The sequence below is a fragment of the Acinetobacter sp. YH12095 genome (assembly GCF_013419245.1).
Lineage (GTDB): Bacteria > Pseudomonadota > Gammaproteobacteria > Pseudomonadales > Moraxellaceae > Acinetobacter > Acinetobacter towneri.
The window spans coordinates 1-57,671 of sequence record NZ_VPAL01000014.1; the positions used below are offsets into that span (position 1 = coordinate 1).

Annotated in this window: 58 protein-coding genes (1 of these 58 running past the window's edge); 24 read left to right on the top strand and 34 right to left on the bottom strand. The window is 40.6% G+C overall.

The window, feature by feature from the left end; all coding sequences use genetic code 11:
• Positions 1–162 precede the first annotated feature (162 nt).
• The 3 genes from FTU35_RS09810 to FTU35_RS09820 all read right to left on the bottom strand — a co-directional run bounded on the left by FTU35_RS09810 (position 163) and on the right by FTU35_RS09820 (position 2,128).
• Entirely contained in the window at positions 163–498 is a 336-nt protein-coding gene (locus FTU35_RS09810) for a type II toxin-antitoxin system PemK/MazF family toxin (RefSeq protein WP_096900853.1), read from the bottom strand.
• Positions 498–746: an AbrB/MazE/SpoVT family DNA-binding domain-containing protein gene (locus tag FTU35_RS09815; RefSeq protein ID WP_004973383.1), complete on the bottom strand. Its 249-nt coding sequence runs from the start codon at positions 744–746 to the stop codon at positions 498–500. The genes FTU35_RS09810 and FTU35_RS09815 overlap by 1 nt, the downstream gene beginning before the upstream one ends.
• Before the next feature lie 176 nt (positions 747–922).
• Complete coding sequence (locus FTU35_RS09820) at positions 923–2,128, bottom strand: alkane 1-monooxygenase (RefSeq protein ID WP_004973378.1); 1,206 nt, start codon at positions 2,126–2,128, stop codon at positions 923–925.
• 166 nt (positions 2,129–2,294) lie between these two features.
• Between FTU35_RS09820 and FTU35_RS09825 the strand changes: the two genes are divergently transcribed.
• Positions 2,295–3,248, top strand: coding sequence for an AraC family transcriptional regulator (locus FTU35_RS09825; protein WP_180064707.1), 954 nt, complete (start codon positions 2,295–2,297; stop codon positions 3,246–3,248).
• A 5-nt stretch (positions 3,249–3,253) separates the two neighbouring features.
• Here FTU35_RS09825 and lpxB read toward each other — a convergent pair whose 3' ends face one another.
• Positions 3,254–4,429: a lipid-A-disaccharide synthase gene (gene lpxB, locus FTU35_RS09830; protein ID WP_180038100.1), complete on the bottom strand. Its 1,176-nt coding sequence runs from the start codon at positions 4,427–4,429 to the stop codon at positions 3,254–3,256.
• A 227-nt stretch (positions 4,430–4,656) separates the two neighbouring features.
• Between lpxB and FTU35_RS09835 the strand changes: the two genes are divergently transcribed.
• The 3 genes from FTU35_RS09835 (at position 4,657) to FTU35_RS09845 (ending at position 7,389) form a co-directional block, all read left to right on the top strand.
• On the top strand, positions 4,657–5,544 hold the full coding sequence (locus FTU35_RS09835) for a sulfite exporter TauE/SafE family protein (RefSeq protein WP_004973373.1): 888 nt from the start codon (positions 4,657–4,659) through the stop codon (positions 5,542–5,544).
• 170 nt (positions 5,545–5,714) lie between these two features.
• Positions 5,715–6,806 (top strand): 3-deoxy-7-phosphoheptulonate synthase, encoded by a 1,092-nt coding sequence (locus FTU35_RS09840; RefSeq protein ID WP_042068745.1) that lies wholly within the window; start codon positions 5,715–5,717, stop codon positions 6,804–6,806.
• Between the two features lie 61 nt (positions 6,807–6,867).
• Positions 6,868–7,389: a protein tyrosine phosphatase family protein gene (locus FTU35_RS09845; protein WP_004973370.1), complete on the top strand. Its 522-nt coding sequence runs from the start codon at positions 6,868–6,870 to the stop codon at positions 7,387–7,389.
• Positions 7,390–7,423: 34 nt separating this feature from the next.
• Here FTU35_RS09845 and ispF read toward each other — a convergent pair whose 3' ends face one another.
• Complete coding sequence (gene ispF / locus FTU35_RS09850; RefSeq protein ID WP_004973369.1) at positions 7,424–7,912, bottom strand: 2-C-methyl-D-erythritol 2,4-cyclodiphosphate synthase; 489 nt, start codon at positions 7,910–7,912, stop codon at positions 7,424–7,426.
• A gap of 98 nt (positions 7,913–8,010) precedes the next feature.
• Here ispF and FTU35_RS09855 point away from each other — a divergent pair, with 98 nt between their 5' ends.
• Positions 8,011–8,661: a hypothetical protein gene (locus FTU35_RS09855; protein WP_004973366.1), complete on the top strand. Its 651-nt coding sequence runs from the start codon at positions 8,011–8,013 to the stop codon at positions 8,659–8,661.
• A 28-nt stretch (positions 8,662–8,689) separates the two neighbouring features.
• Here the strand turns inward: FTU35_RS09855 and FTU35_RS09860 are convergent, their stop codons facing one another.
• From FTU35_RS09860 to FTU35_RS09890, 7 genes are all read right to left on the bottom strand, one after another.
• Positions 8,690–9,598 (bottom strand): AEC family transporter, encoded by a 909-nt coding sequence (locus FTU35_RS09860; protein ID WP_154320714.1) that lies wholly within the window; start codon positions 9,596–9,598, stop codon positions 8,690–8,692.
• Positions 9,599–9,785: 187 nt separating this feature from the next.
• Positions 9,786–10,922 carry a rod shape-determining protein RodA gene (gene rodA, locus FTU35_RS09865; protein ID WP_154320713.1) on the bottom strand — a complete coding sequence of 379 codons (1,137 nt, stop codon included), beginning with the start codon at positions 10,920–10,922 and terminating at the stop codon, positions 9,786–9,788.
• Positions 10,923–11,049: 127 nt separating this feature from the next.
• Entirely contained in the window at positions 11,050–11,781 is a 732-nt protein-coding gene (ispD, locus tag FTU35_RS09870) for a 2-C-methyl-D-erythritol 4-phosphate cytidylyltransferase (protein ID WP_179990754.1), read from the bottom strand.
• A complete protein-coding gene (locus FTU35_RS09875) occupies positions 11,738–12,142 on the bottom strand; it encodes a septum formation initiator family protein (RefSeq protein ID WP_167846043.1) in 405 nt (134 codons plus the stop codon). The genes ispD and FTU35_RS09875 overlap by 44 nt, the downstream gene beginning before the upstream one ends.
• 13 nt (positions 12,143–12,155) lie before the next feature.
• Positions 12,156–13,445 carry a phosphopyruvate hydratase gene (gene eno, locus FTU35_RS09880; protein ID WP_004973347.1) on the bottom strand — a complete coding sequence of 430 codons (1,290 nt, stop codon included), beginning with the start codon at positions 13,443–13,445 and terminating at the stop codon, positions 12,156–12,158.
• A 73-nt stretch (positions 13,446–13,518) separates the two neighbouring features.
• Positions 13,519–14,376, bottom strand: a complete 858-nt coding sequence (kdsA, locus tag FTU35_RS09885) for a 3-deoxy-8-phosphooctulonate synthase (RefSeq protein WP_004973345.1) — start codon at positions 14,374–14,376, stop codon at positions 13,519–13,521.
• 31 nt (positions 14,377–14,407) lie between these two features.
• Positions 14,408–16,048, bottom strand: a complete 1,641-nt coding sequence (locus FTU35_RS09890; RefSeq protein ID WP_004973343.1) for a CTP synthase — start codon at positions 16,046–16,048, stop codon at positions 14,408–14,410.
• 226 nt (positions 16,049–16,274) lie between these two features.
• Here FTU35_RS09890 and FTU35_RS09895 point away from each other — a divergent pair, with 226 nt between their 5' ends.
• Positions 16,275–16,694, top strand: coding sequence for a hypothetical protein (locus FTU35_RS09895; protein ID WP_004973341.1), 420 nt, complete (start codon positions 16,275–16,277; stop codon positions 16,692–16,694).
• 197 nt (positions 16,695–16,891) lie between these two features.
• Here FTU35_RS09895 and FTU35_RS09900 read toward each other — a convergent pair whose 3' ends face one another.
• The 3 genes from FTU35_RS09900 to FTU35_RS09910 all read right to left on the bottom strand — a co-directional run bounded on the left by FTU35_RS09900 (position 16,892) and on the right by FTU35_RS09910 (position 20,667).
• The gene (locus tag FTU35_RS09900) at positions 16,892–17,998 is read right to left on the bottom strand and encodes a YheT family hydrolase (protein ID WP_026438425.1); all 1,107 of its coding nucleotides are present in this window, start codon (positions 17,996–17,998) and stop codon (positions 16,892–16,894) included.
• Between the two features lie 90 nt (positions 17,999–18,088).
• On the bottom strand, positions 18,089–18,502 hold the full coding sequence (locus FTU35_RS09905; RefSeq protein WP_004973337.1) for a nuclear transport factor 2 family protein: 414 nt from the start codon (positions 18,500–18,502) through the stop codon (positions 18,089–18,091).
• Between the two features lie 140 nt (positions 18,503–18,642).
• Positions 18,643–20,667, bottom strand: coding sequence for an NADPH-dependent 2,4-dienoyl-CoA reductase (locus FTU35_RS09910; protein WP_179989502.1), 2,025 nt, complete (start codon positions 20,665–20,667; stop codon positions 18,643–18,645).
• 134 nt (positions 20,668–20,801) lie between these two features.
• On the opposite strand from FTU35_RS09910, the gene FTU35_RS09915 reads away from it, so the two are divergent.
• On the top strand, positions 20,802–21,353 hold the full coding sequence (locus tag FTU35_RS09915; RefSeq protein ID WP_180064708.1) for a PadR family transcriptional regulator: 552 nt from the start codon (positions 20,802–20,804) through the stop codon (positions 21,351–21,353).
• A gap of 125 nt (positions 21,354–21,478) precedes the next feature.
• Positions 21,479–22,387 carry an alpha/beta fold hydrolase gene (locus FTU35_RS09920; RefSeq protein WP_180064709.1) on the top strand — a complete coding sequence of 303 codons (909 nt, stop codon included), beginning with the start codon at positions 21,479–21,481 and terminating at the stop codon, positions 22,385–22,387.
• Between the two features lie 78 nt (positions 22,388–22,465).
• Here FTU35_RS09920 and FTU35_RS09925 read toward each other — a convergent pair whose 3' ends face one another.
• Positions 22,466–23,707 (bottom strand): acyl-CoA dehydrogenase, encoded by a 1,242-nt coding sequence (locus FTU35_RS09925; RefSeq protein WP_180064710.1) that lies wholly within the window; start codon positions 23,705–23,707, stop codon positions 22,466–22,468.
• A 264-nt stretch (positions 23,708–23,971) separates the two neighbouring features.
• Here FTU35_RS09925 and FTU35_RS09930 point away from each other — a divergent pair, with 264 nt between their 5' ends.
• The 4 genes from FTU35_RS09930 (at position 23,972) to FTU35_RS09945 (ending at position 26,857) form a co-directional block, all read left to right on the top strand.
• On the top strand, positions 23,972–24,673 hold the full coding sequence (locus FTU35_RS09930; protein WP_004973326.1) for an NAD-dependent deacylase: 702 nt from the start codon (positions 23,972–23,974) through the stop codon (positions 24,671–24,673).
• A 162-nt stretch (positions 24,674–24,835) separates the two neighbouring features.
• A complete protein-coding gene (gene trmA, locus FTU35_RS09935; protein WP_154320708.1) occupies positions 24,836–25,918 on the top strand; it encodes a tRNA (uridine(54)-C5)-methyltransferase TrmA in 1,083 nt (360 codons plus the stop codon).
• A 241-nt stretch (positions 25,919–26,159) separates the two neighbouring features.
• The gene (locus FTU35_RS09940; RefSeq protein ID WP_004973321.1) at positions 26,160–26,384 is read left to right on the top strand and encodes a hypothetical protein; all 225 of its coding nucleotides are present in this window, start codon (positions 26,160–26,162) and stop codon (positions 26,382–26,384) included.
• A gap of 224 nt (positions 26,385–26,608) precedes the next feature.
• The gene (locus FTU35_RS09945; protein ID WP_004973320.1) at positions 26,609–26,857 is read left to right on the top strand and encodes a hypothetical protein; all 249 of its coding nucleotides are present in this window, start codon (positions 26,609–26,611) and stop codon (positions 26,855–26,857) included.
• Positions 26,858–26,887: 30 nt separating this feature from the next.
• Here the strand turns inward: FTU35_RS09945 and FTU35_RS09950 are convergent, their stop codons facing one another.
• A complete protein-coding gene (locus FTU35_RS09950; protein WP_225530198.1) occupies positions 26,888–27,640 on the bottom strand; it encodes a phosphodiester glycosidase family protein in 753 nt (250 codons plus the stop codon).
• Positions 27,641–27,775: 135 nt separating this feature from the next.
• Between FTU35_RS09950 and FTU35_RS09955 the strand changes: the two genes are divergently transcribed.
• A complete protein-coding gene (locus tag FTU35_RS09955; RefSeq protein ID WP_096900868.1) occupies positions 27,776–28,309 on the top strand; it encodes a lecithin retinol acyltransferase family protein in 534 nt (177 codons plus the stop codon).
• Positions 28,310–28,439: 130 nt separating this feature from the next.
• Here FTU35_RS09955 and FTU35_RS09960 read toward each other — a convergent pair whose 3' ends face one another.
• A complete protein-coding gene (locus tag FTU35_RS09960) occupies positions 28,440–30,164 on the bottom strand; it encodes a glutamine--tRNA ligase/YqeY domain fusion protein (RefSeq protein WP_180064711.1) in 1,725 nt (574 codons plus the stop codon).
• A 206-nt stretch (positions 30,165–30,370) separates the two neighbouring features.
• On the opposite strand from FTU35_RS09960, the gene FTU35_RS09965 reads away from it, so the two are divergent.
• Both FTU35_RS09965 and FTU35_RS09970 read left to right on the top strand, forming a co-directional pair.
• Positions 30,371–30,880, top strand: a complete 510-nt coding sequence (locus tag FTU35_RS09965) for a peptidylprolyl isomerase (RefSeq protein ID WP_004973310.1) — start codon at positions 30,371–30,373, stop codon at positions 30,878–30,880.
• A gap of 117 nt (positions 30,881–30,997) precedes the next feature.
• Positions 30,998–31,717 carry a UDP-2,3-diacylglucosamine diphosphatase gene (locus FTU35_RS09970; RefSeq protein WP_180064712.1) on the top strand — a complete coding sequence of 240 codons (720 nt, stop codon included), beginning with the start codon at positions 30,998–31,000 and terminating at the stop codon, positions 31,715–31,717.
• 87 nt (positions 31,718–31,804) lie between these two features.
• Here FTU35_RS09970 and hpaI read toward each other — a convergent pair whose 3' ends face one another.
• Positions 31,805–32,599 (bottom strand): 4-hydroxy-2-oxoheptanedioate aldolase, encoded by a 795-nt coding sequence (gene hpaI, locus FTU35_RS09975; protein WP_096900940.1) that lies wholly within the window; start codon positions 32,597–32,599, stop codon positions 31,805–31,807.
• A 241-nt stretch (positions 32,600–32,840) separates the two neighbouring features.
• On the opposite strand from hpaI, the gene nfsB reads away from it, so the two are divergent.
• Both nfsB and FTU35_RS09985 read left to right on the top strand, forming a co-directional pair.
• A complete protein-coding gene (nfsB, locus tag FTU35_RS09980; RefSeq protein ID WP_004973304.1) occupies positions 32,841–33,494 on the top strand; it encodes an oxygen-insensitive NAD(P)H nitroreductase in 654 nt (217 codons plus the stop codon).
• A gap of 115 nt (positions 33,495–33,609) precedes the next feature.
• A complete protein-coding gene (locus FTU35_RS09985) occupies positions 33,610–33,831 on the top strand; it encodes a hypothetical protein (protein WP_081402487.1) in 222 nt (73 codons plus the stop codon).
• On the opposite strand, the gene FTU35_RS09990 is transcribed toward FTU35_RS09985, so the two are convergent.
• From FTU35_RS09990 to FTU35_RS10005, 4 genes are all read right to left on the bottom strand, one after another.
• On the bottom strand, positions 33,794–34,654 hold the full coding sequence (locus FTU35_RS09990; RefSeq protein ID WP_180064713.1) for a DMT family transporter: 861 nt from the start codon (positions 34,652–34,654) through the stop codon (positions 33,794–33,796). The genes FTU35_RS09985 and FTU35_RS09990 overlap by 38 nt on opposite strands.
• A 103-nt stretch (positions 34,655–34,757) precedes the next feature.
• A complete protein-coding gene (gene fba, locus FTU35_RS09995) occupies positions 34,758–35,795 on the bottom strand; it encodes a class II fructose-bisphosphate aldolase (protein ID WP_004973298.1) in 1,038 nt (345 codons plus the stop codon).
• Positions 35,796–35,933: 138 nt separating this feature from the next.
• Positions 35,934–36,206: a hypothetical protein gene (locus tag FTU35_RS10000; protein WP_131260911.1), complete on the bottom strand. Its 273-nt coding sequence runs from the start codon at positions 36,204–36,206 to the stop codon at positions 35,934–35,936.
• 140 nt (positions 36,207–36,346) lie between these two features.
• The gene (locus FTU35_RS10005; protein WP_004973295.1) at positions 36,347–37,534 is read right to left on the bottom strand and encodes a phosphoglycerate kinase; all 1,188 of its coding nucleotides are present in this window, start codon (positions 37,532–37,534) and stop codon (positions 36,347–36,349) included.
• Between the two features lie 139 nt (positions 37,535–37,673).
• On the opposite strand from FTU35_RS10005, the gene FTU35_RS10010 reads away from it, so the two are divergent.
• The 3 genes from FTU35_RS10010 (at position 37,674) to FTU35_RS10020 (ending at position 39,945) form a co-directional block, all read left to right on the top strand.
• The gene (locus FTU35_RS10010) at positions 37,674–38,057 is read left to right on the top strand and encodes a DUF2237 family protein (protein WP_004973294.1); all 384 of its coding nucleotides are present in this window, start codon (positions 37,674–37,676) and stop codon (positions 38,055–38,057) included.
• 7 nt (positions 38,058–38,064) lie between these two features.
• On the top strand, positions 38,065–38,658 hold the full coding sequence (locus FTU35_RS10015; protein ID WP_026438423.1) for a nucleoside triphosphate pyrophosphatase: 594 nt from the start codon (positions 38,065–38,067) through the stop codon (positions 38,656–38,658).
• 120 nt (positions 38,659–38,778) lie between these two features.
• Positions 38,779–39,945, top strand: coding sequence for a cupin domain-containing protein (locus tag FTU35_RS10020; protein ID WP_154320704.1), 1,167 nt, complete (start codon positions 38,779–38,781; stop codon positions 39,943–39,945).
• A 33-nt stretch (positions 39,946–39,978) separates the two neighbouring features.
• Here the strand turns inward: FTU35_RS10020 and FTU35_RS10025 are convergent, their stop codons facing one another.
• The 6 genes from FTU35_RS10025 to FTU35_RS10050 form a co-directional block, all read right to left on the bottom strand.
• Entirely contained in the window at positions 39,979–41,889 is a 1,911-nt protein-coding gene (locus FTU35_RS10025) for an ATP-binding protein (RefSeq protein WP_167846047.1), read from the bottom strand.
• Complete coding sequence (locus FTU35_RS10030; protein WP_004973283.1) at positions 41,886–42,590, bottom strand: response regulator transcription factor; 705 nt, start codon at positions 42,588–42,590, stop codon at positions 41,886–41,888. Before FTU35_RS10030 ends, FTU35_RS10025 begins: the two co-directional genes overlap by 4 nt.
• Before the next feature lie 276 nt (positions 42,591–42,866).
• Positions 42,867–43,910: an alpha/beta hydrolase gene (locus tag FTU35_RS10035; RefSeq protein ID WP_096900878.1), complete on the bottom strand. Its 1,044-nt coding sequence runs from the start codon at positions 43,908–43,910 to the stop codon at positions 42,867–42,869.
• On the bottom strand, positions 43,910–45,037 hold the full coding sequence (locus FTU35_RS10040; RefSeq protein WP_154320702.1) for a YdcF family protein: 1,128 nt from the start codon (positions 45,035–45,037) through the stop codon (positions 43,910–43,912). The genes FTU35_RS10035 and FTU35_RS10040 overlap by 1 nt, the downstream gene beginning before the upstream one ends.
• Before the next feature lie 6 nt (positions 45,038–45,043).
• Positions 45,044–46,084 (bottom strand): UDP-N-acetylmuramate dehydrogenase, encoded by a 1,041-nt coding sequence (murB, locus tag FTU35_RS10045; protein WP_004973280.1) that lies wholly within the window; start codon positions 46,082–46,084, stop codon positions 45,044–45,046.
• A 3-nt stretch (positions 46,085–46,087) separates the two neighbouring features.
• Positions 46,088–46,597: a low molecular weight protein-tyrosine-phosphatase gene (locus tag FTU35_RS10050; protein WP_004973278.1), complete on the bottom strand. Its 510-nt coding sequence runs from the start codon at positions 46,595–46,597 to the stop codon at positions 46,088–46,090.
• Positions 46,598–46,716: 119 nt separating this feature from the next.
• On the opposite strand from FTU35_RS10050, the gene FTU35_RS10055 reads away from it, so the two are divergent.
• Positions 46,717–47,877: an iron-containing alcohol dehydrogenase gene (locus FTU35_RS10055; protein ID WP_180064714.1), complete on the top strand. Its 1,161-nt coding sequence runs from the start codon at positions 46,717–46,719 to the stop codon at positions 47,875–47,877.
• Between the two features lie 101 nt (positions 47,878–47,978).
• Positions 47,979–48,428 (top strand): thioesterase family protein, encoded by a 450-nt coding sequence (locus tag FTU35_RS10060; RefSeq protein WP_004973275.1) that lies wholly within the window; start codon positions 47,979–47,981, stop codon positions 48,426–48,428.
• A gap of 60 nt (positions 48,429–48,488) precedes the next feature.
• On the opposite strand, the gene dnaX is transcribed toward FTU35_RS10060, so the two are convergent.
• From dnaX to FTU35_RS10080, 4 genes are all read right to left on the bottom strand, one after another.
• Positions 48,489–50,744: a DNA polymerase III subunit gamma/tau gene (dnaX, locus tag FTU35_RS10065; RefSeq protein ID WP_179997365.1), complete on the bottom strand. Its 2,256-nt coding sequence runs from the start codon at positions 50,742–50,744 to the stop codon at positions 48,489–48,491.
• Between the two features lie 65 nt (positions 50,745–50,809).
• The gene (locus FTU35_RS10070) at positions 50,810–52,096 is read right to left on the bottom strand and encodes a serine hydrolase (RefSeq protein ID WP_179988633.1); all 1,287 of its coding nucleotides are present in this window, start codon (positions 52,094–52,096) and stop codon (positions 50,810–50,812) included.
• An 89-nt stretch (positions 52,097–52,185) separates the two neighbouring features.
• Positions 52,186–53,040, bottom strand: coding sequence for a MaoC/PaaZ C-terminal domain-containing protein (locus FTU35_RS10075; RefSeq protein ID WP_179988634.1), 855 nt, complete (start codon positions 53,038–53,040; stop codon positions 52,186–52,188).
• 142 nt (positions 53,041–53,182) lie between these two features.
• Positions 53,183–54,574, bottom strand: a complete 1,392-nt coding sequence (locus tag FTU35_RS10080) for a 3-oxoacyl-ACP reductase (protein WP_154320698.1) — start codon at positions 54,572–54,574, stop codon at positions 53,183–53,185.
• Positions 54,575–54,813: 239 nt separating this feature from the next.
• Between FTU35_RS10080 and FTU35_RS10085 the strand changes: the two genes are divergently transcribed.
• Positions 54,814–56,325: an acetyl-CoA C-acetyltransferase gene (locus FTU35_RS10085; RefSeq protein WP_180051733.1), complete on the top strand. Its 1,512-nt coding sequence runs from the start codon at positions 54,814–54,816 to the stop codon at positions 56,323–56,325.
• A gap of 109 nt (positions 56,326–56,434) precedes the next feature.
• Here the strand turns inward: FTU35_RS10085 and aceI are convergent, their stop codons facing one another.
• Entirely contained in the window at positions 56,435–56,866 is a 432-nt protein-coding gene (gene aceI, locus FTU35_RS10090; RefSeq protein ID WP_179996420.1) for a chlorhexidine efflux PACE transporter AceI, read from the bottom strand.
• Between the two features lie 107 nt (positions 56,867–56,973).
• On the opposite strand from aceI, the gene FTU35_RS10095 reads away from it, so the two are divergent.
• A protein-coding gene (locus FTU35_RS10095) for a LysR family transcriptional regulator (RefSeq protein WP_004973259.1) crosses the window boundary here: on the top strand, positions 56,974–57,671 show its 5' portion. The gene runs 193 nt beyond the window's last position; the window shows 698 of its 891 coding nt (coding positions 1–698); it begins with the start codon at positions 56,974–56,976; its stop codon lies beyond the right edge, outside the window.

Below are 57,671 nucleotides of genomic sequence, written 5' to 3' on the forward strand. Positions count from 1 at the left end.
TTCCATTTTAGAGATTTGTTTAAGATAAGATATAACTCATTGAGATGTGTCATAGTATTCGTCGTTAGAAAACAATTATTGTGACATTATTTCAATGAGTTATCTATTTTTGTCGTGTACAGAGGAAATATTGCTATAAATTTCTGTCTTTTTCTATATAAATTAATCTTCAGGTGAAAAAATTGCGATATATCTTGCTAAAACCTCATCCAAAACATCTGCGTGCGAGGATTCTAAAAACCGCGCGTGTCTAGCTTCAAAATCTAAAGCTCTAGATTGATCACAACGCACAATACCTGTAGTTTTCCCACCAATAAGCTCTACAGCGAAACCCATATTTCGTGCAAAGTTTCCACCAGAAGTAATAGGCAAAACAATCGGCATTTTAGTAATAAGATTAAATGACTTAGGTGAAATAACAAATACAGGTCGCTTACCTTGTTGTTCATGTCCAAGTGTTGGATCTAATGAAATCAAATAAATATCGCCTTGATTCATTAGATTTCTTCTCGCCCAACTGCTTTTACATCATGCCACGCATCTTGCTCTAATGCTAAAGCTTGATGCTCTTGCAGCAAGTCAGCCAATTTATAAGATGGCTTCGCTTTAGGTTCGACCACTAACTTACCATTCACAATGCTCAGAGAAACTTCCTTTCCCGCATCTAAACCTAAACTTTTTAATAATGTAGGCGGTACGGCAAGCATGACCGAACCACCTACTTTTCTCAAGTTTGTATGAATCATACCCACCTCAATATTATATAAATATATAACTTTATTATGCGCCAAAATGAGATGAAGTCAATTCATAGTAAGATGAGTGAAAATAGACATCTGGTATACATCTCAATCTTTCCTTTGAAAGATATATACAAAAGAAATATCAAAATGAATATTAAAAAATAATCTTAATAATTCAATCAATTATCCACCACACCAAATTTCTTAAAAATTCGTGCACGGCGTTTAGGCTGAATATTGGCTTTGTTTAAATTGCCTTGATAATGTTCAAATACACGTTTATCCATAATTTTAAACCACAAAGGTGGAATCATGGCAGGCAGCAACATGCTAGCATAACCGCTTGGTAATTCAGGCGCTTCATCAAAATGTCGCAAAGCCTGAAATGGTCGGGTTGGATAAGCATGATGATCGGAATGACGTTGTAATTGATACAAAAACAAATTGGTCACAATATTGTTATTATTCCAGCTGTGTTCAGGCATAGTGCGCTCATATTTGCCATGCGCATCTTTTTGTCTAAGCAAGCCATAATGTTCTATATAATTAATTATTTCAAACAGGCTAATGCCATAAAAAGCCTGTGTCGCCAAATACGGAATGATCCCAGTACCAAAACGCGCCAACAATGCAGCATGAAATGCCGCACTCATGCCCCAGCCTTGTAATAATTCATTGTCTTTCGACCAAAAACTTTTGCCTTTACGTTTTAAACGCTGAGTTTCAATTTGCAGTGCAGACTTAAACGAACCTTTTACCGTGCGGGGCCAAAACTCATAAAATGTTTCTCCCATACGTGAAGATGCAGGGTCTTCAGGTGTCGCAGCACGTTTATGATGCCCATACGGATGCTCAACCCGAAAATGGTTATATCCTGTTGGTGCTAAAGCCAAATGTGACAGTAAGTGATCTATTTTTGAAGATTTATGGCTGAGTTCATGCGCAGTATTGACAGCAATACCATTCACCATCCCCATGGAAATACCCAGAAAAATTTTATCGACTAACGAGGTTTGTGGCCGTCCAACCAAATAAGCTGCATAAATATTGGCGGCATATTGCAAAGGAATAAAACTTTTCACCAAACGCGAATAATACCGATCTTCCTCAAGTCGTTTCACATCTTCATTGCTTGGGTTATTGGCATCTTGACCAATTAAAGTATCAATTGTTGGAATAATCACATGCAATAATAAAGGGCCACCTAGAGCAAAAACTTTTTTCGCAGGCTTCGGAGCGAATTGATAACCCGCCAAAATCCCCATCCCCAATACAGGTAAAAATGGGCTGATCAACCATAAATAACGCTTTTTATCGAGTTGAGCCGCGCTTTTATAAGGAACATCCTGTTCCATCTCTTTAAGCAAATGAAGTGGTGCGTTCATCTTATTTTCTTCCTTCTACGCTGTTCTACCTATATATTTGTGGAAAGACACGAGAATGAACAGTTGCAGACGTCCAAAAAAGCTATGCAAAAGTCTTTGGCGCAAAAATGCGCTATATTGTCCTGAAATCACAGGTTTATTTTTTATAATGATTTATGCTTAAAATATGGATGCTTTAAGTAAAATTTTTGATGATATACATCTGCACCAATCAGAATATATCTATTTAAATCCTCATGGAGATTGGTCATTTCAATATCGTGACCAAGGGGCAATGCTGGCTTATGTAGTACTACAAGGCTCGCTGCATATCCATTTATCTGCACAGACACACCTTCACATTGATGCAGGTGATATTGTCCTGATTCCATCGGGTTGCAGTCATTACGCAAGTGCAACTGCAGACACTCACTGGACAGAACACTTTGATATTTCGGATTTATTTCAAATTCAGTCACAGCAGTCAATAAATTTTGGCACGATAAATCACACACAAGCTGAAGACGCATTTATTTTGGTGATTCAATGCCACATGGACACCACCATGGCAAAACCGCTTTTAAGTGCCCTACCCGAATATCTGCATATTCCGCATATCATGTGCAGCACAGCGCCCGAGTGGTTACAAATTGGCTTGCAATTTTTAGCGGTGGAAAGTCATCAAATCCGACCGGGACGGGATAAAATATTAGATCACTTGGTCAGTATTTTACTGATTGAATGTGTGCGTGATTATATTTTTCAGCTTGATGACTCAAATAACTGGCTCGGCGCTTTGGCACATCCTGAACTTTCCAATGCGCTCGCAACTATTCATGGTCAACCCGAAAAAGCATGGACGGTAGAAAGTTTGGCAGAACAATGTTGCATGTCACGTTCTAAATTTGCCAATTTGTTTAATCAGGTAATTGGTGAGCCGCCTTTGGCATACTTACAACAACATCGGCTACGCTTGGCATCGCATTATTTACAGCAAGGACAATTGTCGATTCAACAAATTGCCCATCGTGTCGGTTATTCTTCCGAAACCGCCTTTAGCCAAACTTTTAAAAAGCAATTCGAGCTAACACCTAGCCAGTATCGGCAGCAGTTTCAAAACAACAATGCAATCACGAAATGAACAGTTTAACGATCTAAAATCGCCAAAATTGCTTGTGCAGGGTCTTCGCTATTATCGGACAATAATTGCTTATGCATAGTGATATGTTGCATCACTTGAATTTGTGCAGTTTCGATATAAATTAACTTTTCAATTTCTGCTGCCAAACGCTCAGGCGTTGCATCATCCTGAATTAACTCCTGAATAACCTTTTTACCTGCAATAATATTTGGCAATGAATAATAAGGAATTTTCACCAACAGTTTCGCAATCCAGTACGTAATGCGATTCAGCTTATAAAACGTAACCATTGGACGATGTAATAGCATCGCTTCTAACGTCGCCGTGCCTGAAGCCAGTGCAATCATATCGGACGCATTCATTACCTGACGACCAATTTTGGATTCTGTGCCACGATTTTCTATCAATTGCACTTTGTCTTGTAATGCACTCGGATAAGACTGCAGTAACGCTTCAATTTGTTGTTTACGTGCATCATTAATTGCAGGAATTAGAAACTTAAACTGCGGATATTTTTGCGTCAAAATATAAGCCGCATCTAAAACTAACGGCCCTAAACGCTCAATTTCACCACGTCGACTACCGGGTAATAACGCAATATATTGTTGCTGTTGGTCTAGACCCAATTCTTGTTTTGCTGCAGCAATTGGATTTTCCAACGGCAACTGACTCGCCAAAGGATGTCCGACAAAGGCTGCAGGCACATCCCATTTTTTAAAAAAGGCTTTTTCAAACGGAAATAAACACAGTACCAAATCTATACTGGCTTTAATGCCATGTACCCGACCTTGTCGCCATGCCCATACCGAAGGACTGACATATTGCACGGTTTTAATCGGCAAGTTTTTCTGTTTTAAACTTTTGGCAAGACGTAAATTAAAATCAGGCGCATCAACTCCGACAAAGACATCGACGGGATGTTGAGTCCACTTTTCGACCAAACCATCCCGTACTGCAAAGAGTTTTTTCAAATCTTTCAGCACTTCAACAATGCCCATTACCGATAAAATATCCATCGGATAATAACTTTTAAAACCTTCCGCAATCATTTGTGGGCCACCAATGCCTTCAAACTCTGCATCAATGCCTTGCTCACGAAAACGTCGCATGAGTTGTGCCCCTAAAGTATCACCCGATACTTCTCCCACAACGATACCTATTTTAAGTTTCCGATTTTGCAAGCGTTTTATCCTCTAAATTTTAATTGATATGAATTTTTCATATTTTAGCATAGCCTCTGTATTTTGTAAGAAACAGAAAGTAAGCCGTGGCTTGAATCTGCAATCTTTTGCGCTGGTTTTCCACATCGACTATATCTGTTTTAAGAATAAGTAAATCACTAATCAAGACAACAACTTATTGCCAAAAGTCATAATATATTCACGTTTTTTGACTTCGGCATATCTTCATGGTTGGTCCTTTAGAGTTTATTTTGGCAGGTGTATTGGTCGGCTTCTGCGTAGGTGTGACTGGCGTGGGTGGCGGCTCACTGATGACTCCCATTCTGATCAGCTTGTTTAAAATTGAACCGCATATCGCAATTGGAACAGACCTACTTTATGCCGCTATTTCAAAGTTCTGCGGTTCATTGGTTCATGCCAAAAAAATGAATATTGTATGGCCCATTGTCATTTGGCTTGCGGTGGGCAGTATCCCTGCTTCATTTGCGACCCACTGGGTTTTAGAGAATTATTTAAGCCAATCTACCCATTACAAAATGGTACTGACCGTGGTACTGGGCTTTATGTTGACCTTAACTGGCATCTCAATTGTGTTTCGCAGTCAAATTGAAACGTTTTTTAATAAATACCATAAACAAGAATTGCCCGATATGACCCAAGACCTTGAAAAGGTCAAACTACAGGCTGCAGATAAGCGTGCCCTCATTGTAATTATGGGAGTTGTACTGGGTGTATTTGTCACACTTTCTTCAGTGGGTGCAGGTGCTTTTGGCATTATGGCATTGGTGCTGATGTTCCCGAATCTACCGATGATTCGTATTATCGGTTCAGATGTCGTGCATGCCGTCTTACTTACCCTAGTTGCAGGCTTAGGTCACATGAGTTCAGGCAATGTCGACTTTCACCTATTGGTTTGGTTGTTGGTTGGCTCGATTCCTGCAATTGTGGTGGGAACTTTAGTCAGTTCACGTTTACCTGAAAAAGTGATTCGTAAAGTTTTAGGTATTACCTTATTTATTATCGGGATTAACTTTATGGTCAATCCTGTGAAATCAAAACCTATCAGCACACCAGAAACTGCAACAGCAGTTTCTGAGGCACAAGCCAGCCAATAATGAATGCTTTATCTGACAGGATTTTGCTAAAACAGACCGTTTAATTTATCTACCCGATTCATCACTTATTTTTTAAAGAAGTATTCATCTTTTTATAACAAAATACAGTGAAATTCATGTTATATTCAGACTATTAAACAATCTTTTGTATGATCAAACCAGTGACGGCAATGAATACTTTACAGTCTAATCCTCTTACACAATCAGACATCGATGACGTGAATATTGAAAGTATTCAGCCACTCGTGACTCCTGCAGAATTAAAAACTGAGTTACCTTTGACTGAAAATGCTTATCAAACCGTTCTTCGTGGTCGTGAAACAATCCGCAATATTTTAGATGGTAAAGACAAGCGTCTATTTGTGGTGATTGGTCCATGTTCTATTCATGACCCTGCTGCTGCACATGAATATGCAGATCGTTTAAAAGTATTAAGCGAAAAAGTAAAAGATTCTCTTTATATTGTGATGCGTGTTTATTTTGAAAAACCACGTACTACAGTGGGCTGGAAAGGCTTAATTAACGATCCAGACATGAATGACTCTTTTAACATTGAAAAAGGCTTGCGTCTTGGTCGTAAACTTTTACTTGAGTTAAATGAAAAAGGTTTGCCATGTGCGACTGAAGCACTTGATCCAAACTCTCCGCAGTATTATCAAGATTTAATTTCTTGGTCTGCAATTGGTGCACGCACTACAGAAAGCCAAACGCACCGTGAAATGTCATCTGGTCTTTCTTCTCCAGTCGGCTTTAAAAATGGTACAGATGGCGGCTTAACAGTTGCTACCAATGCCATGCAGTCGGTAAAACACGGTCACAGCTTCTTGGGTCTTAATGATCAAGGTCAGGTTTCAGTAATTCGTACTAGCGGCAACCCGTATGCACACGTGGTTTTACGTGGTGGTAATGGCAAGCCTAACTACGATGCAGGCTCTGTTGCAGATGCTGAAAATGCATTAAACAAAGCCAAAGTCAGCACCAAAATCATGATTGACACCAGCCATGCTAACTCAAACAAAGACCCATTCTTACAGCCATTGGTATTAAAAAATATCACTGAGCAAATTTTAGATGGCAATAAGTCTATTGTTGGGATTATGGTCGAAAGTCACCTGAAAGGTGGTCGTCAAGATATTCCTGAAAACTTATGCGATTTAGAGTATGGTAAGTCTGTGACTGACGGTTGTATCGACTGGGATACCACTGAAAAAGCATTGCTTGAAATGCATGAAGCATTAAAAGACGTTTTAGTGAATCGTTAAGATTTAAAAACGCCATCTTCATGATGGCGTTTCTATTTGTAGCATAGGAAATTCTGCGCGCATGAATGACATTGAAACCCAACTTAGCCAAATTAAAAATTTCCAGTTCATTCATGAGCGTTTGTTTTCTTCAGGTCAGCCTACGGCTGAAGAATTAAAACAAATTAAAGAATATGGTATTGGCACTGTCATTAATTTGGCTGAAAGTGATGCGGAACACGCCCTTCCCCATGAAGACAAAATTTGTCTGGATGTTGGACTAAACTATATTCAACTGCCAATTTCATGGGAAACACCATCCTCTGATCAATGTTTATTATTGCTCGATTTGGTCAATCATTTATTAGAAAGCCAAATGGTGTGGGTACATTGCAGCAATAACAACCACGTCAGTAGTTTAATGTATTTGTATCGTCAATATTTTATGGATGTGGATATTGCAACGGCTCAAGACTTTTTACATGATATCTGGAAACCCAATGAAACTTGGACAGGCTTAATTCACGCCGTTTCTTTGCAATTACAAGGTCGTAAAGCCACGCAAGATTTACAACAAGCTTTAGAATCTGCTGAACTTTCTTAATTCAGCAGATTGTATAGATAAAATTCTAACGCGATTATTTTGTATGAGAAATCAATACAATCGCTGTTGCTAAAATACCTTCCTGACGCCCAGTAAAACCTAATTTTTCAGTGGTTGTCGCTTTGATACTGATTTGTGTGACCTCTACATCCAATACATCAGCGACACTTTGGCGCATTTCTAGCGTATGCGGTGCAAGTTTAGGACGTTCGCACGCCACAGTAATATCGGCGTTATTCAGTTTATAGCCACGGTCTAAAATGAGTTGATAAACCTGTTTAAGCAATACCCGACTATCTGCACCTTTATAATTTGGATCGGTATCTGGAAAATGCTGCCCAATATCCCCCAGCGCCAAAGCACCTAATAATGCATCGCATAGTGCATGCAGCACTACATCACCATCTGAGTGTGCTTTTAAACCTTGTGTATGAGGAATTTGAACACCTGCAAGCGTCACAAAATCTCCCGCTTCAAAGGCATGAACATCTAATCCTTGTCCAATACGAATCTGTGCAACCATGTTCAACTCCTGTAGAAATAAATCATTGAAATCTTGTATTCATACTTTCGATTTCGCTATATTAGACCTAGCGCAACATAGTGAAAGTATAAGCGATCATGCTGTTGAAATCTGAGATTCATCTTATCAAAAACTTAAGTACACTGCTGTTATTTGGCTGTTTATATTCATCTTTCTCTTATGCACAAGGGATTGATTGTAGATCTACACCCAATAAAAAGTTGGCGCAGGTGTGCACAGAAAATTTCTCAGAATTGCGTGAAAAATTAAGTGATCAACATTTAACAGCTTATTTGATGAGTGATGCGCCTATTCGCTTGTTAGAAGATACTCAGCAATTGTGGATCCAACGCTTACAGCAATGCAAAAGCTTAAATTGTTATACTCAGCAATTTGATTTTAGAATTGATCAACTGAATTTTTTCACTTCAATGAATCAAAGCATGACTCAACATTATTTAAAATATGAAAATGGTCAATTTGCTGCACAACCCGTACATTTACAAATTCATCAACTCAATAAAAACAGCATTAAAATTGAAGGTATTGCTTATCGCAATCCAAATAACCGCCTTGAAAGCCAAAGTATTGCCTTTTTAGCTTATACAACACCTGATCAAAAAAACAAAATCATCGACAATGAGCACGATTGCAGTTATGAGTTTAATTATTCTAAAGCAATCTTAAAAATTCAAACCAAACAAAAAGGTTGTGAACGCTTTGCGGGCATCTATCGTTTATACGATTAATGCTGAACAATAGATTGTATTAGACAGATTAAATGAGCAACCACAACACAATTGGCAAAGTTAATGCGGCGAATACGGTTTGCAAGCTAATAATTGAAGCCATTAAACGACTATCTCCCCCTAAAACTTGTGTAAGTACATAAGCTGCCGATGCAGTAGGTAAAGCAAAAAACAAGACTAAAATTTGCGACTCCAACACTGGAACATTTAAGCTCTGACAAATTAGCCAAGCCAAAGCAGGCATAAATAACAAACGCCCGAACACATTCAATGCCAATGCGAATACATCTCGTTGCAAGCCATTAAATTGTAATGCTGCGCCCACACACATTAATCCCAAAGGCAAACTGCATAACGCTATTTGACGAATAAAATGCGCTGCACCTTCCCACAAGCTCAAACCTGATAAATTAAATAGACCGCCAACAATACACCCTAAAATTAATGGATTTTTCATTAATGACCATAAGATTTGCTTTGCCTGTAAAGTCTTAGTATCGCTTAAAGCCAGCACAGATAAAACATTCACCAATGGAATGCAGAACACCAAAATAATCGCAAACAGCGCCATGCCCTGCACCTGAAACAATGCTGCGACCAAAGCCAAACCGATATACGTATTGAAACGTACCATGCTTTGCATATACACCCCAAAACGGACTGCGGGTGTTTTGAAATAGCCGCGCAAGGCATATAACAGACAACTTACTAAAGCCACAATAATCCCTACGACCGACAAAATCTGTGCGATTGATTTCGCTTCAATGTTTGCTGTAGCGAGGTTTAAAAACAACATGCTAGGAAACAAAATATAGTAATTTAACTTTTCTGCACCCTTCCAAAATGGCTCATCCAACATACGTGATTGCTTAAGCAGATAACCCATTGCAATTAAGGCAATCAAAGGGAAAAGTGCAATAAAAATTAAATGGGTCATGGGGTGCTCTGTGTTACTGTTATGCTGTTCTTTTTAAATTATTGCTTAATAAATAAAGTAAATTTACTGGATATTATAAGGATTGTTTTGTGTTTATCCTAATTGCTTAGGCTTTTTAAAACCACAAAAAGAGAAAAAGATGATAATAGCAAAACTCACCTACATCATCTTTCAGATGGATTCTGTATTAACGATGAGTATGGATAGACATCACAATCCCCATACTCGCCAACATGGAAATAACAGCCGTTCCACCATAACTCATCAGCGGCAATGGGTCACCCGTTACAGGTAAAATACCACTCACCATCCCTGAGTTTAGAAATACAAAGAAAAAGAAAGTCAGACCAACCGTGCCTGCATACAAACGTCCAAAATTATGGAAACAATTCATCCCAATCATCAAACAACGTAAAATAATGGCAGCAAACAAACTGAACAGTAAAAATACGCCAATAAAACCAAATTCTTCGGCATAGGTCGACATAATAAAGTCAGTATGATGTTCAGGCAGATAACCCAAATGTGATTGCGTTCCTTCTAAATAACCTTTACCTGTAAAGCCGCCTGAACCAATGGCAATTTTAGATTGAATAATATTCCAGCCTGCCCCCAAGGCATCCGACTCTGGGTCAAATAAGGTTAGTACCCTTTTCTTTTGGTACTCCTGCAAAAAGAACATCCAAAGCAATGGTGCTGCGAGCGCCAATGCAGTGATTGCTCCTAAGATTAATCGCCATGACATGCCACTTAAAAATAGCGCAAAGACACCAGGAATAATCAAACCAATGTTTAAATCGGGTTGCAATGCCACCAAGACAAAAGGAATCATCATAATCACTAAAGCGACAATGATATGGATCAATTTAGGCGGGAAAGCACGACGCGAAAAATACCACGCCATCATCAATGGCATGGCAAATTTCATAAATTCACTGGGTTGCATACTGCCAATACCCGGCAAGCTGATCCAGCGTTTTGCCCCCATACGGGTTTCACCAATGACCAAAACCAAAGCCAGCATGATGACTGCAAAGATATAAAAATATGGACTGGCAGCTTGATATACCTTAGGCGGAATTTGCGCCAAAATAATCATGGCGATAAAACCAATGCCAAAACTGGTTGCTTGACGCAGCACCATCCCCATATCTTGCGCGGTGGCACTATATACCACCATTAAACCCAGAATCGCATTTAAAATCAGAAAACACAGCAACCATGGATCTAAATGTAATTTAGTCCAGCGTGAGGAATCATTTTTAATGCTTCTACCATCACGTAATGAGTGACGTAAAAAACGATACTGCTGCGATGGATTCATGCGACTCAAAGGTATTTAAAATAGACAGGATGGACAATTATAGAAGCAAAGCGGCACAGAGTGAATCATTAAAGCTTAATCGTTGAAGATTCAAGTTTAACGCGGTGTTAATTACACTAGATTTTTATCATCCATGTTGTTGTGAGGCTAAAATTAAACGTGCCAGCTCTAAATCATCGGGATAGGTGATTTTAATATTATCCGAACGACCGTGCACAACATTTACAATTTGCCCTGCTGCTTCTAAAGCACTGGCCTCATCGGTAATCGTCAATTGCTGTTTTAATGCAGATTCAATGGCTGTTTTAAGCACATCAAGTTTAGCAATTTGCGGAGTTTGCGCTTGCCAAAGTTGGTCACGGCTTACCGTGGTTTCAACTTTTGTGCCTTGGCTTACCTTTTTTAAAGTATCACGCACTGGAATAGCCAAAATTGCACTTTGATCTGTTGCCAGTGCAGTCTGATACAACTGTTCAAGGCAAGCAGCTGTCACACAAGGACGCGCTGCATCATGCACCAAAACCCAGTCATCTGCATGGGCGATTTCAGATAAATAATGCAATGCACTTAAGACTGAATCCACTCGCTCTGCACCACCTACGCAAAAATGTGCTTTTTCTTTTTGTGCCAAGTTTAGGTTTTGCGCTACATCATCTGCTTGACCAATCGCCAAAACATAACCCGCTAAAGGCAAGTGATTTAAACGTGCGATGCTGTGCGCTAAGACTGTTTGATCTTGAATATACTGATATTGTTTAAGTTCAGTTCTAGAAAAACGACTACCAGAACCCGCTGCGGGAATAACCGCCCAAAGTTTAGGGTGTCGGGGCGGTTGCTGCTGCAGGTTGTTGTGATTCATTGGTGCGTAAATCTACTGTGGAATTTGGTTGAATATAAATTGGTTTATATTGTGTGCTGATGGTGCTCATTTGCACAAAGGTTTCATGTGGCTTAATTAAGCCTAAATCTAAACGGGCATGCTCTTCAATGGCTTCTACCCCATTTTTTAAATCATAAACTTCTGCTGCAAGTACACGATTGCGCTCCTTCAGCTCTGTATTTAATTCTATTTGTTGTTGGATTTTTTCTGTCAGTGCAGCATGGTCACGATAACCACCTTCACCAAACCAGTGTAAATATTGAAACCCTGCGATCAAAAAGATCGCAAGGCCCAACAATGCTTTACTCGCTTTGGAGTCAAATACATTTAATAATGACATCTACTGATTTCGCTTAGTTCAAACCTTTGAACTCAGCTTTACCGCGATATGCAGCATTCGTCAATTCTTCAATACGAAGTAATTGGTTATATTTTGCTACACGGTCAGAACGGCACAGTGAACCAGTCTTGATTTGACCTGCTGCTGTACCTACTGCAAGATCCGCAATTGTAGAATCTTCAGTTTCACCTGAACGGTGTGAAATAACAGTTGTGTAACCATTGGCTTTCGCAAGGTAAATTGCATCAAGCGTTTCAGTCAAAGTACCAATTTGGTTGTACTTGATCAGGATTGAGTTACCTACTTTTTCATCGATACCGCGTTGTAAGATTTTCGGGTTAGTAACGAACAAGTCATCACCGACCAATTGAATCTTGTCACCTAAGATCGAAGTGAGGTAAGACCAACCTTCCCAATCAGACTCATCTAAACCATCTTCAATTGAGATAATTGGATATTGATTTACAAGACCAGCTAAATAGTCAGAGAATTGGTTGCTTGTGAATGCTTTGTTGCCTTCACCTGCAAGAATGTACTGACCATTTTTGTAGAATTCTGAAGATGCACAGTCAAGCGCCAACATGATGTCAGAACCCGCTTTGTAGCCAGTCTTCTCAATAGCTTCAAGAATAACTGTGATTGCTTCTTCGTTAGAACGTAAGTTTGGCGCAAAACCACCTTCATCACCCACTGCTGTGTTTAAACCTTTTTGATTCAATACAGATTTTAATGAGTGGAAAATTTCTGCACCAGCACGTAATGCTTCAGAGAATGAAGTAAAGCCCACTGGCTCAATCATGAACTCTTGAATATCAACGTTGTTGTCTGCGTGTGAACCACCATTTAAGATGTTCATCATTGGTACAGGCATGGTTAAAATGCTGTTGTTACGAAGGTCTGCGATGTATTGGAAAAGAGGAATTTTCTTTTCATCAGCAGCAGCGCGCGCAGCAGCCAAAGACACGGCTAAAGTTGCGTTAGCACCTAATTTTTCTTTGTTTTCAGTACCATCAAGCGCAATCATGGTGTTGTCGATGTCTTTTTGTTCAAACACAGACTTACCAAGTAAAGCATCACGAATTAAAGTATTGACGTTATTTACCGCAGTTTTAACGCCTTTACCCAAGTAACGTGCTTTATCGCCATCACGAAGTTCTAGAGCTTCACGAGAACCAGTTGAAGCACCTGATGGTGCACATGCACGGCCAACTACGCCAGATGCTAAGATTACGTCTGCTTCGATGGTTGGGTTACCACGAGAGTCCAAAATTTCACGTGCACGAATGTCAACGATTTGGCTCATGAACAATTCCTCAGTTGATTAATAACGTGATGCTTTAGGCATCAATGAGTCTATAATTTAATATGGATCTAATTTAGTGTGTATCTAGCTTTTGGAAACCTTTTACCAAGGTATCCAATTCTTTAAGCTGTGCCAAGAACGGCTCAAGTTGTGATAGACGCAATGCACATGGGCCATCACACTTTGCCTGCTCTGGTTCAGGATGTGCTTCTAGGAATAAACCTGCCAAGCCAGTTGCCATACCTGCACGTGCCAAGGTGGTAATTTGTGCACGACGACCACCTGCCGAATCTGCACGACCACCCGGAGTTTGCAAAGCATGGGTTACATCAAAGAACACAGGTACATTCATTTCTTTCATGATGTCAAAGCCCAGCATATCGACAACCAAGTTGTTGTAACCAAATGCTGAACCACGCTCACAAAGAATCAATTTGTCATTCCCTGCTTCTAAACACTTATGCAAAATATGACGCATTTCGTGCGGCGCAAGGAATTGTGCTTTTTTGATGTTGATAATGGCTTGAGTTTTTGCCATCGCTTCAACCAAATCGGTTTGGCGACTTAAAAACGCAGGAAGCTGAATAATATCTGCCACTTCTGCCACAGGCGCAGCCTGATACGGCTCATGCACATCGGTAATAATTGGCACATTAAAATGCTTTTTAATGTCAGCCAGCCATTCAATACCTTTTTCTAAACCGGGACCACGAAATGAGTTCAGGCTAGAACGGTTGGCTTTGTCAAAACTGGCTTTGAATACATACGGGATATTTAAGCGTGTGCAAATATCCACATAAGTTTCAGCAATTTCAAATGCAAGGTCTTTAGACTCAAGTACATTCATGCCGCCAAACAATACAAATGGCAAATGATTCGCCATTTGTATATCACCCAAACGTACAATTTCTTGTGGTTTTAATTGTGACATTTCAACTTCCTAGTTTATCCCTAAAGCCATCTTATTTGGTTTTTTGATGCTGTTGTTTTGCCGCACCGATAAAGCCAGCAAACAATGGATGTCCATCACGTGGCGAGCTGGTAAATTCTGGGTGGAATTGTACCGCAATAAACCAAGGATGTTGCGGAATTTCAACAGTTTCAACCAAGTGCTGAATTGGTGAATAACCCGAAATTTTAAGACCTGCTTCTTCAAGCACAGGAATATAACGGTTATTCATTTCATAGCGATGGCGATGGCGCTCTACAATTTCTGCAGAACCATACACTTCACGAGTTTTGGTACCTTCAACCAATTCAGATTTTTGTGCACCTAAACGCATAGTGCCGCCCAAGTCAGAATCGACAGAACGCTGTTGAACTTCGCCGCGCTCATCTAACCATTCAGTAATCAAACCAATAAGTGGCGACTTAGTCGAACGGTTAAACTCTGTTGAACTTGCATCGGCAATACCTGCCACATTACGTGCATATTCAATCACAGCCAATTGCATACCCAAACAGATTCCCAAGAATGGGACACCGTTTTCACGTGCATATTTGATGGCTTGCATTTTACCTTCGGTACCGCGCTCACCAAAGCCGCCCGGAACTAAAATTGCATCGGCATCTTTAAGTACAGTATTAACGTCTTGGCTTTCAAGGTCTTCTGCATTGACATAGTCAATTTCAACTTTGACGCGGTTTTGAATACCCGCATGCAATAATGCTTCGTTTACAGATTTATAGGCATCTGGCAGTTCAACATATTTACCCACCATCGCCACACGAACGCTGTATTCAGGGTTCAATAATGCATCAACTACGTTATCCCAATCAGATAAATCTGCTTCTGGAAGATCATTGAAGCCAAAACGCTCACAAATTAAATCATCAACGTCTTGTTCATAGAATGTACGCGGAATTTGGTAGATGGTTTTGGCATCTTTACATACCACAACCGCACGTGCTTCTACGTTGGTAAATAACGCAATTTTACGGGTAGTGTCAGCATCAACATCATGTTCAGTACGGCAGATGAGAATATCTGGCTGAATACCGATAGATAACAATTCTTTAACTGAGTGTTGAGTTGGCTTGGTTTTTAACTCTGCCGCAGATTTGATATATGGCAATAAAGTTAAGTGCATGAGCATAGTACGCTTATGCCCTAATTCCACCATCAATTGACGTACAGATTCCATGAATGGGAGAGATTCAATGTCGCCTACTGTACCGCCAATTTCTACGATTGCGACATCGTAGCCTTCGCCAGCGCGAAGTACACGTTCTTTAATATTATCGGTAATGTGTGGAATCACCTGAACAGTACCGCCCAAGTAATCACCACGGCGCTCTTTGTTTAGAACGTCTTGATACACGCGACCAGATGTAAAGTTATTTAACTTGGTCATTTTCGCACGACGCAAGAAACGTTCGTAATAACCCAAATCTAAGTCAGTTTCGGCACCATCCTCTGTGACAAAAACTTCACCATGTTGGAAAGGACTCATTGTCCCTGGATCGACATTAATGTATGGATCCATTTTGACCATGGTTACTTTTAAACCACGGGCTTCTAAAAGTGCAGCAACTGAAGCAGCTGAAATACCTTTACCTAGTGATGAAACTACACCACCAGTCACGAAAATAAAATGGGTCATTGGGTTTCTCGTACAATCGAGCCTAAATCGGCCTGCAATGTTGCGCAATTTTACTTTACTCTGCACCAATAAAGCAAAGTCATTCCGCATCAATTCATAGAACAATAAACAATTGGTTATTCTATCAGCATTTCCTATAAAAAATTAGAACTTCTTGAGAGGATTTTCATCTGTCATTTTATTGCTATAATACGTCCGTCTATCCGATCTTTTATTTTGTGCAATTATGAATAAGAAACTTTTAATTTGTGGTGCAATTGCAACGGCGTTGTTATTAACTGCATGTGTAAAAAAAGAACAGCCAAAGCAAGATGAGCAAGAACAAGTAGAGGTTCAAACTGAACAAACTACTGAAACTGCTCAATTTGAACCACTAGAACCTGTTGAAAACATTCAAGATGCTGAACCAGAAGCGCCTGCACAGGTAGAAGTGGAGCGCACTGAAACAGCGAACACCACAACTGAAATCCGTCGTGAAACACCTGCACAACCTGCTGCTGCACCTGCGCCTGCGCCGAAAGCGGCAGCTCCTGTAGCAGAAGATAAACCAACTCAAGCACGTCCAAGCAATAACACAGGTGCTCAATCTGAAGATGATGCTGTTGCCGCTGCGATTGCTGCTGCAACCCCAGCACTTGAGAACTAAGTGCTCACTTAAAACTAAGCTTTAAGTTAAAGTCAGTTTTAAGGTGTAAGTTCTTATCTTAGATTTGAATTGACGTTAAAAAACCCAGTCATTGTGTACTGGGTTTTTTATTCATTTGGATGAGTCTTCGCTGAGATAACTCGTGAATACATTTGCAATACAGCTACCTATTTCTATATAGGTTTGTGCGCTTCACTTTAACTTGCCTGCAGCAACTGCGATTGCACTTTAAAATAATTAGAAATTAAACGCGATGCCCAAGATTTAGTAAAACCGACACCTTCATAAAAACCACAATGACTGCCTTTACGGGTCGTCACTACCATAATATTTGGCATTTTCCGTATGGTTTCTTTATAAGGATCAAAGTTTTTGATGTGGCACACTGGGTCATCTTCTGCATTTAAAACCATAAGCGGAATTTTGACATTCTCAAACACATAAATTGGGTTAATGGCTTGTGTGTAGCTGTCATAATCTTCAAAACCCGCCAATTCAAAATACGCCTTTTCAAACTCTGCCAATGTAGTCGCACTTAACACTTGCGATAAAGATTTTACGTTTTGCCAAATGTCCTGATGGGGCTGAATAAAAAACTGGAATAATTTTTTGGTCATCACTTTACTGTAAAAAGGATGCACATGCTGAAAGCCTAGTTCAGTGTTATATCCTGGGCACAGTGCAAACGCGGCTTTAATTGGGGTTTGCTCGCCTTCTTCGCCCAAATAGCGCACCAATAATCCTGTCCCTGCGGAAGAACCAACAGCATATAATTCAGATTGTGGAAATTGTTGCTGAATAAACACTATTTGTTCACGCAAATCATGCGTCGAACCAAACAGATTCATTTGTGGTACAGGCATAGGTAAATTGCCATGCCCACGACGTAAACATAAGGCAATACGCCACTGTGTCTGCTGATGTAAATCGCGCACCAACTCACGCATACTTTCCAAAGAACCTGTAATGGTATGCATTAAAACAATTGTGGGAGTATCTGCAGGTAAGTCATAACCCACCCAAGCAACTGCGGTGATACCGCCATCTTGCATAGTGAGTTGATCAACCCGATCATACTGCTGACGAATGGTTTTCTTTTTAATTAAATCAAAATATAAAAGATGCGCATGTGTATTGGACAGCCACGGTGTTGGACGGTATTTTTCTTTGAGCTGTGGTAAATAATCCAATACCCGACGGATTTCTCCATGTGGATGATAATACAACGTCGGTAAATCTGCGCCTGTGACCTGATCTAAAACCGCTTGTGTAATTTTCGCTATTTTTTGTAATGTAGACATCATTTTACTCCCAAGCAATACATGCACTTTCAAGCATGCCAACCCGAAACCGATTTCTATAAAACAACTTCATTGCCATACACACGCGGTATTTTATTTTTCGGTTGGCATAAAGGCAGCCATACGTTGTCCCATTTGCACAGCCAATGCCTCTAAACCACTTTTCGGGCGAATCATCACTTCAAAGTCCACAATTTGTCCTTGTGTATTGAATTGAATCATATCAATTCCTTTAAGTTTTTTATCTCCCACATTGGCGGAAAATTCAAGTACAACATTGCAACCATCTTCAGTATAAAACTCACGGTGATAAGTAAAGTTTTCAAAGACCTGAATTACATTGGTCAAAATAAAAAATACCACTTGTTTACCCGCATAAGGTTGGTACGCTACAGGTGAACGAAACACCACATCATCTGCCAGCAATTCACTCAAAATAGACATATCATGGTTTTGCAGCATTGTATGCCAACGCTGTACCGCTAATTTTGTTGTTTCCAAAGTCATGTTAAGTTCCTTTTTTTTGTTTTGATATTTCATTTCTATGCAGAGTCCCTGAGTGAGACTGAAGCACTGCTGCACTGGGCAGAAGCGATTATTAACTCTCTCCCCAGCCCCCTCCCAAAGGAGAGGGAGAAGGAATTACATTAAATTTTCGCTGCCAATTCAGCACCCTGACGAATTGCACGTTTGGCATCTAACTCGCCTGCTTCTTTCGCCCCACCAATTAAATGCACATTTTTGCCTGCTGCCTGTAATTGCTCATACATGGCGGTGTAAGACTCTTGCCCTGCACAAATCACCACATGATCAACTTCGAGCACTGTACTTTGACCATTGACGGTGATGTGCAAGCCTTGATCATCAATCAGGTCATAACTTGCCCCTGCAATCATTTTAACGTCACGGTTTTTTAAACCTGTACGATGAATCCAGCCTGTTGTTTTACCCAAGCCAGCACCCACGGATGATGCTTTACGTTGCAATAAATAAATTTCACGTGGCGATTCTTCAACTTTTGCTGCTTTTAAACCACCGACATGCGCATAATTGGTATCAATTCCCCATTCATCGTAGAATTTTTCAGGATTTAGACTACCACTTTCACCTTCATGGCTTAAATATTCTGCAGTATCAAAACCAATACCACCAGCGCCAATAATCGCAACACGTTGACCTACAGGCTTACGCTCTTTTAATACCTCAATATAGCTCAGCACTTTAGGGTGATTAATACCTGCGATATCCAATTGACGCGGGGTTACACCTGTTGCCACAACCACATCATCGAAGTCAGCATTGAGCAATTGTTCAAAACTAGCCGTATGATTCAATACCAATTTAATATTCGGTTGCAGCTCAATTTGGCGTTTGAAATAGCGCAAAGTTTCGTAAAACTCTTCTTTACCAGGAATGGTTTTAGCAATATTAAACTGCCCACCAATTTGATTCGATGCTTCAAAAATCGTCACCTGATGCCCACGTTCTGCAGCATAGGTTGCAAAGCTCAAACCTGCAGGCCCTGCACCAATCACCGCAATTTTTTTAGTCTGTGTTGCTTCTTTAAAAATGAGTTCTGTTTCATGGCAAGCACGTGGATTGACCAAACATGAAGCAATCTTCATTGAGAAAATATGGTCTAAACAAGCTTGGTTACAACCAATACATGTGTTGATTTCATCACTGCGACCTTGCTCTGCTTTTTGCACAAAGAAAGCATCTGCCAACATTGGACGTGCCATCGATACCATATCGGCATGTCCTGCAGCCAAAACATGCTCAGCCATTTCAGGGGTGTTAATACGGTTTGAAGTGATCAGTGGCACTTTAACCAAACCTTTTAATTTCTCTGTCACCCATGTAAAAGCTGCGCGAGGGACTTTGGTAGCAATGGTTGGGATACGTGCTTCATGCCAGCCAATCCCTGTATTGATAATGGTTGCACCTGCTTTTTCAATCGCTTGTGCCAATTGCACCACTTCTTCAAAACTCGAACCGCCTTCGACTAAATCCAACATCGACAAGCGGTAAATAATAATAAAGTTTTCACCCACTTCTGCACGGGTACGTTTAACAATTTCAATTGGGAAACGAATACGGTTTTCATAACTGCCGCCCCATTCATCATCACGATGGTTGGTACGCGCAACAATAAACTCATTAATTAAATAGCCTTCCGAACCCATGATTTCGACACCATCATAGCCTGCGTATTGTGCCAATTTGGCACAATTCACAAAGTCGGCAATGGTTTGCTGTACTTCTGCCGATGTTAGTGCATGTGGTTTACTTGGGTTAATCGGTGCCTGAATTGCTGACGGTGCGACAATATCGGGCTGATAGGAATAACGTCCCGTATGTAAAATCTGTAAAGCAATTCTGCCGCCTGCATCATGCACAGCCTGAGTCACCACTTTATGTTTTTCTGCTTCTTGACGAGTATCAAGTTTATTGCCGCCCGCAAAGGTTAAGCCTGCATCATTCGGTGAAATACCACCTGTTACAATCAGCCCAACGCCACCTTTGGCACGCTCTGCATAAAAAGCCGCCATACGTTCGTATCCACCCGGTGCTTCTTCTAGTCCAACGTGCATTGAACCCATTAAGACCCGATTTTTTAAAGTGGTAAAGCCTAAATCTAAAGGCGCAAGTAAATGTGGATAGTCAGACATAGAATCTCCCTGCTGGCAAAAATGCTGGCTGTTTTATGCTTAATGCAACTTGTTGCATACTTTTATATTCTAGATTTAATTTTTATGCAACATGTTGCATAATTAAAGCTGAAAAAAATAAAGTTGCTCTGTTTATGTCGCTCGCTCACGTTTTATTGACCAGTTTAATTGAAAAACCCAGTAACGGTATTGAATTGGCACGCCGTTTTGACCGCTCTATGGGGTTTTTCTGGAATGCGACCCATCAACAAATTTATCGCGAACTAAATACCATGCTGAAAAAAGGTTGGATTTCAACCTTAGAAGATGAAGATTCTAGCAGTCGTAGCAAAACCTATCAGGTAGAAGCTTTGGGGCGGCATGAACTGGCAAACTGGATGGTCGAGCAAAGCCCGCCTGCACAATTACGCGAAGAACTTATGGTACGTTTACGTGCCGAAGCCCAACTTGGCGGCAACAGCGTCTTACCCGAACTAGAACGACATTTGCTGCTTCACAAAGCCAAGTTGCACACCTATCAACAGATTTTTGCCAAAGACTTTAGCCAAGCACCTGAGAACAACCGTACCCTGTATATTCATAAAATGATTTTGCAGCTAGGGATAGATCAGGAAATTGGCTGGATTGAATGGCTAGAAAATGTGATTCCTGAACTGAAAAAGTTTGATGCCGAAGCCTCATCTTAAAAGTATATTTTTAAGTAATAGCAACCACATCAATGTGAAATCAGGGTTGCTCACCATACAGAAATGATCAGGCTATGCTATAAAGAATAACGCATCTTTAATTACAACCATGCAAGGAAATGCTGATGCCTTTTTACCGCATGCCCGATGGCGAAGCTCTATTTGTACGTGAATTTGGTCAAGGTGAGCCTGTGGTTGTGCTTTCAGGTTTAGTCATGCACAGTTGGCAATGGTTGCCATTTCTGTATCAACATAAAAAGCAGTATCGTTTTATTATTCCAGACTGGCGTGGTTTTGGGGGTTCAAACCTGTGTGCCGTTCCAGAACTGGATGCTATTTCGAGCCATTGGCAAGATTTAAACAGTCTGCTTCAACAACAGAACCTGCAACAATTTAAACTGATTGGCTATTCCATGGGGGCAACCACTGCCATGCATGGCATGCAATATGGACAATTGGCTGCGCATTTAAGCAGTTATTTACAAATTGACCAAGCACCAAAAATTGGGGTAGATGAAAACTGGCCTTATGGCTTATTTGGCAATCAACATCAACAATTTAAACAGTTATTGATTCATCTGTCCGAGTTTTTACATGATCACGCGCAATATACTGATATTCAACAAATGGATGTGTTGCAGCGTAAAAACTTAGTCGAACTTTGGCTAGAATTTATAGAATTACAAGCCAGCAATAAAATCAGTCCGTTTTTATTTAAACTGGCCGTCAAACGTCCTGTTTTACAACGCTATATTTTACCTACACAGCGTTTAGATTATTTACGCTGGTATATCGACAATTATTTACACCATCAGGAAGATTATCGTGAGGCTTTAACTCAACTGGGTTGTCCGACAGTCTTTTTTACAGGCGCACAATCGACCTTGTATGCGGCAGAAGGACAACGTCAAGTGGTAGAAGCTATGCCGAATGCGAAACAAGTCATATTTCACCAATCTGGGCATACCCCTTTACTGACCGAACCGTTGAAATTTAATCAGGAAATTAGCCAATTTTTAAAACTAAACAGCTAAAGTAAAACGGTGGAAAATGTGGTTTGCAATATTTTCCACCGTAGCATCATTAGACCTAGATTTAGTTTAGATCTAGATTTAATTGGCAAAAGCCGCGATACCCGTTTGCGCACGACCTAAAATTAGCGCATGCACATCGTGCGTCCCTTCATAGGTATTCACGACTTCCAAATTGACCAAATGCCGCGCCACGCCATATTCATCACTGATACCATTCCCACCAAGCATATCGCGCGCCATACGAGCAATTTCTAAGGCCTTGCCACAGTTGTTGCGTTTAATCAGCGAAGTACCTTCGAGTGAAGCAATACCCTCATCTTTCATACGACCAAAACGTAAAGCAATTTGTAAACCCAGCGCGATTTCGGTTTGCATATCGGCAAGTTTCTTTTGAATGAGCTGATTGGTCGCCAAAGGACGTCCGAACTGAATCCGATCCATCGTATATTGATGCGCAGTATGCCAACAAAACTCAGCCGCACCCATAGCACCCCAAGCAATGCCATAACGTGCACTATTTAAACAAGTGAACGGCCCTTTTAAACCACGCACTTCAGGTAACATATTTTCTTCAGGCACAAAAACATTGTCCATGACAATTTCACCTGTGATTGAAGCGCGTAAACCAACCTTGCCTTGAATGATTGGTGCAGAAAGTCCATCCCAACCTTTTTCTAAAATAAAACCGCGAATATCACCCACTTGCCCATCTGCTGAAACTTCTTTTGCCCACACCACAAATACATCGGCAATTGGACTATTGGTAATCCACATTTTCGCACCGTGTAAACGATAACCGCCTGCAACTTTATGTGCTCTGCTGTTCATACTGCCAGGGTCGGAGCCAAAATCAGGTTCAGTCAGACCGAAACATCCCACCCATTCACCCGAAGCAAGTTTGGGTAAATATTTCTGTTTTTGTGCTTCACTGCCAAACTCATAAATTGGCACCATCACCAATGAGCTTTGTACACTTGCCATAGAACGATAGCCTGAATCGACCCGTTCAATTTCACGTGAAATTAATCCATAACTCACATAATTTAAACCTGCACCGCCATATTGTTCAGGTATGGTTGAGCCTAACAAACCAAGCTCACCCATTTCACGGAAGATGCTGCGATCTACCGTTTCATGTCTAAACTGATCACGTACCCGCGGCAGTAATTTTTCCTGACAATAAGCATAGGCACTATCACGAATCATACGTTCGGTTTCAGTCAATTGCTGTTCAAGCAAAAAAGGATCTTTCCAATCAAATTTCACTTTTTCACTGTGAGTTGCAGGCGTGTGATTTGGCGATGGATTGTGTTGTGACATGGCATCCTCTGCACATTATTATAGGTTCTGGTTCATCAATATTTGATTTTGTAGCGTCATACTACTTTACTTTATGTTCTATCATTAAAATGAAATAACAAGCAATAAAAAGTGAACTTTGATTCAGTTATTCAGCAAAGTTATAGACAGCACTAAACTTTCACATATTTAGATACTTAAAATTCTGAAAAAATGAGCTGTAGATTTGTGTTTCTATTTTCGGCACTTATACTCAAATCTAACCATCCATCAAGAGAATAAAACATGCGTAAATTAGTAGTTTTTTCGGGTGCAGGTATGAGCGCAGAAAGTGGAATCAACACCTTTAGAGATGGTGATGGCTTATGGGAAAAACATCGCGTGGAGGATGTCGCAAGTCCTGAAGCATGGGCAAGGAATCCTGAATTAGTCCAACGCTTTTATAATGAACGTCGTAAAAACATTCTTAATGCGCAGCCTAACTTGGCGCATCGCTTAATTGCTGAACTTGAAGATGATTTTGATGTACAAGTGATCACCCAAAATATTGATGATTTGCATGAACGTGCAGGCAGTTCAGAAGTTTTGCATTTACACGGCAATATTCGTTTAGCCAAAAGCTCAGGGCCTCATGCACAATACACGACAGAATTTTTTCCAATTGAAGGTGACTCGCTGAACTTGCAACAGGATCTTTGCCCACAAGGCTATCCTTTACGTCCGCATGTGGTCTGGTTTGGCGAAGCAGTTCCTGCCTATGAAGAAGCACTGGATTTGATTCAAGATGCCGATATTTTTATTGTGATTGGTACAAGTTTGGTGGTGTACCCTGTTGCTGGATTAGTACACGAAATTCCTGCAAATTGTCAGGCTTATTATATTGACCCAAAAGCCATGCAAGCCCAACTTCCTGCTCAATTTCAACGGATTTCCAAAACTGCCACTGAGGGCATGCAGCAATTGTTCGATCAATTACATCAAGTTTAAAGTAATTACAGTATCTAAATTTTTCCACTTGTAAGATGTCATCAACATGCTTAGGCTATTTTGACATCTTGCAGGATTGCATCATTTTCATAATAGTTTTAGGTATCTCTTTAAAACTTTGTTACCATCGCTCTTTCTCTGTGTTTGTGATGTTTACTGCATATGACCTCATCTTATCAGCAACAACTTGATGCAAAAGTTGCCCGTATTTCTGCCCAATTTGCCGAATATAACCCGCCTGCCTTGCAAGTATTTGCCTCACCAGAACACAACTACCGTATGCGGGCAGAGTTCCGAATTTGGCATATTGAAGATGATCTGTTTTATGCCATGTTTGAACGCAGTGAAGATAAGCAGAAAAAAGTTATTCGTGTAGATGAGTTTCCGATTGCAGACCGCAGCATTAACTTATTAATGCCAAAGCTGTTAGCCGCCCTGAAAGCCGATCCCGTATTATCGGCTCGTTTATTTGAAGTGCATTTTTTAGCGACTTTAAGTGGCGAAATGTTGGTTTCACTGCTTTATCACCGCAAACTTGAATCTGATTGGGAGCCTGCAGCCCAAGCTTTGAGCAAAGCATTAAACATTAAACTGATTGGACGCAGCCGTGGGCAAAAATTCGTGCTATCCGATGAGTATGTAGTTGAACAATTACAGGTTTTTGAGCGCACTTATACCTATAAGCAAATTGAAAGCAGCTTTACCCAGCCAAACGCGCAAGTTTGCCAAAAAATGCTGGAATGGGCATGTACGGTTGCCGAATATTCTGAGCAAGATTTATTAGAACTTTATTGTGGTAATGGTAACTTTACCCTGCCGCTATCGACTCGTTTCCGTCGTGTACTTGCCACAGAACTGGCTAAATCTTCGGTATATGCAGCGCAGTGGAATATTGAACAAAACCAGATTGAGAATATTCAAGTAGCACGCTTATCGGCTGAAGAGTTTACTCAAGCCTATAACGGTGAGCGTGAATTCCGCCGCTTGCAAGAAGCGAACATTGATCTTGCAAGTTATGATTTTGATACGGTCTTTGTCGATCCGCCACGCGCAGGAATTGACGATGACACCTTAAAACTCCTACAGCGTTTTAAGCGTATTATTTATATTTCGTGCAACCCAGACACATTGCATGACAATTTAAAAACCTTGTGTCAAAGCCATAAAGTGACGCAATTTGCACTGTTTGATCAATTCCCATACACCCATCATGTTGAGTCGGGTGTTTTACTGGAAAAGATTTAAACAATTTGTTGCATTATTCTTCAATATTTACAAGTTCTCCTTTTTAGCACTTGTAAATATTATGATGTAAATGAATCAGTTAAAGCATTACAAGCCCTTTAACTGTCATAATTTCGTTAAAAAAATGCAATATCATCGAAAATTCTGCAACTCGATTGCTGCTTTTATCACTTAGGTCGACTTGATTTATTTTTTATATTGGCTATATTTCGATCTATGTTAGGTTGTGAATGAAGGCTCTATGAGTTTTTGGCAAAAGTTGTTCTCTACAGAACAGCAAAACGAGCATAAAAATCAAATTGCTTGTGTTGAAAATGATTGCTCTTGCAAGACAAATGAACAACTTCTCGAAGCTTTAACCAAAGCCACAGATGAAGATGTCATTATCGGGATTAAGAAGGTTCTCGCTTCGCGAGGTTATAGCCGCAAAGAGTTGAATGAACTCCAGCATCTACCATTCCAGTAATGGAATATGATAAAAAAGGCATTTAGTTGAACTAAGTGCCTTTTTTAATGGCTGCATATATATTAGAACGATAAATTTTATAAATCGCGACACGTGCTTGAACTTGCACAAAAACGCTAATCTTTTCAAACGCAGTCAATCATATCTTCATAATCATGCGCTAATATTTCTACACATAATCATTACACCAATAAATTCGAATTATTCAAACAGAGAAAATGACAATGAAAAAAACTAGCCTTAGCTGTCTTGCCCTACTCAGCCTAAGTTTAACAGCCTGTAGCCCAATGCCGAAAGAATGTGCCGAAACTTGGGAGAAAATGGAAAGTTTTGCTAAAAACATGGGTATTTCAGATGAGCAACTTAAACAACAAAAAAAGCAATTTGAAAATGAAGTCAAACAAATGAAAAGCGAAGAAGCAGTCAAAATCTGCAGGATGCAAGGCACAGCCTTAGGTTTTATTGGACAATAAATTCAGCCAAGCCAAAACCAAATTCCAATGTTAGGGTTTACAGCCTTGATGATCTATATAAGCTAAAATTGGACCTAAATTGCGATGTGGATGAGTATGACGTTGTAATTGCGGAATATACGCTGTAGAAATCGAACCATCTAAATACAAGGCATTTGGCGTTTGCAGCTCATCTTTAAAAAAGGTGGCAAATTGATGAAAAGTTACGGGCGTCTTGCTAATCACAAAGTACAGGCTTTGGTCTTTTAACCCAACCCCATTTCTAATTTTATAAGAAGTACTGTCTGCCAAAAAACGTGAATTTAACTGGCGATTAATAACTAACATTGGGCCAGACTGTGTCGCATACTGCGCTTTGAACGCTTGATTGGCATATTGTTGGGTTGTTCCTAAAAACACCCGTTGATGATTCCACGCCAGTACACCATTGGGCTGAATTAAAAAATTCCCCCATCCCTGTTGCTGTCGGTTCAGCTTTTTAAGTTGTCGTCCTTGTTCCACATACAAACCCACAGGCGAATAATCTGGATGAAACATGCCTGCATTCATGGCAAATTGCATGTTTTCACAAGACTGTAGATTTTTTTGTAGTTGTGAAATTTGCAGATATGGTTTCCCTTGCCGATCTTTCAGATATAAGCCTAACTGTGACAACTGTGTCACTTCCACCACATCTGCATTGATTTTACTGTTGTTAACCGTCCATGCGCGAATTTCCGCTTGTGCAGTAGGCGTGCAGAATAAATAACAGAGCAATAAGCACTTCCACCGAGAACAAAACATTATCATCTCCATACCTGCTATGTTACAAATTGTGCATATAACTGAATGGGTTATCGCATATTTGCTTCAGACGCAGTACACTATAAAACCTGATTTCTTTTCTCTACTCATGTTACTTTATTGGTCAAGCGTACGATGCTCAAGCAGAAAACACGATTTCCTTTAGGGGCACATTTAATTGTGAAACACTTCGGCTATAGCCATCATGGTATCTATGCCGGGCGTGGTCGCGTGATTCACTATTCGGGTTTTGCACATCTTTTTAAAAAACACCCGATTGAAATGACCAGTATTGAAAAGTTTAGTCACGGCAAAAATATTATTGTGCAGTCGTATCATGCGCCCAAGTATAAAGGCCGCAAAGTGGTACGCCGTATGCGCTCCAGAATGCATGAAAACAATTATCATCTGATTATGAATAACTGTGAACATTTATGCACTTGGGCAATTACAGGTGTGGAAAGCAGCCCGCAAGTATTTAAGATGATGGATCGTTTAACCACCATTGGTTATGTCAGTTCATTGATGAGTTATATGAACAGTATGATGCTGACCCTGACCACCACTTGCTTTGCTTTAGTGCTCTATATTAAGAAGAAACTACGCGATAAAGCCAAAATGCAGTTACCGCAAATCCTGATGAAGCAGGAACAGCATAAAAACCGCTAATCGCAGTCATTTTAGCGACACTGTATATCTCACAAAATATTCTATAAACCTCAAATAGATAAAACCAAAAGCCCAACCTGAATTGATCAAGTTGGGCTTTCAAGTTGCAAGCTAAAACTTAAATAAGGTGTTACTTGCCAGGTTTGAAGCTGTCTTTTAAGTCTAAAATGCGGTTAAACACTGGTTTTTCCGCACTGTGATCATACTGATCTGCAACAAAATAACCTTCACGTTCAAATTGGAAACGATCTTCTGGTTGTGCTGTTGCCAATGCAGGTTCAACAATGGCTTGTACCACAGTCAACGATTCGGGGTTTAAATTCGCCAAGAAATCATCACCCACTTCTGGATCAGACTCAGTAAATAAGCGATCATATAAACGAACTTCTGCCGCAACGCCTTTACTTGCAGATACCCAGTGAATCACGCCTTTGACTTTACGACCTTCTGGGTTTTTGCCCAAAGTTTCAGGGTCAATTGAACATTTCAGCTTAATAACTTCGCCGTTGGCATCTTTAATCACTTCATCACACTTGATTACATAAGCATGGCGTAGACGCACCTCACCTTCTGGCACTAAACGCTTGAAACCTTTAGGCGGCACTTCTTCAAAGTCTTTACGGTCAATATAAATTTCAGAAGTCAGTGGAATACTACGCTCGCCCATATCTACATTTGGATGACGTGCATGGACCAAATCTAATGCTTCTGGCAAGTTAGTCAAAGTCACTTTAAGTGGATTTAACACCGCCATACCACGTGCTGCAGTATTTTCCAATGACTGACGGATGCAATATTCAAGCATTGCAACATCCACAATACCATCCGACTTAGACACACCTACACGCTTACAGAAATCACGCAAACCTTCTGGTGTAAAGCCACGACGACGCATACCTACCACTGTTGGCATACGTGGGTCATCCCAACCATTCACAAAACCGCCTTCAACCAATTTACGCAATTTACGCTTAGATGTGATGGTGTAATCAATATTCAAACGGCTAGATTCATACTGACGCGGCACAGCCTCGGATTTCACCTTTTCCACCACCCAATCATAGAATGGACGATGGTCTTGGAATTCTAAAGTACATAGTGAATGAGTAATGCCTTCAATGGCATCTGATAATGGATGCGCATAATCATACATTGGGTACATTTTCCATTTATCGCCCGTTTGGTGATGCGATGAATGTAAAACACGATACAAAATCGGATCACGCATGTGTACGTTTGGTGAAGCCATATCAATTTTGGCACGGAGTACTGCCTGACCTTCGCCTAATTCACCATTGCGCATTTTTTCAAATAAAGCCAAGTTTTCTGCTACTGGCGTATCACGATATGGCGAATTTTTACCCGGCTCTACAAAAGAACCACGATTGAGCTTAATCTCATCAGGGGTTTGCAAATCGACATAAGCATCGCCTTGTTCGATCAGCTGAATTGCCCATGTATATAATTGATCGAAATAGCTTGATGCATAGCGTGGTTCGCCATTCCACTCAAAACCCAGCCATTTCACGTCATTGGCAATACCATCAACATATTCTTGTTCTTCTGCATCTGGGTTGGTGTCATCAAAACGTAAGTTACACACCCCTTGATATTCTTGTGCGATGCCAAAGTTCAAGCAAATTGCTTTCACGTGACCAATATGCAAATAACCATTCGGCTCAGGTGGAAAACGTGTCACCACCTGCTGAGTGCGACCCGCCGCAATATCATCGGTAATGACTTGACGTATAAAGTCTAAGCCCGGCTGTTGTTCTTGCTGCACAGCATCGACAGAGGCATTTGAACTTGGTGTCGGGGTGTTTGGCAGAGATGCAACAACATCATTTGGCTTCATAGCAATAAAATCACTTCTAAAATAAAATTGGATAAACTAGGTTACAGAAACTTCAGTAGTGAAGCATACATCACCCATTAGAACGCTTTTCCTTGTTTTTAACAAAGAAAATAACGTTTTTACTTGCCTTGTAGTTTACAGTTTGCTTATGCTTCTCTCAACCAAAAAACCCATGGCATTCGTGTCCATGTTTAGGAGATTACACAATGAGTTTTCCTCAAGTCGAATTAAACACCAATAAAGGTCGTATTGTTTTAGAATTGAACGCTGAAAAAGCACCAATTACAGTTGCTAACTTCTTAGAATACGTTCGTGATGGTTTTTATGACGGCGTAATTTTCCACCGTGTTATTGATGGTTTCATGATCCAAGGCGGTGGCATGGATGAAAACTTCAAAGAAAAAGCAACACGTGATGCGATTGAAAACGAAGCAGACAACGGCTTAAGCAACGATGTTGGTACAATTGCAATGGCACGTACCCAAGCACCTCACTCTGCTTCTGCACAGTTCTTCATTAACGTAAAAAATAACTCTTTCTTAAACCACACAGGCAAAACTGCACAAGGTTGGGGTTATGCCGTGTTTGGTAAAGTTGTTGAAGGTATGGACGTTGTAGATGCAATTAAAGGCGTGCGTACTGGCAACCGTGGTTATCACGCAGATGTTCCACTAGAAAATGTGGTGATTGAATCTGCAAAAATCATTGCTGAATAAGAATCTTACCCGACCTCGCTTACGCACATCATTTTAAAGTACTGCTTTAAAATTCGTTTAGGGAGGAGAAATCCCTCTTTTAAAAGAGGGATTTCGGGAGATTCCAAGGAATAATTCGTGACCTATCTGTTTATCGCAGATTTACACTTGTCACCAAATCACCCTCGACTTGTTCGGGGGTTTTTAGATTTGCTAGACGCTTATCAAAATAAAAACACCCAACTGTATATTTTAGGCGACTGGTTTAATGCATGGATTGGTGATGATTACACCGCAGCGTGGCTCGATGAAGTTGTTACACGTCTAAAGCAATTTAGCCAAGCAGGTAATCAAATTTACTTTATTGTCGGCAATCGTGATTTCGCTTTAGGTCAGAAATTTCTAGATCAATTTTCAGGACAACTCCTGCCCGATGTGTACACGCTGCACATTGGTTCACAACAGGTGCGTTTAGAACATGGCGATGCGCTGTGTACCGATGATGTGTCCTATCAAAAATTCCGAAAAATTATTCGCAATCCCATCATTTTAGGGATTTTAAAGAAAACACCTTTGGCTTTTCGGCAAAAACTTGCACAAGGTTTCCGCAAAAAAAGTCAGCAAGCCAATCAAATCAAAAGTTATGATGTCATGGACGTAAATGCAGATGCTGTGTCACAAGCCTTGCAGCATGCAGATGTGTTAATTCATGGGCATACGCATCGTCCAAATATTCACAATGAACACGGCAAACCTAGAATTGTATTAGGCGATTGGCGCGCAGATGCTGCACTAATTTTAGTAGTTGAACCAAATCAAGCCTTAGCAACTTGGCAACTGAGCAGCTGGAACTATTAAGCCCAACATCTTTACATAAAAATAATGGATACAACGCTAAAGGTACTTCGTCAGGTACACCAAACTAAAATCTACTTAGTTAGCAGATTAATACCCACCTTCCGTTTTAATCACTTCGGCATCAGCTTTATATTTAGCCAACAACTCACGCAGCGAAGTCATCAACACACTGGTATCTACCCCAACTGCCACAAATTCTGTGCCTAAATCCAAATACTTTTGTGTCACTTCATGTTGGGTCGATAAAATCCCTGCTGCTTTGCCTGCTGCACGAATCCGTTGAATCGCATCGACCACAGCGGCTTGTACTTCTGGATGGTTCGGATTGCCTTCATAACCCATCGTGGCAGATAAATCCACCGCACCAATAAACACCCCATCAATCCCATCGACTTGTAAAATAGCATCCAGATTTTCTAAACCTGTGACCGATTCAATTTGAATGAGCAAACAAATATTTTCATGCGCTGTCGCGTAATAATTTGGAATACTGTTCCAGCGAGTTGCACGTGCTAAAGCTGCGCCTACGCCGCGAATACCTTCAGGTGGATAACGTACCGCTTTGACCATCAACTCAGCGTGTTCAACGCTTTCAACCATAGGAATCAGCAAAGTTTGTACGCCAATATCCAACAGTTGTTTAATGAGTTGCACACTGCCAATCGGCGGGCGCACCACCGCTTGAGAGGGATAAGCCGCAATACTTTGTAATTGTGACAAAGTGGTTCTTAAATCACTCGGTGCATGTTCCCCATCAATTAAAAGCCAGTCATAGCCTGCATTGGCAGCAATTTCAGTACCATACGCATCTGCTAAACCTACCCATAAGCCAATTTGCTGCTGAGTTTTTAATTTACGCTTAAAATAATTGATATATTCCATCCATACACCTTTGGGATGCACCATGCTCAAGTTTATATTTAACGCCTATTTGCTATAAACAACCAATAGTGAAAACGTCTTGCATGATTGAATTTAACACTAAGTTTAAAGATGTTTATGTCGTGCTCATCTCATCTTAACCGCATAAATAGCACATGGATTCATTCCGTTAGCATAGCGAGGCATGTTAAGCTTTTGGCGCACACCTGCCCCAAATATAGTCTTTAAATGGAGATGATTCATGGATTTGCTCAACGTTGCACAAACTCGTTATACGACCAAAGCCTATGATGCGAGTCGCACTATTCCTGCAGAACAATTTGAGCGTTTATTAGAAATTCTGCGTTTAGCACCATCTTCCATTAATATTCAGCCGTGGCATTTTTTTATTGCAGATCGCCCTGAAGCCAAACAACGTATTGCTAAAGCTTTAGTTGGAAAGTACGCCTATAACGCCCCTAAAGTTTTAGATGCTTCGCATACCATTTTATTTTGCACCAAAGCTGACATTAGCGAATTACATTTAGAAAACCTGCTTAATCAGGATGCTGCTAGTGGACGCTTTAAAGATGAAGCCGCTAAACAAGGTCAGAAAGACAGCCGCACAGGTTATGTCGATTACTACCGCAATGAAAAAGGCGATATTCAGCGTTGGGCAGAAAATCAAACCTTTATTGCACTCGGACAAATGCTTTTGGCTGCAGGCATTGAAGGAATTGACGCAACGCCAATTGGTGGTTTTGATGAAGCAATTTTAACTCAAGAACTGCAACTAACTGAGCAAGGACTGATTCCTTCGGTTTTATTGTGTTTAGGCTATCGTAGTGAACAAGATTTTAATGCCAAACTGCCAAAATCACGCCTTGATAAACGTGAGATTTTCACGCAACTGTAAAACAAACATGCGATAACACTAGGGACAAAATTTGTCCCTATTTTTTGGTCTGAATTTTGCTTTATCTATATTTGCAATCTGTACTCAATCTCTATCAAAAATAAAAATGAGGTGTATGATGCTCAATTTAATGCCGCTAAAACTAGAATGCCGACGTTGTAAAAAACTGTATTTATATCAAGCCAAACCAAGCTATCCAACCCTGCGCTGCCCGATCTGCGATAGAACCACAATGCTGCATGGTCTTGCAGAAACTGCAGATTTATTGCGACATCCTTTTCGCTTTATGTTGAGTTATCTTAAACCGTCATGGCATAAGCGAGGCAAAGCACACTAAGCAATGCCAAGCCTAGCCCAATAGTGGTCGTGCTTTTCAGCTTTTCTTTAAAGAACAATACACCACTGATCACGCCAAATAGCACCACTAAAATATTCATCCCAGCAAATACCACTGCAGGGCTGTCTTTGAGCAGCATGTGAGCTTTGACATACAAGGCAATATTGGCAAAATTCAGTGCACCCAAAATTAAACCTGCACTGATATTTTGCATACTGCCCATGCTTTTATCGCGGATTAAGATATAAGCCATCGCCAAAACAAAAGCACATACAAACATCAAATTCAGCGCAACTGCAAATTGCAGTCCTAAACCTGTGCTGTATTTAAGCAAAACATCAATCAGTGCATAACCCAGCCAAACACAGCTCAAATATAAGATGCCTTGTTGCGCTTTAGCAGACTGCCCTGCAGCACGATGCGAATACAAAATACATAAGACCGCGATAATCCCAAGCGCGATTCCCACAATTTTCAGTTGGCTAAAATTTTCCTGAAAAATAAAATAAGCGGCTGCCAAAGACAAAACCACTGACAAACGCTGTGCAATTTCAGTTTTTAAAATACCTGCGCTGTCTAACGATTTTGCTAATACTAAAAAGACACTCGGCAACAACACACCCAAACTAATAATGAGCCACCACGGCGTATGTTGGATTGAGATCGTGCCCAAGTTGGGTTTAAACCAGTAAAAACACAACACACTGGCACTGACATAATTCCATGTGATCATCTGCATAGGGTTAAAACCCTGCATTTTGCAGACTTTTAATAAAATAGAGACCAGTACACTACAAAAGGCTGCGGCTACAATCAGTTCCATGACATGCTCGAGGATTGTTTTTGTTCTTGATTGGAAGTTGTGGATTCATCAGTAAAAAGCCCACAAGGACTGTGGGCTTTCGAGTTCTTAATCAAATTAAGAATTACTTATAGCGTTCAACCATTTTCTCTAAAGAAATTGGGCGAATTTTGTCTGCATTACCTGCAGTACCAAATGCTTCATAACGGTCTATACAAATTTGTTTCATTGCATCTACAGTTTTTGCGAAGAATTTACGTGGGTCAAATTCGCTTGGTTGTTCTGCCATCATACGGCGCATTGCACCAGTAGAAGCTAAACGTAAATCTGTATCGATGTTGATTTTACGCACACCATGCTTAATTGCTTCAACCAATTGCTCAACAGGTACACCATAAGTTTCTTTGATGTCACCGCCGTATTGGTTAATCACCGCCAACCATTCTTGTGGTACAGAGCTAGAGCCGTGCATTACAAGGTGTGTATTTGGCAACGCAGCATGAATTTCTTTAATACGGTCAATTGCAAGAATATCGCCTGTAGGTGGACGAGTAAACTTGTATGCACCGTGCGAAGTACCAACAGCAATCGCTAAAGCATCCACATTAGTATCTGCAACGAAGCTACGTGCTTCTTCAACAGATGTTAACAATTGAGAGTGGTCAAGTACGCCTTCTGCGCCCACGCCATCTTCTTCACCCGCCATACCTGTTTCAAGACTACCTAAACAGCCAATCTCACCTTCAACCGATACACCACACGCATGCGCCATTTGCACAGTACGACGCGTCACTTCGACGTTGTATTCATACGACGTTGGTGTTTTACCATCTTCACCCAAAGAACCATCCATCATTACTGATGAAAAGCCTAGTTGGATCGAACGCTGACATACATCAGGACTTGTACCATGGTCTTGGTGCATAACCACTGGAATATGTGGCCACTCTTCAATTGCAGCCAAAATCAGGTGACGCAAGAATGGCGCACCTGCATATTTACGCGCACCTGCCGAAGCTTGAACAATTACAGGTGAATTGGTTGCATCTGCGGCTAACATAATTGCGCGCATTTGTTCTAAGTTGTTGACGTTAAACGCTGGAACGCCGTAAGCATGTTCACCGGCATGATCCAAGAGCTGGCGCAATGAAATAAGAGCCATAATATCCTCCCAAATAATGTTGGTTATTCTACCCTGTGATTTGTTTCAATTCAGCAACAAATCGCCTTTTTCAAAAAAAAGTCCCTGCAAAAGCAGGGACTTTTAAACAAATTACTACAATTTGTCGTTTTTCAGCACTTATTGCGCTTCAGAAGCAGCAACTTCTGTGTCTGCAGTCGCAACGTCAGCAGGTGCATTTGCAACGTCTTCAGGAATATCGGTGTTGCCTTCATCCAAGATTGGTTGGTCAATTGCGTCGATTGCAGCTTGTTGTTCTGGTGTAACTTGAGCGTTATCTACAACTGCAGAAGATGCATCAGTTTCAGTCGCAGGTGCGCTTTCTTTTTTTGCACAAGCAGTCAAGGCTAAAGATGCAGCAATTAAAGCAGCAAGTGTTAGTTTTTGAATCATCGTCATTTCCTACAGTTAGGTCATTCATTTACTACAGTTTATTGCATATTTATGACATTTTGATGACTACGGCATGACATAAATATAAAAAAGTTGACCGAAGTCAACCTTTTTAAAAATTATTGATAAATTTTCTAGATTTAAGCGCGTTCTAATAATACCGCAACTGCAGGTAAGGTTTTACCTTCTACAAATTCAAGGAATGCACCTCCACCTGTAGAGATATAGCCGATTTTGTCTGCAACTTCATACTTGTCAATTGCAGCTAAAGTGTCACCACCGCCTGCAATAGAGAAACCTGCAGATTCTGCAATCGCCAATGAAAGTGCTTTCGTACCTTCACCAAATTGATCAACTTCAAATACACCCACTGGGCCATTCCAAAGAATTGTTTTTGAAGTTTTTAAAATTTCAGCAAATGCTTTTGCAGTTTCTGGGCCTACGTCTAAAATCATATCGTTGTCTGCAACATCTTCAACTTTTTTCACAGTTGCTTTCGCTGCTGCCAATGAACCCAAGAAATCTTCAAAATTAATTTCAGCGGCATCTGCAACTACAACATCGGTTGGCAGTGGTACAGAAACTTTTGCGGCAATTGCTTTGGCAGTGTCAATCAAATCATTTTCACATAATGATTTGCCCACGTTATAGCCTGCTGCAGCAAGGAAAGTATTGGCAATACCACCGCCTACAATTAATTGATCGCAAATATCAGACAATGAAGTCAATACATCTAACTTAGTCGATACTTTAGAACCTGCAACAATCGCCACCATTGGTTTTTCAGGTGTTTTTAAGGCACGACCCAAAGCATCTAATTCCGCAGCCAATAATGGGCCTGCTGCTGCCACTGGTGCTAAACGTGCAACGCCTTCAGTAGAGGCTTCTGCACGGTGCGCGGTACCAAATGCATCCATCACAAATACATCACACAATGCTGCATATTTAGCGGCAAGTTCTGGGTTGTTTTTCTTTTCACCGTGGTTAAAACGGCAGTTTTCCAATAAAACGACTTGACCAGGAGCAACGTCTACACCATCTAAATAGTCAGTGATCAGTTGAACATCTTGACCTAATGCTTGGGTTAAATACGCAGCTACAGGTGCTAAAGATTGTTCAGCTTTTGGCTCACCTTCAACAGGACGACCTAAGTGAGAATACACCATCACTGCTGCACCTTTGGCAACAGCAGCTTGAATCGTTGGCAATGCCGCACGTAAACGTGCATCGCTGGTGATCACACCATTTTTAACAGGTACGTTTAAATCTTCACGAATAAGGACACGCTTACCTGCTAAATCGAGGTCAGTCATACGCTGAAAGTTCATGTATAGCTCACTTTATTGATATCAAAACGCCACGATTTTAAATGATTATGCAGAAAAAGGTTAGCAACTTTTGTAGAATTGCTGTTTAAAGCAAAAGTTTTGATTATGATAGAGAAAAGCCACCATCTTTCTCGCACTTATGTCTATTCATCCTGATCCAAATATCAATCGTTTAAATGTTTTGGGCGAATCTCTCGCCAGTTGTTGCTTTGATCCTATTACTGGATATTTTCGTAACGGTTTTTGTCATACCGCCCCAACCGATTTAGGTCAGCACACCGTTTGTGCACAAATGACCTCTGATTTTTTAAATTTCTCGCAAAAAATTGGCAATGATTTAATCACGCCAGTACCAGAAGTTGGTTTTAACGGCTTACAACCGGGTGATTTCTGGTGTATTTGCGTCACCCGTTGGGTTGAAGCCTATCAGGCAGGTCAAGCACCACCAATTAAAATTCAAGCCTGTCATCAGTCAGTATTGTCTTATGTGCCTTTAGATATTTTGATGGATTATGCGGTGTGATGATCTGATGCAACATCCTGAAATTATTTTAGCGTCTGGCAGTCAAACTCGTCAGCAATTGATGAATCGTCTGCATTTGGCGTATAAGTCAATTTCACCTGATATTGATGAATCTGCACAGGGTGAATTGCATGCAGATAATTTGGCGCGACGCTTGGCTTTTGAAAAAGCACACTGTATTGCGCAGCAATATCCTGATGCAATTGTGATTGGTTCAGATCAAGTGGCATGGCGTGAACAGCAGCCAGATATTTTTATAGGTAAACCGCTCACTTCAGAAAAAGCTATACAACAATTACAAGCCAATTCAGGTCAAACGGTTTATTTCAGCACTGCGCTGAGTGTGCAGCAGCAATCTACAGGCTTTGAACAAACGGTTGTAGAACACTACACAGTTAAATTCCGCAGCTTAACTGACAATGAAATTGCACGATATGTTGCAAAGGAACAACCGCTACACTGTGCAGGTAGTTTTATGTGCGAAGGTTTAGGTATTAGTCTGTTTGAAGCCATGCAAGGCAATGACCAAACTACCTTGATGGGTCTGCCGATGATTCAGTTATGCCGCATGTTAAGAATGCTGAATATTCAGGTTCCTTAAGTTTAAAACTGTGTAATTTAACAGCCGTTAATATTTATAAAGACTATAAATCACCTTGCCCTTTGCAGCGACAAATCAGACAATATTGAGATTATTGATAAAACTTGCTTAGGCTATTTTATGTCGCAACCTTTAGATGTTTTGGGCGGAATTACCGCAGAACAATTCCTAAGTGAATATTGGCAAAAAAAACCACTTTTGGTACGCAATGCACTCCCAGAAATTGCCAACCTACTTGAACCTAGTGATGTAATGGAACTGGCACTTGAAGAAGATGTGACTGCCCGTTTAATCAAACAAAAAGATCGCGATCCAAATCAATGGACTGTGAAATCATCACCGCTCATTAAGGCTGATTTTCAAAAAATGCCAAAGTTGTGGACGCTATTGGTACAAGCCGTTGATCATTACTCTTTTGATCTCGCTGAACTTTGGAAAAAATTTCCTTTTATTCCGCAATGGCGACGTGATGACATAATGGTGTCTTATGCCCCTAAAGGCGGCTCTGTAGGTCAGCATTTTGATTTCTACGATGTGTTTTTGCTACAAGGCTATGGACATCGTCGTTGGCAACTTGGGCAAATGTGTGATGCTGAAACTGAATTTGTCGCAGGACAACCGTTAAAATTATTGCCTGAAATGCAGGTCAATTTTGATGAAGTTCTTGCACCTGGCGATTTACTCTATGTGCCACCGGGTTTGGCACATTATGGCGTGGCGGAAGATGATTGTCTGACGTTCTCGTTCGGTTTCCGCATGCCGAATATTAGTGAAATGATGGATCGAGTGAGCGATAAATTCTCTGCCGATGAAATGTTACGCACGCCACTACAAGACCTTGTTCGTAAAAAAAATACCCAAATTGGCGAAATGACTGCGACAGAATTGGATTATCTGAAAGCAGAATTGTGGGCGCGTTTACAAAACTCATCGGTGTTGGATGATGCGATTTTAAGCTTAATGTCTGAACCGAAATATCCTGAAAATATTCCTGAAGTAGATGAAATAGGTGTAGGCGATTTAGAAGATGCGCTAGATCAGGGTTATCAAATCATGTTGGAACCCGCCTCTCGCCTACTTTATGCAAATCAGCTAGATGAAGTTTTATTTTGGGCGAATGGTGAAGCGATTTGTGTCGCAGAAGCATCTATCCCTACGCTGCAAAAAATTGCCAATGGTGAACGCGTGCTGCTCGATGAAAACCTTTACGACGCAAATATTTTGGAAGATTTGGTACAACTGCTCAATGAATCCATTTTAATGTTGTTACCTGCTGAAGACGCTTAAAATATTCGTTTCAGCCCCCTCAAGATGATCAATTCATCTTGGGGAATTTAGATAAGCGGGATCTAAAGTTAAAACTGCCTGAATTAACGTATAGCCAGGTGTCGAATTTAATTTTAATTGCCCTCCAACCCGTTCTAAACGCATTTTCATACTGCGCATCCCAATACTCATGCCATGTTCAAGCACGCTATTGGCTTCAAAACCTACACCATCATCCTGAATTTTAAGTACCAATTGCTTAGGCGGTACAAATTGCATACTGACGGATACATGCTTGGCTTGGCTGTGTTTAATCACATTGGTTAAACTTTCTTCTAATACCCGCATCAAAGTTAAGCACTGTAACGAATTCGGCTCAATCACCCATTCATTTGGAAAATCCCACTTGGAATGAATATCCATTTCATCCATCAATTGACTAAAACGATGACGTACTGGCGCAACCCAAATTTTAGGATTTTCAGGCACTTTAGAACCAATGGAAGAACCACTATCAATAATTTGACGTAAATCATCACGCAGTAATTTCAGCATAGATAAGAACTGCTGATTACTCATGTTCTGTTCGCTTTGGTCGACCATAATCATGGAACGTACCAAAGATGCACCCAAACCATCATGCAAATCATGCGATAGATGAATCCGCTCTTGCAAACGCACATTTTCCAATTCTAAATAATGCTTTTCTGACATACTGCGTTTTAAATCATCACTGACTTCAAAAACTTTAAGCTCTAAATCTTGATTAAATTTCTCAATTTTTTGAATATTTCTTTTTAGGCGTATGCCTAAAATAATCGCAATAAATAAAGTAATTACTGGCGAGGTATACGGTGATAATGGCTGATATAAACTTGCCGTTGCCGCATTACTTAAACGAAATACATCTACACCCGCAAAAAAGCCAATCAAGGTTAAACAAAATAGCAGCAGATATACTTCTGTTTTTGGGGATTTATACGCTAAATACGCCAAATAAAAATAAACCACGACTAGTAAGCTGGCATAACTTAAAAAGACAATCCCAAATACCAGTTTGACATAATCTAAGGGTGTTAAAAACACACAAACGATTACCGCTAAACTCAGAATAAAAATACTTTCTTCCAATATTGGCAAGCGTTGATTGACAAACCTAATTAAATACAGACTAAAAGCTAAAACATAGAGGATAAAAAAGCTTAAATTGGCTTGAGATGCCACCAATACACTTGGGTATGGAAAGGTTTCTGTGGTTAAAAAATGAGAAATAAATAATAACCAGAACATGCAACTCAACGCGAACCAACCAAAACTCTGATCACGGCGTAAAAACAGCCAAATAACCAAACATAAAATGCCTAAAGTGGCAGATAAAATCGCATTAATTTCAAATAAAGTACGTTTATTCCATATACTTTGCTGGTGCTGTTCAATATTGTTATGCACATTATTAAAACTTATTTTTCCTATACCCGCATTTTGAAATGCATATCCATTTACATAGACCAATATTTGATTTTTACCTTGTTTTAAGCCTGAAATAGGTAAAATCCAGTAACGTGGCATATTCCAGTTTTTTGACAAAGGCTCTTCTAAATGTTGACTTGCCCAAAGTAAATCTTGATTCAGATAAACTGCCCCTGCACTATTTAAAAAATTCAGTGCAAAAACGATGGGTTGATTTAAACGATGATCACGCTCACAAAACCACTCCCACTCTATTTTGTACCACGCCCCACCATTATAATTTTTCCAGCGATCATCCCAAACGTCGGGCAGTTGAACATTTTCCCAACCCGTTTCAGGTTTTTTATTATGTGATGCTGTTTTGGCAGAGCTGATTGAAAGTACATGCACATTGCAGTACTGATTAATTGGGTACACCACTTGCTGCGCATAGCTTTGCCACGCACAGAACAATAACAACACGCCCAAACCACACTGCCAAAGCCTTTGAATCATAAAAGACCTAAAGTTCTAGCGGTACTGACAGCCTTAGTGCGTTTAGTGACCGACAACTTCCGATAGATATGTTTAATATGACTTTCAACGGTATAACGCGACACAAATAATTGCTCAGCAATTTCACGGTTACTTAAGCCCTGCGCCACCAGATTTAAAATTTCTAATTCACGATTGGTGAGCTGTTCATAATGTGAGTTGAATGCTTGAGCATCGGCGCGATCTGATAAATCTTCGGTCAGCACGGGTACTTTTTGATGTGAAATTTGCGATAAAATTTCACGGGCGATAAATGGGTCTATCGGTGCACCACCTCTTAAAATGCTGCGTATTGCGATAATAATTTCAGCATCATCACGTTCTTTAAGCACATAGCCTGTTGCACCTGCTTGAATTGCAGAAAATAAGCTGTCTTGGGTGCTCCATGCAGAAATCACCAAAATTAATGCGCTTGGATCTCTAAAATGTAATTGTTCGATTAGTTCTTTACCATTGCCATCGGGCAAGCCTAAATCGACTAAAGCTAAAGCAATCGGATGATCTTCTATACACGTCATTGCAGCTTTAAGATGACTCACGAAAAATAGCATGTCATCTTGATAGCCAATATCATGCAAAATTTTTCTAAGACGTGACTGAATAATAGGCTCATCTTCAACAATTAAAACCGGTACGGGTAATATCGCTTCCATTTCTGCCATCATTCATCCCCTTGATTATGTTTGTAAATATATCAATCGTTTTGATGTAAACACTATCCCTAGAATTAAGGAGTTTTTCAAATTTAGCTTATTTTATAAACATGAGCATAGCACTGAAACATGAAACTCGAGCATGAAATAAAAAATAAATGTGAAGTACTATTTTATTTTAGAAATCGCTTCACATTTTAATGAGCAGCGCAGCATAAATATGCTTTGATGCCGAGAACAGCATCAAAGCAAATGTAGAGCCGTATTTAAAAGATGGTTGATAAATTAATAATAAGTCTTAGAGCTATGTGCATGTAAAAATGCAGGAATCAGCCCTGTTAAAGCCGCACGAATATCCGCACGTTCATTGATTAATTGATGCGAGCCTTCTTCTAACATGAGTAAGGTTTGCAGGCGGAATTTACGCCGAATAAACTCAATGTTGTAGCGCCAATCTACGGTTTGATCTTGCGCCCCTTGTGCCAACCAAACAGGAATACGGCAAGCTGGACGTTCTTCCATCTCCAACATCCATTTAGACATGGCTAAAATCCAATCCATGCCCATCATTCTAGGTTGCAGCGGGTCTTTTAAACGCACAAAGCGTAAAAATTCAGGATTATGATTATTGCGTCGGAAATGTCGCGGCACTTCACGCTTAATCCGACGGATAATGCCCAAACCAACAGAGTTATGCCACCATGCCGATTTTGCAGGACGAATCAAAGGCGATAACAACAACACACGCTCTACAAATGGATTTTCACGGCGCTGAGCAAATTCCAACAAGTGATGCATCCAAATTGCACCACCTGTACTTTGCCCAATGCCCAACCACGGTTTTGGCAATTGATCGGCATTTTTTACATATTGATAAACCGCATGTAATACTTGCTGATAATGATCAAAATTTTTGATGTTGGCAGGATAACCATCACTCAATCCATGTCCGGGCAAATCATAAGTCAAAACACTAAAGCCCTGCTCTAATAATTCTTTGACGATAGGTTGATAAATCCCGCTATGTTCCAAATAGCCATGCAGTAGAAATACCGTGCCCTGCACCTGATCAAATTTGGTTTTGCTTAAATCGGGTTGAAAAATTTGCACATGCAATTTAAACAACGGCATTTGCACATAGCCTTGCCAATGTTCACAGTCCAACAAATGAAAACCATATAGCTGTCGATAGGCTTGTAACTCAACACTCGGTTCAAAACCACGATTCAAATTTAAAGGTTGTAGAATTTGTGGTGTGGTTTCCCTACTCGGCACTGGCAAATCTAATTGCTTCAACACGCTTGGGTTTAAAAATGGAATATCAGGCATTATGGCACCTCGCGACATGCGCTAGAACCAATCAAGACATCCCGAATGGCGGCAAGCATTTCATAATTGGCACGGCGGCTGTGATCATAGTTTTGTTCACTTGGACGCCATGCGGTCAGTTGAGTCGGCATTGGAGCTTCGACAGGAATCGTTTCAATTCCATTTAAAGCAAATAAACGGCGGGTGCGTGGCATGTGATAACGGTCTGTAATCAAAATCACTGTCGGCGCCCCCCCTTTTTTTTGTAATAATAAAGAACTAAAACGTGAATTTTCACAAGTATTCATGCTGCGATCTTCTAATAATTTTGCTTCGACATCATATTTTTTTAACCAACGCTGCATATAAGGTGCTTCTACACCACTCAGTACAATCGGCAATTGATATTGTTTTACCACCGCTAGGGTCGTTTCTAAACGTAAACGTGTGTAGTCATTGACCACAATATCTTTGCCATTATCATCTAAAGTTAAGCCACCACCTAAAACCACAATCGCATAAGGTTTAGAGTTTGCAGGTATTTTTGGAATATTTTGTTGCTGAATTAAAGCAATATCTTTAAAGATTTCTTCATCTACAGGCTCACTTTCGGTTTCGGCAATTTTATGAGTGCTTAAAAACTCCAAGTATTGTTCCATGAGTACCTGATTTTCATGACTATCCAAATTGAGCAAGGCTTTTACATTTTCGGATGGGTCTTCTACAACTGCTTCAGAAGCTGCATTAGACACCAACAATGGGACTTGCGGCAACTCTTGCTCAGATGCTAATTTTTTTTGCGTTTGTTCTTCTAAAATAAGCGCTTGTAAGGCTTTATAACGAGCCTGAATTAAAGTTAAATTTTTCGAATTTTCAGATTGAATCTCTTGCTCCATCAGCTTCAAATAAGCTTGTCGGGCAATCCATAAATCTGAACCGGGTTCCAAGCTGTCTTGATCACTAAAAGCCGCCATTTGCTGACTTTTTGCTGCCACTTGATTCACTTCTACAGGTACCAAAGTGTTCAGCGTTTTGACCACCAAAGTAGAATAAAAAGGTGAATAGATAAAAATCATGAACGCTGCAAACAATACAAATAGCACGGCAGCAATTTGTACCAATCTGAGCATCCAATGATTCTGTTTCATCTTCACTTAACCTACCGGTTGATGTGCACGAATCAAACCTGTTTCATCAAATAACACAGGTTCAGGTTCTAGTGAAATACCAAAACGACTCAAAACATCTTGCTGCACAGCACGATAGGTGTGTTGCACATCTGCCAAAGTGGCATCGGCATAATTGACTAAAACCAACGCTTGTTTATGAAACATACCCACCACACCCAGTTGTTTTCCCTTCCAGCCAGCTTGATCAATCAACCAGCCTGCTGCAATTTTAACTTGCGCATTCGGCTGTGGGTAATGGGGTAAATTTGGAAATTGTGCTGCAATTTGGTCAAATTGCTGAGTCGAAATCACAGGATTTTTAAAGAAACTACCTACATTTGGATATTCTGCAGGATTAGGCAGCTTACTTTGGCGAATTTGAATAACTTGTTGCTGCAGATTTTCAGCAGTTTGCTCATCGCCTACAGCAGCTTTTAAGTCGCCATAATTTAATTTTAACGCAGCCTGTTTTAACAGTTTAAAAGTCACATGGGTAATGATGTAACGGTTGGGATGATCTTTAAAAATACTGTGTCGATAGGCAAACTGACAATCTGCAGCAACAATTGAGCTGAATTGTTGGCATTCACGATCATAGACCTGCACAGATTCAATAAACTCACCGACTTCAACGCCATAAGCACCAATATTTTGCACAGGTGAAGCGCCGACCAAACCTGGAATTAAAGCCAGATTTTGCAGACCATATAACTTTTGTTCCGTACTCCACAACACAAACTCATGCCAGACTTGTCCTGCCCCAACTTTTAGGGTGACACTTGCATCATCTTCAGCGCATTTTTCGATGCCCTGAATATCCATGTGCATGACCAAGGCATGAATATGTTCAGGCAATAACATATTGCTACCACCCGATAAAATCAGCACATTTAATTGTTCTTTCTGGGCAAATGCCAAAGCATCCTGTACATCTTGAATATTTTCAATTTTGACATAATGCGACGCAGTTGCATCTAAATTTAACGTATTGAACGGTTTGAGTTGCATGTTGTAGTGAATGTGCATGACTTAAACCTTCAATTCAAATTGTTGTTGTAAAACTTTCACCCATGCGCGACTACTCGACTCGCATTGATCGAGCACCCGCTCAAAACCATCGGCTTCGCCATAATATGGATCGGGTAATTCTTGCTGCGTATAATGCGGATCGTGTTCGCTCATTAAGGCTATTTCAGCGCGCAAACTGCCCAGTTCAGCTTCAGCACGGCGCATTAAAGATTGAATATTGCTTAAGTTTTCAAAATCCATCGCCAAAATCAAATCAAACTCGACAAAGTCTTGTATACGTAACTGACGCGCGCGCAATGTAGATAAGTCATAACCACGTTTGAACGCATGTTTTTGGCTGCGTAAATCTGGGGCTTTGCCTGGATGATAATTACTGGTTCCAGCAGAATCCACCAACACATTGAGTTGTTGTTCATCACAAAAATGTCGAAGTACAATTTCTGCCGTTGGAGAGCGGCAAATATTTCCCAAACAAACACATAACACCTTATATGGCGTTTTGGATGACATAAACAACCTCAAAGCTACTTTATTTTTAAGAGTCTTATGTTAAGTTATTTATGATATGAATCCTATATCGTGACCCTACAATAATGTTGAATTAAGTATAAAAATTAGGAATAAAGACGATGCAGCATTTTCAATTTCAAACAGTTGGCAACATTATTTCTGGATTGGGTTCAATTTCTGAACTAAAAACGGTTTTAACCGAAAAAAATTATAAGCGTTTGTTATTGGTCACCGATGCTGGCATTTTACAACAACAATTATATCAACCTATTTTAGAAATTTTAAAGCAACTGCAACTGGACTATGCCATTTACTCGAATGTGCAAGCCGACCCCGCAGAACAGATTGTGTTAGAAGCAGTTGATTTTGCCAAACAGCAAAATATTGATGTTGTATTAGGTTTTGGTGGGGGTAGTGCGATGGATGTCGCCAAAATTATTGCCGTGCTGAGTCATTCCGAACAAACTCAACAACTGTCGGACTTGTACGGTGTTGGCAATGCGAAAGCACCACGTTTACCACTCATTTTAGTTCCCACAACGGCAGGTACAGGTTCAGAAGTCACACCTATTTCCATTGTCACCACAGGTGCAACCAGTAAAACAGGCATTGTTTCTCCTATTTTATATGCCGATGTTGCCATTTTAGATGCCAATTTTACCCGTCATCTACCTGCACAGATTACCGCAGCCACAGGTATAGATGCGATGGTACATGCCATTGAAGCCTATACTTCTAAAATCAAAAAAAATGCGTATTCAGATTTTCTGGCAAAACATGCGCTGCGTTTACTTGATCAAAACTTAAAATTAGTGCTTGAAGATGGCAGCAATATGCAAGCACGGCAAAATATGCTGTTTGGTTCAATGCTGGCAGGACAAGCCTTTGCCAATGCTCCTGTGGCTGCGGTGCATGCACTTGCCTATCCTTTAGGCGGGCATTTCCATATTTCACATGGTCATAGCAATGCATTGGTACTGACTGAAGTTTTAAAGTTTAATGCGCCTGCTGCAAAACAATACTATGCAGAACTAATGTGTTGGTTAGACCCTCGTAGCAAAGGCTGCACAGATGGATTATGTGATTTATTTATTGATCATTTACAAAATCATTTAGATCAAAGTGGTTTGTTGTTAAAACTCAATGCATTAGGCATTGCAGAAAACATACTGCCACAATTGGCAGAAGATGCGATGCAGCAAAGTCGTTTATTACAAAACAACCCGAGAGCAATGCAAATGCAGGATGCTTTACAAATTTACCAAGCCATTTATGCCTAACATTTACGCTTAACGTTCTGTATTTAACTTTATAGATTTATTTGGGATGATTTCCACCCATTAAAGCATGACACCACATTGATAAAAATATAGGTAAACTTGTGAAACCTGACACCAAAACCCGTGAGCAATACGCTTTTTTCTTTCCCATCCAAACTCGCTGGGCAGACAACGATATGTATGGACATGTCAATAATGTCACTTATTACAGCTATTTTGACAGCGCAGCCAATGCCCTACTGATGCAAAAAGCAGGCTTTGAACCCAAACGATCACCCTGTATTGGTTTAGTGGTCAATTCCACCTGTCATTTTTTGCAGGAATTGTCCTATCCTGAAATGATTGAAGTAGGTGTTGCTATTCAAAAAATTGGAAACTCATCCTTAATTTATGATTTGGCAATTTTTAAAAACAATCAAAATCTTGCCGCTGCACAAGGACAAGTGGTGCATGTATTTGTAGATCGAATTACACGCCAAAACTGCCCGATTCCTGACTCCATCCGCGAAGCATTACAGCCATATAAAAGCACAGATTCAGCTTGCGCTTAGCAAAAAATAAGGCTGGTTTGACCCAGCCTTAAAATTCTGCAAACAAAAGCTAACAACAGGTTATTTCAACTGAATGTTATGTAATTCGCCATCAAAGTTTTGCAAAATATCTTTCACAATCGGTTCTTGATGCAATAAATTTTCAGCCCGTTGATAAGCGCGTTGTTTGCGCTGTTGCTGCAAAATGTACGGTGTCGTGTCATCCACATTTTCATATTGCACTTTAAACAGAGTTTTACTCCACTGTTCTTTTAAAGCACTTTCTAAAGCATGTTGCAGTTGAGTCAATAACTGCTGATATTGCTCAGGAATATGAAAAACCGATTCAGCATTAATCTGCCCCGTCATTACGCCATGCTGCGCCAATTCTTGCACGGCAGGTGACAACTCGCTGTGTCTAAACCAATATTCCCACTTGTCTAAAGTCCACTCACCTTCTAAAACTTGCGGCTGTAAACGCAGAATATCCTGCGGCATTAATTGATCATCGGCATTAGATGCTATGGTTTGCTGCGGTTGTGCTGTCGCACTGGCAACATTCGGTTCGACTTCAGTCGCTGCTAAATCAAATAAAGCGGTTTCTGCATTACTTACATTTTGTGTAATTGACGGTGAAGCATTATTCGATTGTAGTGTAGATGAAACTAGCGATGTTTCGGCTGATGCAGCAAGATCACCTAACGGTGCAACGGCATCAAAACTTTCCAGTAAAAAATCATCATGACTTTGCACATCAGATGTAGTGCTTACCGATGAGGCATCTTCATCTAAACCAAACAATTGTGCATCTGCATTTGGATCAAACACGATAGATTCAGATTGCTTATCCTCAGCCTGTATTGCAGTTTCTTCATTCACTGCAGGTTCTGACATAGATTCTGGTGAAATCGCAGCTGTTGAGTGTAGCGCTTGCGGAGTCGGTTGTTGCGCTTGAATCGACTGTTGATCTTGATGTGTTAAAGCTTCAGGCTCATCCTCATCTAAAAAATCATCTGAAGAAGGTTCTGCAACACTGGTTTGTGTCGTGGTGTGTTCTGAATAATCGTCATCCTCATAGTCAAATCCATCAAGATCAGGTGTTGCAACCGCATCTAATTCAGTTACATGCTGTTCCGCTTGTGCTGTATTTTGAGTTGCCACAGCTTGTGGAGTTTGCTCCATTTGAGCAACTGGCTGGGAAGCCGCTGTTTGTGCAGTATTTTGTGGCGCAGCAACCAACACTTCATTGGCTTGCAAAGGTCGAAATGCCAGTAAACGCAGTACACACATTTCAAAGCCTTGTTCTTGGGTTACGGCAATTTGTAAATCGGCGCGTCCTTTACAAGCAATTTGATAATACAACTGTAAATCTTGTGCAGAGATCAGACCCGCAAGCTGCTGAATTTTTTGATTAATTTCAGCACTGTATTTTAGGTTTAAATCTGGCAGATATTGCATGATTGCCAATTCATGCAGTGTCGAAATTAACTGATCCAACACCAAAGACACATCTAAAGCTTGCTGTCTAAATTGTAATAACAACTGACTCACACGCTGCTGTTGGTTTTGATGAATCGCTAAAATCAAATCATAGATAATGGTGCGATCAATCAAGCCCAGCATGTCTTTGACATCTTGATGATGAATTTCACCCTGACCATAAGCAATGGCTTGGTCTGTCAAAGACATCGCATCACGCAAAGAACCTTGCGCAGATTCAGCAATCTGCCAAATTGCATCTTGCTCTGCAACAATCTGTTCTTTGGCTAAAATATCCTTTAAATGACTGGTAATTTCATCGACCTGCAATGGACGCAAAGTAAATTGCAAACAGCGCGAAATCACAGTAATAGGGAGTTTTTGTGGGTCTGTGGTCGCAAACAGAAACTTCACATGCTCAGGCGGTTCTTCCAAAGTTTTTAGCAAAGCATTGAACGAATGCGTAGACAGCATGTGCACTTCGTCAATCAGATAAACCTTAAAACGTCCCTGAGTCGGTGCATAAGGTACGTTATCGAGCAACTCACGTGTGTCTTCAACCTTAGTACGTGACGCCGCATCAATTTCGATTAAATCAATAAAACGACCTTCATTGACCGCAGTACAGGTCGGACACACTTCACATGGGGTAGATGTCACGCCTGTTTCACAGTTCAGGCATTTGGCCAAAATACGCGCAATGGTAGTTTTACCTACACCACGTGTTCCCGTAAAAAGATAAGCATGGTGCAAACGCCCACGTTCCAAAGCACTGGTCAATGCCCGTGATACATGGTTTTGTCCCACCAATTCATTAAAATTACGAGGACGATATTTACGCGCAAGTACCTGATACATGAATGCTCCTTTTTACAGGTCTAAGCATACTGTTTTTTTGGCAAAGAGTGAACGTACAATCACGCCTAAAACCAGCCTTTACGCCCTTGCAATTGCCGATCTGCACAGCGAATGGCTTCCTGACTCAGTCCCCAAAGTCGATAATCACCAATTAAAGAACCTGCAGCAAAATTATGGGTATAGGCAAAACTGAGTTGACGGTCAGGATCACACCACGCGCCTGAACCATTAAAACCCATGTGTCCAAAACCGTGAGAGCGCTTACCCAAACTTAATACGCGGTGATAGCCCAATCGCCAATGCATCGGGATAGGCATAACCCGATCACGCTGCACATATTGCACTTGGCTCAATTTCTGAAAAACTTCAGGCTGAATCAATTGCTGACCTTGCCATGATCCACCCTGCGCCAACATGGCATAAATACGTGCCAAACTTTGTGCAGTAAATACACCATTGGCAGCAGGAATCACGGCTTGTAAGCCTGTATCACTAAAAAAACTAAAATTTTTCATGCCTTTGGGAATCATGCCATCCTGAAAGTCTTGCGGATTTTGCCCACTCCATGCAATGACTTTATCGAATATTGATACAGGACGTTTGCTCGATTTAGCTTGGTTTTTAACTTTAGCTGTCTGTTTATTTGTAGATGATGCATCTGTTTGCGCTGATGTCACAGCAGTTTTAAATGGTCGTGCGACACGGGAAAGCTCAGACGCAGGCACACCAAAATACGCCCCATCCAAAGCCAAAGATTCAACCAAGTATTGCTGCATCAATTCAGCCAATTTTTGACCTGTAGCTTTTTCTAAAATCCCACCGACCAGCCAGCCAAAAGTTAAAGGTTGATACGCTGCCTCACTTGCTACATCAAAACGTGGCTTGGCTTGAGCCAACACATCCAGCATGTGCGACCAATCTGCCATTTCAGTCGCATCGGCAATGATATTACGGATGTCATATAAACCACTTTGATGACTCAGCACATGCCTTAAGGTCATCAATGCTTTGCCATTTTGGGCGAATTCAGGCCAGTATATATAAATGGGAGTATCGTAATCGACCAGTCCTTGACTGACCAAAATATGTGCCAGTGTCGCTAATACACCTTTGCCTGTGGAATAACATACAGATAAGGTATCGGCTTGCCAGTCTTCATCTGGCGACTTTTTGCCTGTGTAAATATCGACGACTTTCTGACCTTGAAAGTACACCGCTAAAGCAGCCCCGCCCTGTTGGCTACGTGCATTTTGCAAACGGCTAAATTGCATCGCTAAATCATGAAATTCAGGCGCAACCCATCCACGATAATTTTCAGTTTCAGCAAAAATATAATCCTTTAAATGTTGCATCGTCCTGTTTATCTCGTTTTTCTTGTTAATAAAAGTTTAGCGCAAATAAAAAGCCCAAATTTAAATAATCTGGGCTTTCGATCACTGAATTAAAGCGCGGTGACAACACCTGTCACATGCGGTTTTTGGTTTTTACTGTTACGAATTAAAAAATCTGTATTTTTAGCGTCCGTTGCAGTTAAAAACTCAACTTTAGATGGCAAATACATAGGTAACTTAAACCAGACATCGGCTTCATAGGCATCTGGCAAAGTCAAACTCGATAAGGCTTTGGCTTTGCTCCACATGCCGTGCGCAATCGCTTGTTTAAAGCCAAATGCTTTTGCAGTAATCGCGTGGATATGAATTAAGTTAAAATCGCCAGACGTTAAGGCATAACGGCGACCCGTATTTTCAGAAATATCCCATTCAGCTTGAACGGCATAGTTTGGCGCTTTGCTTTCTGCAGATTTTGCAGCTGCTTTAGTGGTGGTTTTTTGACGTGCTAAATACGTGGTTAAACCTTCAATCACCACCTCATTGCCTACTTTAACAGTGGTAATAAAATCAAACTGTACGCCTTTATCATGTGGTTGCAATTCACCAAATTTACACGACAAGGTCAGTTGTTCATTCAATCCAACTTTACGGCTTTGTTTGACTTGGTTGCGAATATGCACCAAGCCCAAAATTGCAAATGGAAATGCTTCTTGGGTCATCATGTGCATTTGCAGACTTTGTGACAATACAGCCAAATAAATTGCAGGAATATAGCCGTTATTTTTAAAACCTGTCACTGCATTATAGGCTTTTAAGTGCTTTTGATCGACCTTGAATGAATCCACCACATATTCAACTTGCGGCAGAACTTTTTCACCTTTTGGCTTTTTAAAAATTAAGCCCTGAATCACTTTTGGATAGGCTAAATAGGGTTTTGGAAGTTGACTAAAATGGCGAGTATTCATACTGAACCTTTGAGAAGTTTTTCTAATTTATTTAATGGAGTTCTTTCTCCCGCTGGGAGAAAGCTAGAGAGAAGGGTTAATAATCTATCCCCTTATCTCCCTCTCCTAAATCCTCTCCCCAAGGGAGAGAACTTTGAAGGTGTTAAGCCCCTAACAAGCTTTGACCACAAACACGTACCACGTTACCATTAATACCTGTCGATGCCGATGAAGCAAAGTAAGCAATGGTTTCTGCAACGTCTACAGGTAAACCACCCTGACTCATAGAGTTCATACGACGACCTGCTTCACGAATGGCAAAAGGAATTGCAGCAGTCATTTGCGTTTCAATAAAGCCAGGTGCAACGGCATTAATCGTGATCCCGTTGTTTAAAACAGGTGCGGTAAATTTCACGACACCAATCACGCCAGCTTTAGATGCTGCATAGTTGGTTTGACCCAAGTTGCCTGCAATACCTGAAATTGAAGATACGCAAACAATACGACCATTGGCATTTAAACCATCATTTGCCAATAAGTAATCGTTCACACGCTCAATTGCAGACAAGTTGATGTTAATGACTAAATCCCAAAGCTCTGGTTTCATATTTGCCAAAGTTTTGTCACGGGTAATCCCCGCATTATGCACAATAATATCCAAACCACCTTGCGCAGCGGCAGCTGTTTTAATTTGCTCGCCTGCATCTGCAGCAGTAATGTCAATTGCTAGCGTTGAACCACCAATTTCAGCAGCAACACGGTCTAAATCTGCTTGTTGTTGTGGAACGTCTAGGCAAATAACGTGTGCACCATCACGTGCCAACACATGCGCAATCGCTTCACCAATACCACGGCTTGCACCTGTCACTACAGCAGTTTTACCTGCCAATGGTTTTGCCCAATCTACCTCTACAGTTGCAGCATTCGAGACACGGATCACCTGACCTGACACATAAGCTGAACGTGGTGAAATGGCAAAACGTAACGTAGATTCTAAGTTTGCTGCAGCACCTTGATCGACATAAATTAAGTTAGCCGCAATGCCTTTTTTAAATTCTTTGCCTACCGATTTTACAAAACCTTCCAAAGCGCGTTGTGCAATGGCTTTTTTTACACTGCCTGCAGTTTCTGGTGTAGTACCAATCACCACCACGCGACCAGAAGCCTGAATTTGACGTGCGATTGGGTTAAAGAAATCATAAAGCGCTTTTAATTGTTCTGAGTTTTCAATACCTGAAGCATCAAACACCACCACTTTAAATTTAGATTCTTTATCGCCCGAATTGAACGCACCTAAATTTAAACCTACTTTTGCCGCAGCTTGTTGCAATTCTGCATTGTTGCCTGCATAACTATTGGCATGTACATTGGCTAAAACCTGTGCAATTTCAGCAGATAAATCACTTGCAGGGGCTGCACCTAAAAGTACTGCACCTTTTACCACTGGTGTTGCAGACTCGAAACGATCTAAAAAAGTTGGGGATGGTAAACCCAAATTTTTAATGACAAATTTACCAATAGGAGATTTTGCAAATGTTTGGTATTGATCAGTCATGATTATTATCTCTCATAAATTCATTTTTTGATGGATTACACGATATCTTTTAACATCAATATGATGCCAAATGCCCACATTTCAATAGCGTTACCCGTTTGTGCTAAATCATACTTGAGTTAATTATCAGATGTCTTGACCTGAATGCATTCTGCAATGTCATTGTAGTCAATTCAGCTGTCATACTATTGTGCTAATGTACGCATCAAGTAGACCCTTAACATGCTTGGAAAAGCCTTATGAGCAAAACAACTCAAGAAAATCCAGCAGTGGAAAATTCTGCAACGGATTCTGTGTCAAATACATCAACTGCTAAACGTACAAGCAAAAGTAGCAACACTGCAACCCGTTCCAACACGAGTACGACAAAAACTACACGTACCCGCACGACTAGCCGTGCTAAAACAACTGCTTCAACGCAAACAAAAGCACCATCTAATACCAATACCTCTGTTCAACAGGATAAAATTATGAGCCAAAACACTGTTCGCCGCGTTGCTATTATCGGTGGTAACCGTATTCCATTCGCACGTTCTAATGGCGCTTACTTTACTGCATCTAATACAGATATGTTTACAGCAGCATTAAATGGCTTGGTTGAACGCTTCAATTTACAAGGTCAGCGTTTAGGTGAAGTGGTTGCTGGCGCAGTACTCAAACACAGCCGTGACTTCAATATGACCCGTGAGTGCGTACTGAATACTGCCCTTGCACCTGAAACACCTGCTTACGATTTACAACAGGCGTGCGGTACTGGTTTGCAAGCTGCATTTTTAGTCGCCAATAAAATTGCTTTGGGTCAAATTGATGTAGGTATCGCAGGTGGTGTAGATACTACTTCTGACGCACCAATTGCCTTTGGTGATGGTTTACGTAAAGCTTTGCTTGAACTCAACATTGCAAAAACAGGTAAAGACCGCTTAAAAGCATTAACTAAAATCAACGTTAAAGATTTAATGGATGCGCCACGTAACGGTGAACCACGCACAGGTTTATCAATGGGCGACCACCAAGCCATTACTACGTTGGAATGGGGCATCTCTCGTGAAGCGCAGGATGAGTTAGCAGCTTCATCTCACCAAAAAATGGCAGCTGCCTATGACGAAGGTTTCTTTGATGATCTCATCACGCCATTCTTAGGTTTAGAACGTGACAATAACTTACGTGCAGATTCTACTGTAGAAAAACTAGCGAAGTTAAAACCTGCTTTTGGTAAAGGCGACGCGCGCACTATGACGGCGGGTAACTCGACTCCACTAACCGATGGTGCATCTTGCGTATTACTTGCCTCTGAAGAATGGGCAAAAGCCAATGGTCACGAAGTCTTGGCATATTTGACTTTCCAAGAAACTGCAGCAGTTGATTTTGTAGGCAAAAAAGAAGGTTTGTTGATGGCACCTGCGTACGCTGTTCCACGTATGCTTGAACGTGCTGGTTTAACATTACAAGACTTCGATTATTACGAAATTCACGAAGCGTTTGCATCTCAAGTCTTGTCGACCTTAAAAGCATGGGAAGATCCAAACTTCTGTAAAGAGCGTTTAGGTTTAGATGCACCTTTAGGATCAATTGATCGTAGCAAATTAAACGTTAAAGGTTCATCTTTGGCAGCAGGTCACCCATTTGCAGCAACAGGCGGACGTATTATTGCCACTGCGGCGAAACTTCTGAATCAAAAAGGTTCAGGTCGCGTATTGGTGTCAATCTGTGCAGCAGGCGGTCAAGGTGTAACAGCCATTATTGAAAAATAATTCTGCCTAGTTCCAATTTAGATAGCAATAAAAGCCACTTGATTCGCTCAGGTGGCTTTTTTATAGCGCTTAATTTATAGCAGCTCACTTTTAATTAGCCACTAGCGTTTTATCTGACTGAATGTTGCGGAGCATAACCCAATTTCGCTTCGATATGGTCATAACAATATTGAAAAATAAAGGTATAGAGCAAAATACTGAGCGTCATCAATAAATCAATCAAAATTGCCTGCAGCATGGATATTTCTAGTGCATACGCCACCATGGGAATAGTGGCGAGCATTAAGCCACCTTCAAAACCAATTGCGTGTAAAACGCGTATTTTAAAAGTTCTGTGTAGCTGGTGTTGCGCTTCAAACTTTTCAAAATAGTGATTAAACAACATATTCCACAGCACCGATGTCACCGCCATCGCAATGCCTAGACCACCTGTCACTTGCATTGGCATTTCAAACACATAACTTAATGCCAAAGCAATGATGACCAATAAAATCACTTCATAACTCAGGGCATGTACCCATCTTCTTTTGGAAATCAACATCTGCTTACTCAAATACTTATCCTTCCCCACTTATTTTATTTTCATTTAATTGACCAATCGAGTTAGAATCCATCAATAATATTGAAAGATAAAAGCCAACCTCTGTCATGAATATCAATCAAGATCAGCTGATTATTTTTATCACCGTCATGGAAACGGGTTCTTTTTCTGCAGCTGCACGCCAATTGGGCAAGGTGCCTTCGGCAATTAGTATGTCCATTGCTAATTTAGAAATTGATTTAGACCTAAAACTGTTTGAACGGATTGGGCGTGAACCTTTGCCTACCCCACAAGCGCAGAGTCTTTACGAAAAAAGCAAACAACTGCTCATAGAAATGAAGCAGTGGAAACAACATGCTTTTGCGCTCAGTTCTGGGCTGGAAGCACACTTAAATATTGTGGTGGTGTCTGAATTACTACACACTCGCTGGACAGATTATATTGTGTTACTAGAACAGCAATTTCCTGAATTGCAGATCAATATTTTCTCTGCGCCACAAGAAGATGCACTGCATTTACTCATGACTCAAGCAGCGGACTTGGCCTTTATGTTTGAACGCGAACAATTACAAAGCAGTGAACAATTTGTGGAATTAAAACGTGAAATTTTAGTGCCTGTCGCTGCCCGACATTCACCGCTGGCTGAATCTGATCAAGTCAGTTTTGAACAGATTTTACAAAATCGGCAAATTGTAGTGGCGAGCCGTGATCGGCAGATTAAACCCGAGTTGTTATTTTCTAAGCACTATTGGCGTACCGATAATCATCATTCTGCCTGCAGTATGATTAAGCAGGGTTTAGGCTG

Bases quoted from the DNA above. Each gene is read 5' to 3' on its own strand.
- FTU35_RS09810 (WP_096900853.1), bottom strand. From the start codon at position 498: ATGAATCAAGGCGATATTTATTTGATTTCATTAGATCCAACACTTGGA.
- FTU35_RS09815 (WP_004973383.1), bottom strand. From the start codon at position 746: ATGATTCATACAAACTTGAGAAAAGTAGGTGGTTCGGTCATGCTTGCC.
- FTU35_RS09820 (WP_004973378.1), bottom strand. From the start codon at position 2,128: ATGAACGCACCACTTCATTTGCTTAAAGAGATGGAACAGGATGTTCCT.
- FTU35_RS09825 (WP_180064707.1), top strand. From the start codon at position 2,295: ATGGATGCTTTAAGTAAAATTTTTGATGATATACATCTGCACCAATCA.
- FTU35_RS09835 (WP_004973373.1), top strand. From the start codon at position 4,657: ATGGTTGGTCCTTTAGAGTTTATTTTGGCAGGTGTATTGGTCGGCTTC.
- FTU35_RS09840 (WP_042068745.1), top strand. From the start codon at position 5,715: ATGAATACTTTACAGTCTAATCCTCTTACACAATCAGACATCGATGAC.
- FTU35_RS09845 (WP_004973370.1), top strand. From the start codon at position 6,868: ATGAATGACATTGAAACCCAACTTAGCCAAATTAAAAATTTCCAGTTC.
- ispF (WP_004973369.1), bottom strand. From the start codon at position 7,912: ATGGTTGCACAGATTCGTATTGGACAAGGATTAGATGTTCATGCCTTT.
- FTU35_RS09855 (WP_004973366.1), top strand. From the start codon at position 8,011: ATGCTGTTGAAATCTGAGATTCATCTTATCAAAAACTTAAGTACACTG.
- FTU35_RS09860 (WP_154320714.1), bottom strand. From the start codon at position 9,598: ATGACCCATTTAATTTTTATTGCACTTTTCCCTTTGATTGCCTTAATT.
- rodA (WP_154320713.1), bottom strand. From the start codon at position 10,922: ATGAATCCATCGCAGCAGTATCGTTTTTTACGTCACTCATTACGTGAT.
- ispD (WP_179990754.1), bottom strand. From the start codon at position 11,781: ATGAATCACAACAACCTGCAGCAGCAACCGCCCCGACACCCTAAACTT.
- FTU35_RS09875 (WP_167846043.1), bottom strand. From the start codon at position 12,142: ATGTCATTATTAAATGTATTTGACTCCAAAGCGAGTAAAGCATTGTTG.
- eno (WP_004973347.1), bottom strand. From the start codon at position 13,445: ATGAGCCAAATCGTTGACATTCGTGCACGTGAAATTTTGGACTCTCGT.
- kdsA (WP_004973345.1), bottom strand. From the start codon at position 14,376: ATGTCACAATTAAAACCACAAGAAATTGTACGTTTGGGTGATATACAA.
- FTU35_RS09890 (WP_004973343.1), bottom strand. From the start codon at position 16,048: ATGACCCATTTTATTTTCGTGACTGGTGGTGTAGTTTCATCACTAGGT.
- FTU35_RS09895 (WP_004973341.1), top strand. From the start codon at position 16,275: ATGAATAAGAAACTTTTAATTTGTGGTGCAATTGCAACGGCGTTGTTA.
- FTU35_RS09900 (WP_026438425.1), bottom strand. From the start codon at position 17,998: ATGATGTCTACATTACAAAAAATAGCGAAAATTACACAAGCGGTTTTA.
- FTU35_RS09905 (WP_004973337.1), bottom strand. From the start codon at position 18,502: ATGACTTTGGAAACAACAAAATTAGCGGTACAGCGTTGGCATACAATG.
- FTU35_RS09910 (WP_179989502.1), bottom strand. From the start codon at position 20,667: ATGTCTGACTATCCACATTTACTTGCGCCTTTAGATTTAGGCTTTACC.
- FTU35_RS09915 (WP_180064708.1), top strand. From the start codon at position 20,802: ATGTCGCTCGCTCACGTTTTATTGACCAGTTTAATTGAAAAACCCAGT.
- FTU35_RS09920 (WP_180064709.1), top strand. From the start codon at position 21,479: ATGCCTTTTTACCGCATGCCCGATGGCGAAGCTCTATTTGTACGTGAA.
- FTU35_RS09925 (WP_180064710.1), bottom strand. From the start codon at position 23,707: ATGTCACAACACAATCCATCGCCAAATCACACGCCTGCAACTCACAGT.
- FTU35_RS09930 (WP_004973326.1), top strand. From the start codon at position 23,972: ATGCGTAAATTAGTAGTTTTTTCGGGTGCAGGTATGAGCGCAGAAAGT.
- trmA (WP_154320708.1), top strand. From the start codon at position 24,836: ATGACCTCATCTTATCAGCAACAACTTGATGCAAAAGTTGCCCGTATT.
- FTU35_RS09940 (WP_004973321.1), top strand. From the start codon at position 26,160: ATGAGTTTTTGGCAAAAGTTGTTCTCTACAGAACAGCAAAACGAGCAT.
- FTU35_RS09945 (WP_004973320.1), top strand. From the start codon at position 26,609: ATGAAAAAAACTAGCCTTAGCTGTCTTGCCCTACTCAGCCTAAGTTTA.
- FTU35_RS09950 (WP_225530198.1), bottom strand. From the start codon at position 27,640: ATGTTTTGTTCTCGGTGGAAGTGCTTATTGCTCTGTTATTTATTCTGC.
- FTU35_RS09955 (WP_096900868.1), top strand. From the start codon at position 27,776: ATGCTCAAGCAGAAAACACGATTTCCTTTAGGGGCACATTTAATTGTG.
- FTU35_RS09960 (WP_180064711.1), bottom strand. From the start codon at position 30,164: ATGAAGCCAAATGATGTTGTTGCATCTCTGCCAAACACCCCGACACCA.
- FTU35_RS09965 (WP_004973310.1), top strand. From the start codon at position 30,371: ATGAGTTTTCCTCAAGTCGAATTAAACACCAATAAAGGTCGTATTGTT.
- hpaI (WP_096900940.1), bottom strand. From the start codon at position 32,599: ATGGAATATATCAATTATTTTAAGCGTAAATTAAAAACTCAGCAGCAA.
- nfsB (WP_004973304.1), top strand. From the start codon at position 32,841: ATGGATTTGCTCAACGTTGCACAAACTCGTTATACGACCAAAGCCTAT.
- FTU35_RS09985 (WP_081402487.1), top strand. From the start codon at position 33,610: ATGATGCTCAATTTAATGCCGCTAAAACTAGAATGCCGACGTTGTAAA.
- FTU35_RS09990 (WP_180064713.1), bottom strand. From the start codon at position 34,654: ATGGAACTGATTGTAGCCGCAGCCTTTTGTAGTGTACTGGTCTCTATT.
- fba (WP_004973298.1), bottom strand. From the start codon at position 35,795: ATGGCTCTTATTTCATTGCGCCAGCTCTTGGATCATGCCGGTGAACAT.
- FTU35_RS10000 (WP_131260911.1), bottom strand. From the start codon at position 36,206: ATGATTCAAAAACTAACACTTGCTGCTTTAATTGCTGCATCTTTAGCC.
- FTU35_RS10005 (WP_004973295.1), bottom strand. From the start codon at position 37,534: ATGAACTTTCAGCGTATGACTGACCTCGATTTAGCAGGTAAGCGTGTC.
- FTU35_RS10010 (WP_004973294.1), top strand. From the start codon at position 37,674: ATGTCTATTCATCCTGATCCAAATATCAATCGTTTAAATGTTTTGGGC.
- FTU35_RS10015 (WP_026438423.1), top strand. From the start codon at position 38,065: ATGCAACATCCTGAAATTATTTTAGCGTCTGGCAGTCAAACTCGTCAG.
- FTU35_RS10020 (WP_154320704.1), top strand. From the start codon at position 38,779: ATGTCGCAACCTTTAGATGTTTTGGGCGGAATTACCGCAGAACAATTC.
- FTU35_RS10025 (WP_167846047.1), bottom strand. From the start codon at position 41,889: ATGATTCAAAGGCTTTGGCAGTGTGGTTTGGGCGTGTTGTTATTGTTC.
- FTU35_RS10030 (WP_004973283.1), bottom strand. From the start codon at position 42,590: ATGGCAGAAATGGAAGCGATATTACCCGTACCGGTTTTAATTGTTGAA.
- FTU35_RS10035 (WP_096900878.1), bottom strand. From the start codon at position 43,910: ATGCCTGATATTCCATTTTTAAACCCAAGCGTGTTGAAGCAATTAGAT.
- FTU35_RS10040 (WP_154320702.1), bottom strand. From the start codon at position 45,037: ATGAAACAGAATCATTGGATGCTCAGATTGGTACAAATTGCTGCCGTG.
- murB (WP_004973280.1), bottom strand. From the start codon at position 46,084: ATGCACATTCACTACAACATGCAACTCAAACCGTTCAATACGTTAAAT.
- FTU35_RS10050 (WP_004973278.1), bottom strand. From the start codon at position 46,597: ATGTCATCCAAAACGCCATATAAGGTGTTATGTGTTTGTTTGGGAAAT.
- FTU35_RS10055 (WP_180064714.1), top strand. From the start codon at position 46,717: ATGCAGCATTTTCAATTTCAAACAGTTGGCAACATTATTTCTGGATTG.
- dnaX (WP_179997365.1), bottom strand. From the start codon at position 50,744: ATGTATCAGGTACTTGCGCGTAAATATCGTCCTCGTAATTTTAATGAA.
- FTU35_RS10070 (WP_179988633.1), bottom strand. From the start codon at position 52,096: ATGCAACATTTAAAGGATTATATTTTTGCTGAAACTGAAAATTATCGT.
- FTU35_RS10075 (WP_179988634.1), bottom strand. From the start codon at position 53,040: ATGAATACTCGCCATTTTAGTCAACTTCCAAAACCCTATTTAGCCTAT.
- FTU35_RS10080 (WP_154320698.1), bottom strand. From the start codon at position 54,574: ATGACTGATCAATACCAAACATTTGCAAAATCTCCTATTGGTAAATTT.
- FTU35_RS10085 (WP_180051733.1), top strand. From the start codon at position 54,814: ATGAGCAAAACAACTCAAGAAAATCCAGCAGTGGAAAATTCTGCAACG.
- aceI (WP_179996420.1), bottom strand. From the start codon at position 56,866: ATGTTGATTTCCAAAAGAAGATGGGTACATGCCCTGAGTTATGAAGTG.